We start from the raw sequence: 57,671 nt of genomic DNA, 5'->3' as shown, positions 1-57,671 counted from the left end.
GAATTTCGGCGACGGATTCGCTGATCAGCGTCTTGATTTCCTTCGCCGATTGCGCGCTGCGCTGGGCGAGCCCGCGCACCTCGCCCGCCACTACGGCGAAGCCACGGCCCTGTTCGCCCGCGCGCGCCGCTTCGACGGCCGCGTTCAGCGCGAGGATATTGGTCTGGAACGCGATGCCGTCGATTACCGAAATGATCTCGGCGATCTTGTCCGAGCTTTGCGCGATGCCGCGCATCTTGTCGACCACCTCGTTGACCACTTCGCTGCCGCGCGAGGTCGCCTCGAGCGCGGTTTCGGCGAGGGCATTGGCTTCACGGGCGTGATCGGCGTTCTGGCGCACCGTGGCGGTCAATTCCTCCATGCTCGACGCGGTTTCTTCGAGCGATGCCGCCTGGTTTTCCGTACGTGCCGACAGATCGGCGTTGCCGGTGGCGATTTCGTCGGCGCCGAGATGAATCGAGTCAGCGGATTCGCGCACGGTTTGCACGGTGCGCGCCACGCTCGCCTGCATTTTCGCGAGGCCCGAGAACAAACGGCCGATCTCATTGGTACCGCGCGAAGCGATCGGCTGGTCGAGACGCCCTTGCGCGATGCGGTCGAAGTGACGGCCGGCTTCTTCCAGCGGCGCCACCACGCCCTTACGGAGCGCTGCGTACACGCCGAATGTGCCCGCCACCAATGCCAGCAGGATCGCGATGCTGACGGCGCGGAACGTGGCCATGCGGGTGTCGATCGAATCGAGCGACGCACGGCTCGCGGCGGCGCCGAATTGCACGAAGTTGTGCGACTCGGCGAGGTACGCGTCCTGGAAGCCTTGGGTCGGCTGGTCGAGAAAGGCCTGGATATTATTCGCGTCGAGAAACTGCACCAGTTCCGCGAGCGCGTCGTGGAGCTTTTTGTAGCGCTCGGCGAGCGCCGCAGCGCGAGTGCTGTTTTCGTCGCTGGTCTTCTGCGCGCTCATAAACGCGCCGAACGACTGGTCGGCTGCTGTCAGTTGTTCGCGGGCGTGCTGCACGATGTCGGCCGGCTCGGCGCCGCCGCGCACCATGCGCGTACCGGCGCGCGACAGGTTGATGCGCGCGTCCATCAGATGCTGGGTCGTTTCATTGACCGCGTCCACCTGCTTCAAGGCGATATTCGACAGATCACCCACGTCGTCATGCGTGCGCGTGAGCGACCAGAATCCCAAACCCACCGTGACAAGCTGGAAAACGCAGAACGCGGCCAGAACACACAACAGGCCGGATGCGACCTTGATCTTGCTGAACATCGTGAACACCTAAAGCAAAGAATGACGGGACCTACGTCAGGGTTAACGGCAAGGCCAAACTTTGCTTGAGATCAATGTCGTCAAAAATCGTCTTACGTCCCCTTTTCATCGGCCAACTTCGCAATTCCCGTCATTTTTCGCAACAATGCTGCGCAGATATTTTGGATTCACCTTGACGCGATGCGTCGGCGCTTCCTAGAGTGGGTAGGGACTGCACAATGGACGCCGGTGCAGATGCCACTGCGGGCTACGCCCGAAGGAATCACAATGACCGACATCCTCGACCGGGCGCGCGGCGCACTGCATGCCCAGCCGTTCAGCATGCTGCTGGGCACCGAACTGATGCACACCGGCACCAACGAACTGACGCTGTGTCTGCCGATCCGCGACGAGTTGCGGCAACAACATGGCTTTGTGCATGGCGGTGTCATCAGTTATCTCGCCGACAATGCGCTGACGTTCGCCGGCGCGCTGTCGCTGGGGCCGAAGGTCGTGACCGGCGAGTACAAGATCAACTATCTGCGGCCGGTGATGAACGGCACGCTGATCGCGCGGGCGAAGGTCGTCTACGCGGGGCGCTATCAGGCGACCTGCCAGTGCAATGTGTATGTGATGGACGGGCAGCGCGAGAAACTCGTCGCCGTTGCGCAAGGCACGATCAATCGCATCAGCGAGAACGGCGAGCACGAACCGGCGGGTTGATCGGAACCGTGCACTAGAGATGGGACGGGCGAGTCATAAGGCTCACACCGGGGTACATAAAAAAACCGCGCCTGCTGGGAAGCAGGCGCGGTTTTTCATTCTGAACGGTGCCAATTGTGCGGCTTACTGCACCGTCTATCGCACCGCTTATTCCGCCGCGTAAGTCTTCTGCGTCTGTTCGCCGAGACCTTCAATACCGAGACGTATCGTCTGGCCTGGCTTCAGATACACCGGATTCGGCTTCACGCCCATGCCGACGCCCGGCGGCGTGCCGGTCGAAATCACGTCGCCCGGTTGCAGGCTCATGCACTGCGACACATACGACACCAGCTTCGCGACGCCGAACACCATCGTCTTCGTGCTGCCGTTCTGATAGCGGTGGCCGTCCACTTCAAGCCACAGGCTCAGGTTCTGCGGATCGGCGACTTCATCGCGCGTCACGACCCAGGGGCCGATCGGACCGAACGTATCGAAGCCCTTGCCCTTGTCCCACGTGCCGCCGCGTTCGATCTGCCATTCGCGTTCCGACACGTCGTTGATCACGCAGTAGCCGGCGACATAGTCGAGTGCGTTCGCTTCGTCGATATATTTCGCGGGCTTGCCGATCACCACGCCGAGTTCAACTTCCCAGTCGGTCTTCTTCGAGCCGCGCGGAATTTCGACGTCGTCGTTCGGGCCACTGATCGCGCTCGTCCACTTGTTGAAAATCACCGGTTCCGCCGGCACCGGCAGATTCGATTCTGCAGCGTGGTCCGCGTAGTTCAGCCCGATGCAGATGAACTTGCCGATCTTGCCGACGCACGGTCCCATGCGCGGATTGCCTTCGACCAACGGCAGCGAAGCCGGATCGAGTGCGCGCAGCTTGGCGAGGCCTTCGTCAGTCAGCGCGGCGCCGTCGATATCGCCAACCACCTTCGACAAATCGCGAATCTTGCCTTGCGCGTCGAGCAGGCCCGGCTTTTCCTGGCCTTTCGGCCCATAACGAAGCAGTTTCATCGTTGCACTTCCCTTTCCGTTCAGTGGTATTCGGTTCGTGTTTCAGCGTTGATCAGACCGCGTCAGTTCGACCAGCCGCCGTCGATCACATGCGCGTGGCCGGTGGTAAACGACGATTCGTCCGACGCGAGATACAGCGCCAATGCGGCGATCTCTTCCGGCTTGCCGATGCGGCCCATCGGCTGACGCGCGACAAAGGCCGCCTGCACGGCGTCGAGCGTCGCGCCCTGCGCCTTGGCCTGCTCAACGATCCGCTGTTCGAGCGACGGTGAATGCACCGTGCCCGGGCAGATCGCGTTACAGCGTACACCACGTGTGATGAAGTCTGCAGCGACGGACTTGGTCAACCCGATCACCGCGGCTTTCGACGCGCTGTAGGCAAAGCGGTTCGGCACGCCCTTCACGCTCGAGGCCGCTGACGACATATTGATGATCGAGCCGCCGCCCTTCTCCACCATCGCCGGCAAAAACGCGCGGATCATGCGGTACATCGCCTTCGCGTTCAGGTCGAAGGCGAAGTCCCAATCTTCTTCGCTGCATTCGAGAATCGAGCCGGCATGCACGAAGCCCGCGCAGTTGAACAGCACGTCGATCGCGCCGAGTTCGGTGGCCAGCGCCTTGATCGCCGCGTTGTCGCGCACGTCGAGCTTGCGCGCTTCGACCGGCTTGCCGGCGAGTCCGTCGATGCGGATATCGGTGGCGATCACGCGCGCGCCTTCGCGCGCGAACATTTCCGCGGTGGCGAGACCGATACCTTGTCCTGCAGCGGTGATCAGGGCCGTCTTGCCGGCCAGTCTTTGTGTCATCTACGACTCCAGTTGAATGGGCTTGCTCTTGTCTTCGTAATTCGTCTTCGTCACATCAAAGTCGATAAAACGCAGCGGCGTTGCCGCCGAAAACCGCGTCACGCTCGGCGTCGCTCAAGGACGCGAGCAAGGTGTTCGCCACCGAGTGCCAGACCTGATAGTCGCCGTTCAGATCGAGCACGGGCCAGTCGCTGCCCCACATCAAACGCGAGGGGCCGAATGACTTCAGCAGATGCTCGACATACGGATGAAGCGTTTCTTCGCTCCAGCCAGGCGACGCTTCGGTGACGAGTCCCGACAGCTTGCAATGCACTTGCGGCAACTTTGCGAGCCGCGTGATTGCGTCGGCCCATGATTGCCAACCCGCGCGACCGTAACGGATCGGTGGCTTCGCGCCGTGATCGACGACGATGCGCAGCGCGGGGAAACGCGCCGCGAACGTTTCGAAAGGCTCGACATGCCGCGCGTAAATCAACGCGTCGAACGCGAGGTCGTGCTCGATCAGTGCTTCGATTGCGGGCGCGAGATCGGGATTCGCAATCCACGTATCGTCGGGCAGATCCTGCAGCATCGGCCGCACGCCTTTGAACTTCGACTCATGCGCCAGCGCTCCAATCACGGCCGGCGCCGTGGGTAACAGCAACGGCACCCAGCCGACCACACCGGCAATCGATGGCTCATGCCGCGCGATGTCCAGCAAGTAGCGCGTTTCATCGATGGTCGGCGCTGCCTGGACCACCACCGTCCGTTCGACGCCCGCTGCTTCTCGCAGTGGCTTGAGATCGTCGGGACCGAACAGCCGGTACAGGATTTTCAGTTCCGGCGTGAGCCACTCGTAGTCGCCACGAGCGGGGTCCCAGTAGTGCTGGTGGGCGTCGATACGTATCGTCAAATCAATCCTCCGGCGCGGGCGCGCGGCTGTCGAGCAAGCCCTTGTCACGCAACGCGGACCACAGATCCGCGGGGATCGGCTGCTCGAACGACGCGGCGTTCTCGCGCAATTCATTGGCACTGCGCGCGCCGGTCAACACGGTTGCGACCGCCGGATGCGCATACGGAAACTGCAAAGCTGCGGCGGCAAGCGGCACGCCATGCACCCGGCACACCGCTTCCAGCCGCGCGACGCGTTCGATGATTTCGCTCGGCGCGTCGCCGTAATTGAATTTCAGATCGCCCGCGACGCCGCGCGCCAGAATGCCTGAGTTGAACGCGCCGCCTAACAGAATGCTGACGCCGCGTTGTTCACATGCTGGGAGCAGATCGTTGAGCGTGGTCTGTTCGAGGAGCGTATAACGGCCCGCGAGCAACGCGCAATCGATATCGAATTCGGCCATCACATCGAGTATTGCCGCGCCTTCGTTGACGCCGAGCCCGACCGCTTTGACCGCGCCCGAGGAGCGCAGATCATCGAGCGCACGAAAGCCGCCGCCTTCGGTGAGTTGCCGCCAGTAATGGGGGTTCTTGTCGCCATGCGTGACAACGCCGATATCGTGCACCAGCAGAATGTCGATATCGACCATGCCGAGACGCTGCTGGCTGTCTTCGAACGAACGCAGAATGCCGTCGTGCGTGTAGTCGAAGATCGCCTGGAACGGCAGCGGGTCTTGCCAGCCTTCGCTGCCGTCGTAGGGCGTGGTGCGCGGTACGAAGCGGCGCCCGACTTTGGTGGACAGCACGTATTCACTACGCGGGTAGCCGCGCAACGCGTCGCCTAGACGGTGCTCGGCTTTCGTGTGACCGTAGTGCGGCGCGGTGTCGAAAAAGCGCACGCCGACGTCCCACGCAGCGGCGATAGTCGCATGCGCTTCTTCTTCGGACAGATCGCGGTACAGACCACCCAACGGCGCCGTACCGAGCCCCAATCCGGATACCTGCAATGCACGACGGCCAATGTTGCGCCGCTGTTCGATCTTCGAACCGATCTTTGCCGTCATGGACCACGTCTCCTATGTCGACCAGAGTTGGCGCTTTAGCGCTTACTCTGGTCCCATGCAAAGCTGTCGATCGGAGTTAGCGCATCAGCGCTTACTCTGATCCCGTTTATGTTTTAGCACGTGCCGGCGATGTTTGCCCGCTGCCGCGCTAGTAGCGACTGACTTGGCGCGCTGATGGCCGCTGAATCGAATACGGCTCGCGCTCGCGGCCGTACTGATCGCTGAGGTCGCTAGGCCCGCTCAGTGCGGCTCGATCGCAACAACCCGATGCGGCGGTGCAGCGTTCGACGGCAAACAGGCCGGGCCCATTGGTTCGAAAGTCTTGTACGTCAGGATGAATTCCTGATGACCGAGCATTTCCGATTTCGACGCCGCCCCGAGCGACACCGCCACCGTTTGCTCGAACACCTCGCGGCCGACTTCGTCGAGCGTGCCGCGGCCTTCGAGAATGCGCCCTGCATCGACGTCCATATCGCCGGCGAGATTGCGGTAGGTCGCGGGATTCGCGCACACCTTGATGACCGGTGAAATCGCCGAGCCGACCACCGATCCACGTCCGGTCGTGAACAGAATCACATGCGCGCCGCATGCGATCAGCTCGCCGATTTCCGCGTTGTCGCTGATGTTCGGAAAGCCGAAGCGCGGTTCGCCGTCAGGTACGACGTCGAGAAGATAAAGGCCGCCGGTCGGCGGAACGTCGCCGGGTTTGATAATGCCGACAATCGGCGACGCGCCGCTTTTCGCATACGCGCCCAACGATTTCTCTTCCTGCGTGGTGAGGCCGCCGTCCGCATTGCCGACGGCAAAACTGCCATGCCCGAGGATCGAGTAGTAGCGCGCCGCCTTCGCCACGCACGCGACAATTTCATCGCCGAGTTCTGGCCTCGCGGCACGCGTTTTCATATGAAACTCGCAACCCACCAACTCGCCGGTTTCTTCGAAGATGCAGGTCGCGCCCGCGTCGATCAGATGATCGAACGCACGGCCCACAGCCGGGTTTGCGGTGATGCCGCTGGTTCCGTCCGAGCCGCCGCAAATCGTGCCGATCACCAGTTCGCTCAGCGCCATCGGCACTTTCTGCTGCGCGGCAAGTTGCTTGCGGGCGTCGCGAATCCAGTCGACGCCGTATTGAATCGTGCTGCGTGTGCCGCCTTTTTCCTGGATCGTCAGGACTTCGACAGGACGGCCGCTCGCGCGCACCACGTCCACAAGGTAATGCTTGTTCATGCTCTCGCACCCGAGCGACACGAACAGCACCGCGCCTACGTTGGGATGCGTGGTGAGGCGCTCGAGCATCTTTTCGGCGTAGCCATTCGGATAGCAACCGGGAAAGCCGATCAGATGCACCGGCGGCTCGCGTTCGGCTGAAGGATCGTCGAACGCGTCGAGCGGTTCGCGAAACTGCGTGACGATCTCGCGCGCGACGTGATGCGCGCACTCGACCAGATACGCCACCGCAACCACATTGCGGATGCCCTTGCGGCCATCCTTGCGCGGATAGCCCTGCAACAAGGGCTGATGCTGCGCGGCGGCGGATGCTACGGAAGTGTCAGTCATGATCATTCCAGCGCGGCGCAAGGCCACGTCAATGTGCTCAATTCAGTGATGGACGAACTCGTGGCCCGCGTCGTGCGTATACGTGGGCAGGTAATCGCTTTCGAGGTTGTGCGTATGCAGATGCGCGCCGCGCGCCACCGCCTCGGTCACGTGACCGATCACCGCGCCGTAACGCAGCACCTTGTCGTCTCTCGCAAGTTCATGGCGCGCGACCTTGTGACCGAGATCGATGGTTTTGGTGAGCGTCACGCGCTCGCCTTCGATCTCGACTTGCGTGCCCGCATCGAGACGCGCCGCCGCGATCAGGCAGTTATCCGCGGGGCTGAGCAGGATCAGGCGTGGATCGATTTGCAACGTTTGGGGCGTTTGCGGGGTTTGCGTTGAGCTGCTGGTCAAGTGCGTTCTCCGTGATGCGTGTGCATTAGTTCTGGCCTTCGCCGCTGGCGAGCCGTGCCACCATCAGCGAGCCGAGGATGATCGCGCCGTAGATCGCCTGAATCCAGAACGACGGCACCTGGGCCAGCGTCAGCAGGTTCTGCACGACGCCGAGCAGCAACACGCCGGTGAGCGCACCGAGCATGGAGCCCTTGCCGCCGTCGAGCGAAATGCCGCCGATCACCGCCGCCGCGAACACCGTGAAAATCATGCCGTTACCCTGGTTCGCGTTGATCGCGCCGACGTACCCGGTCACGATCAGACCGCCCACCGAGGCCAGCATACTGCCGAGCACGAATACGCCCCACGTAATACGCTCCACGCGAATCCCCGCCGCGCGCGCCGCTTCCGGATTGCCGCCGATCGCGTACAACGCGCGACCCAGGCGGTGATAGCGCAGCACGAACGCAGCGATGGCAAACGCTGCCGCCGCGAGCCACACCGACAAGGGCAAACCGAGCACGATCGTGGTGGCGAGCGAGAAGAACGACGGCGGCATATCGAACAGCGTGCCGCCTTTGGTCGCACCGACCAGCATGCCGCGCAGCACGATCAGCATCGCCAGCGTAACGATGAAGGCGTTCAATCGCAAACGCACCACCAGGAAACCGTTGACGAAGCCAATCACCGCGCCAACCACGAGGATAGCCAGCAAACCCGCCGCCGCCGGCCATTGCAACCCGAAGCCCGCGGACGCCGCCGGCATCACCAGCATCGCGCCGATAGCCGGCGCAATGCCCACCGTCGATTCGAGCGACAGATCGAACTTGCCGGTCAACACGATCAGCGATTCGGCGAGCACAACCAATGCCAATGCCGCGGACGCCCCCAGCACGCTGATCAGATTTGCCTTCGTCAGAAAGCTCGGGCTGACGAACGCGCCGATCACGAGCAGCAACGCAAGCGCGGGCAGCAAGGCCAGTTCGCGCAGCCGGGCGAGTTCGCTGCGGGCACGTTTGCCGCTTGAGGCCGCCGCGATCGGCTGCGGTTGCGCTTGAGCTTGCGCGGTGCCGAATGCAGGGCTGGGCACACTATTCTTCATGGAGACTAACTCCTTCAACGGATGCGATCAGGTCGTGGTCTTGCCAACCCGCGGGAAATTCGGCCGCGACACGGCCACGGAACATGACCAGCACACGGTCACAGGTACGCAGATCGTCGAGTTCGCCGGACACGACCAGCACGGCCTTGCCCTCCTCTCGCACGCGATCCACGACTGACAGCAACGCCTCTTTCGATTTCACATCGACGCCTGCCGTAGGGTCGATCAATACAAGCACGTTCGGATCGGTGGCGAGTGCGCGTGCCATCACGACCTTCTGCTGATTGCCGCCCGACAGCCCTGACACGACATGCTCGGGGCCTTGCGCGACGATGCCGAGCGCGTCGATCATCTTCTGACCGAAGGCGTTCTTTTTCGCAGGCGGCGCGATGCCGAATTTGCCAAGCAGGCGCGCGATCGTCATCGAGGCGTTTTCGGCAACCGATTGCGTCAGCACCAGGCCTTCGTGATGGCGATCCTTCGGCACGCAACCGATGCCGTGAGCCAGCGCAGCAGGGACATCGCCAGGCGGCAGCGTTGTGCCATCCACGCTGATCGAGCCACGCCTCGCCGCGCGCAAACCGGCAATCGCTTCGGCCACGCTCGTGCGGCCGCTGCTAGTTGCGCCGGTCAGCCCGACCACTTCGCCACGCTTCACCGTGAACGACACACCTTCGTAATCGGAACCCACCAGATCTTTGACTTCCAGCGCAATGGCGGTGTCCGCCGGCAACGCATCGCGCGCCGCCGCGTCAGCGACGGCCAGGCCGCCGCGCTCGCCGGTCATCGCTTCGATCAATTGCTCGCGCGGCAACGCGGAAACCGGCGCGCTGACGATATGCCGCGCGTCACGCAGCACCGTCACCGCCTGGCAGATTTCATAGACCTCTTGCAGATGATGAGAAATAAAGAGGAACGTCACGCCTTCGCGCTGCAACTCGCTGATGCGGCGGAACAGGCGCTTGATTTCGTCGCCGTCGAGTTGCGCGGTCGGTTCGTCGAGAATGATGAAGCGCGCGCCGTACGACAGCGCCCGCGCAATCTCCACGAGTTGCCGTGCTTCCACGCTCAGATCGCCGGCGCGCGCATCTTCGCGTACGTCGATCTTCCAGTGATCGAGCAACTCACGTGCATCGCGGCGCATGGCGCGCCAATCAATCACGCCCCCTCGTGACGGCTGCCGGTTGATGAACAGATTCTCCGCGACGCTCAGATCGCGAATGATCGTCGAATGCTGATAAACGCAGGCCACACGCTCGCGCCACGCATCACGGTCCGCGATCGACGGCGCGGCCGTGCCGCCAAAACGCACCTCGCCGGTATCGGGCTTGCGCAAGCCGGTGAGGATCGACACCAGCGTCGATTTGCCCGCACCGTTACGCCCGACGAGCGCATGCGACTCACCAGGCATCACCCGGATGCTCACGTCTTTCAGCGCGGCCGTGGAGCCGAAGCGTTTGGTGACCTCAAACGCTTCGACGACCGGCACGGAGGGCGTCGGCTCGCTCATTTAACGGTATTGCCCCACAAGGCTTTGTCGTCGACATTCGCCTTCGTGACGAGCGGTGCGGGCAATTGATCTTCGAGAATGCCCGGCGCCAGCTGGACGATGTTGCTGCCGTGATCCGTCGGGCCCGGCTTGAAGGTCTGTCCGGCCAACGCGGCCTTGATGTAGAAGAGACCGTATTTCGCGTAGGAATCGGCAGGCTGCGAAATGGTGGCGTCGATATCACCACGACGGATGGCCTCGAACTCCTGCGGAATGCCGTCGTTACTGACAATCACGACGTGCTTCGCATCGCCGGCCGGAAACAGCATCTGCTTGCGGCGCAACGTTTGCAGCGTGGGCGACAGATAGACGCCGCCTGCCTGCATGTAGATTGCCTTCACGTCAGGATTCGCGGTGAGCAGGCTGTCGAGCGCGGTAGCCGCGACGTCACCCTTCCAACTTGCCGGAATCTCCAGCAGCGACAAACCCGGGAAGCCCTTCAGACACGAGCGGAACGCTTCGGAGCGGTCGCGTCCGTTCACCGACGCCAGGTCGCCCATGATCTGCACAACCTTGCCCGACTTCACGTGCTCGCCGATGTACTTGCACGCTTTCTCGCCGTAGGCGTGGTTGTCGGCGCGCACCACCATCGCCACCTTGCCTTGCGTCGGCGCGACGTCGACGGCGACCACCGGCACGTTCTTCGCCGATGCCGCATCGAGCGCGCGACTGATCGCCGCCGAATCCAGCGGGCCGACCACGATGCCTTTCGCACCGAGGTTCAGCAGGTTGTTCATGTCGGTGATCTGCTGGACCGGATCGCCGTTCGAATTGACCGGCGCGAGGATATCGATGCCCATGTCCTTCGCGTACTTGGGCAGATAGTTGTTGTACGACTGCCAGAACGGCGACGTGAGAAGCGGCAGACCGAGGCCGACCTTGCCGGCGTCAGCGGCGTGTGCCGCACCACTGACGGCGAAGCTGGCGACGCAAGCTGCCGCCGCAATGGCGAACAACGAACTCTGGAACAAACGGCGAGCCGGGTGCGGCCCTTTCGCGAACGACATGGTTGTCTCCTATGTCGGTCCGGAGTTAGCGCTTTAGCGCTTACTCCGGCCCCATGCAAAGCAATGCGTTGTGGGAACTGCGTGAACCCGCCATGCGAGTGGTGGGCACTTGGTCCTGCGCTTTCTTATGAAGTATTGGTGTGCGTTCATTCACCAATGAACGTATTATTCATATACGGACTTTTCGAAGTCAAGCGATGTGCACTGCATCATGCCTCGGTGTTTCCCCTGGCGCGTGCCACCTCGCACGAGATTCCCCACGCACTTACACTCACGCGCCAGATAATGAGAACAACACACGGAACCTCGCTCACCATGGACGCAGACGACAAAGACGACGCCGACCGTTACCGCGCCCCCGCGTTGGACAAGGGCCTCGACATCCTAGAACTGCTCGCGGAGCAGAAAGAAGGGCTGACGCGCGCCGAAATCACCAAGCGGCTGGGACGCAACGCGAGCGAGATGTACCGGATGCTGGAGCGACTGGTCGCACGGCAGTACGTGGTGCGCTCGGCGGCGGGCGACCGCTATTCGCTGAGCCTGAAGCTGTATGCGCTCGCACATCGTCATCCGCCGATGAACCGCCTGATCTCCGAAGCCCTGCCGCTGATGCAGCGTTTTGCCGATGCCGCGGAGCAATCGTGTCACCTCGTGGTGTACGACCGCGGCAATCTGCTGGTGATCGCGCAAGTGGACGGACCGGGCACGTGGGGCATGTCGGTGCGGCTCGGCTCGCGGGTCGGCCTGATCGATACGGGTTCGGGCCGCGTGATGCTCGCGTTTCAAAGCGTCGAGCAACGCGACCAGATGCTGGCCGAACACACCAAGGTGAAAGGCGAAGTCACGATCGATCGCGAAGCCCTGGAACAGGCATGCGAGCGGATTCGCGCGGCGGGTTTTTCGCAGAAGGACAGTCAGCAGACCTTCGGTGTCACGGACGTCACGTTTCCGATCCAGGGGCCGTCGGGTCAGGCGATCGCGGTGCTCACGTGTCCGTACTTGCGGCGCATCGACGAATACGTCGCGCCGACGCTGGAGGCGGCAACGGCGCTGCTGCGTGAGACGGTGCAGGCGCTCTCGATGTTTCGGGAAGAGGCTGTTTAATGCACATGGTTTAGAATGGCGACCCTTTCAAAAATCACGCCGCAGGGGTCTCCTCATGCGCGCTCAACGATCAAGCAATGGCGAAACTTCTGACCGATTCCGAATTCCAGCGTTTTTCCGAACTTCAGCAGAAGCAGTCGAGCTTCACGATCACGCCCGAAGAAGCCGACGAACTGCGCGACATCGTCGCTCATGCGCAAAAGCGCCGTGACGACCGCGCTGCGGCGATGCACAGCATCGAGACCTTCATTCAGCAATTCGACATCAGCCCGGACGAGCTGTTTTCGGCTGAGCAGATCGGCGACGCCGCGCGCACCTTCGGCCTGATTCCGGCCGCGAAGAAAGAGCGCGTGCTGCCGCCGCAGTTCACGTTCAACGGCAAGCCGTATCAATGGACGGCGCGTCCGCTGCCGGACGACATCCGCGTGCCGCTGTTCGACGCCTTCAAGGCGGGTGAATCGGTGAAGTCGTTCATCGCGACGCTGAAGGACGCGAACCGTTGCGCCGCGACCATCGCGCGTCTGGAACGCGAAACCGGCGCTGTGTACGCTGAAGCGTTGCTGGAAGAGTTGTCCGTGACCCGCACGCAGGTCGACGAAGCCGCGGCGAAGTTGCCGGCTTAAAAGCTGAAGTCACAACGCCTGGGGCCGCGAATCGCCGCGGCCTGGCGTCATAGTCATAGCGGGCGGTCTTGTGTCTGTGAGCTTCGGCAAGCGCCCTCCCCGCCAACTTAGCCTTGCGCCGGTTCATCCAGCGCCATCCTGAAGCCGACCACGCCAGGATCTTCCGTCGGCGTGATGGTGAAGCCGCAGGACTTGGCTAGCGCGATCATCGGCGCGTTCTCCCGCAACGCCTCGCCGACCAGCCAGTGGGTGCCGCGCGCCCGCGCGTACTTGATGATCCGATCCATCAGCAGTTGTCCAAGGCGCCGGCCTTTCTGGTCGGAGCGCACCGCGGCGGCGAACTCGGCCGTCTCGTTGTCGGGATCGGCTACGGCGCGCACGACGCCGAGCGTGCGCGTGAAACCGTCTTCGCTGGTGACCGTCGCGATCAGCGCCATTTCGCGGTCGTAGTCGATCTGCGTCATACGCGCGAGCTGCGAGTGATCGAAGCTGCCTACTGCGCCGAAAAACCGCAAACGCAAATCTTCCGGCGTCATCGCTTCGACGAAATCGTGATGCGCGGCTTCGTCTTCCGGTCGGATCGGCCGGACTGTCACGCGCAGGCCCTGCCAGTCGATCGTCTCTTCGAAACGGCGCGGGTACGGTACGATCGCGAGCCGGCTGCGTGTCGACGCGAGGCTGAGGGTAGGCTCGACTACCACCACGTGGTCCTTGAATACGCACAGCGTCAGCGCCAGGCCGACGATCTCCTTGACGTCGCAGACCGCCTGCGAAAGCGCCGTCAATGCGGTTAATGCCGGCTCGGGATCGATCAGGCGCGCGTAGCGCGTGTGCATGACCATGTCGCGCGCGAGCATCGGATTAAGTGGCGGCAAGCCGTAGACGCGCAGCGGCTCGGACACGCCATCCGCAGAAGGCGCGGTGAAGCGGAAGACGGGGCCGAAGTTGTCGTCGTCGTGAAGTTCGACGGCGATGGCGACAACCGGCTTGCGCGACTGTGCGGCGACCAGTTCCTCGCAGTCTGCTTGTGCCGGCGCTGCGGCTAGTTGCTGCACGGCTTGTTGGGTTAGCACTTGCGTCGATCTTTCCGTAGCGCCTTGCGCCGAGGATCCTTTCGTCAGGTCGCCCCCTTGCGTTTCAACGCTCAGACCAAAACGCTCAAGAAACTGTGCCGCCGCGGCCCCAGTTAGTTGGTGCTCACCTGCCGCGAGCGCGGCGCGGGCCTGCGCCTGAGCGGCGTCGATTGCTTCGGGTATCTGCGCCGGCAAACCTTCCGGCGTTTGCATCAGCAGTTCGCGTCCCATCCGGTAGTCGACCAGACGCGCAAAAGCGCGCGCAAGCCGCTGTGGCGTCGTATGAACCGGAATGCCTTGCGCATGCAGCGCATCGCGCGTGGCCGCATCCACGCCGCCGAAAAAGCATGCGAGCAGCCCGCGATAGGCGAAGCGCTGATTCGCGATCAATGCCTGCGCGACCTCACCGACCGGCGCGCCATGCGTCGACGCGTGGACCACGAAGGCCGTGCCCGTGCTGCGATGCTCGGCGAGCAGCTTGAGCGCGGTGCCGAAATGCTCGGGACGCGCATCGTCGCCGAGTCTTAGCGGGTTGCCGGCCACCGCGTGCGGCAGCGCTTCGCTTAGCGCCGCATCCGCTTCGGCGGGCCACGGCGCGAGCGTGTCGCCGGCAGCGGCAAAGGCGTCGCAGGCGAGCGTGGCGAGGCCACTGTCGCTGGTAATCAGCGTCGCCGTCGCGCCTGCCGCCACCCGGCCCACGCCGAGCGTTTCGATTTCATCGAGCAGATCGTCGAGCGAATCGACGCGCACCATGCCCGCGCGGCGGAATGCCGCCGTGTACAGCGCGTCGGCCGGATCGGCGCGGCCTGAGCGCAACGCCAGCACTGGCTTGTTGCGCGCCGCCGCGCGAGCCGCGGACATGAATTTACGCGCGGCGCGCACCGTATCCAACTCCAGGAGGATCGCGCGCGTGCCGGGATCGCTCGCCAGATAGTCGAGCACGTCGCCGGCATCTACGTCGGCTTCGCCACCCAGCGCCACGGCGTGCGAAAAGCCAAGGCCGCGCGCATGCGCCCAACCGAGCACAGCATTCGTCAGTGCATTCGACTGCGACACCCATGCCACACCACCCGCCTTCACCGTGCACGACGGCGCACCGAAATGCGCGTGCAGCGCCGGCGACACCACTCCGAGACTGCCCGGCCCGACGATCCGCAGCAAATGCGGCCGCGCCGCCGAGAGCGCATGCCGGAGATGCGCGCGGTCCTCATCGCTCCGCACCTCGCCGACGATGATCGCCGCGCGCGTGCCTAGGCCGCCGAGCTTGTGGATGATGCCGGGCCACGTGTCGGGCGGCGTGCAGATCAGCGCGACGGTAGGCGCTTGCGGCAAATCGCCGACATCGCCGATGACCTTGCGTCCGCCGAGCGTCTCGTATTTCGGATTGACCGGCCAGATGGGGCCCTCGAAGCCGCCTTCCAGCACGCGCGCCCACACCATTGCGCCGGTGCTGCCCGGCCGCTCGGAAGCGCCGATCACGGCGACGGATTTAGGGCGGAACAGGGCGTCTAGGTTGCGAACGGTCACGGGCGCTCCAGCGGAGTGTGAAGTAGGCACGGCGGCCAGGTGGCGCGCGTCTTCGTCAGGATAGGCGAAGTCGAGGGCTTGCGCGGCTGCGGTGCTGAAAACGCGGTGTGACGTAGACGAAATCCCGCTTGATCCGCGCCAACGCACGCCAGAATTTTTTTAGCGCGATCAGGCAAAATATCGAGCCTGAATGCGACAATCCTATGGCTGCCCGAACGGCCCGTTTGCCTTTGACAGGTGCGGGCTGATTGATGGCGGCACGGCGCGTCGGAGACAACGCGCGGCACGAACATGGATTCCGCGAGCAGGCACGCGACAACAGTCACGCCTGCTCCGAACGAACAAAGAGACAGAAGGTGATTTATGCGGCGCTTGCCATCGCTGATCGCGTTGCGCTTCTTTGAAGAAACAGCCCGGCACATGAGCTTTAACCGCGCGGCCACTGCGCTATGCGTCACCCAAGGCGCGGTGAGCCGGCAGATCAAGCTGCTCGAGGAATCGCTCGGCGCGAAGCTGTTTGAGCGCGATCACAAGGGGATCCGGTTGACGCCGGCCGGGGTGCAATTCCTGCCTTGCCTCTCCGAAGCTTTCGACACCATCGAGCGCGGCTTCCGTCAGATCACCGCAGCCAAAGGGCGGCGGCGTCTCGTCGTCGCCGTGCCGCCCACCTTTGCGACACAGTGGTTCTCGCCGCGGCTCGGCTCGCTCGGGGACGAATTGCCCGATGTCGAACTGTCCGTTCGCACGTCGCCCACCGAAGACTGCCACTGCGTCATCCGCTTCGGCCGAAATGCACTCGCGGGTGCGCATTCCGAATTGCTGATGACGGAGCGCCACGTACTAGTCGGCGCACCGGGTCTGCTCAGCGAATCACTCGACATGCTGCTCGAACATTTGCCCGCGCTGCACGTGCTGCATAACGACGCCCGCCTGGACCTGTGGCCGAACTGGCTGGCGAAGGCGGGCCTGCCCGCACGCTACGCGGAAAACGGCATCGAGTTTTCTACGCTGGAGCAGGCGATCCGCGCCGCGCGTAAAGGCGCGGGGCTGGCGGTGGTCGATCGGAACATGATCGTCGAGGAATTGGCTGATGGGAGTTTGACGCGGTTCTCGGAGATCGAGGTGACTGGGCCGTTCGGGTATTGGCTCGACATCCCGCAGCAATATGTGGGGCTTGAGTATGTGCAAGCGTTCGCGGGGTGGATGCGGGAAGAGGTTTTGCTCCTACAGGTCTCGCACTCGGTTAGCGCCAGGTCATCGCAGTCGAAGGGCGTAACTTCGTCATCCGGGCTGGAATAATCCCTTGATCCCTTGCCGTGCGTGTTAGCCGAGGGTATTCGACAAGGCCGCGGTAGCGCTTACTCACGCAAGTTCAATGCGCGCAAGAGCGCCTCGACCTGTCCAAAGGCGTCCTGTTGCCATTGCTCTGGCGTGCGATCACCCAGGATTTGAGAGTCTTCGACGAATCGCCGGACCGAGGTAGGTCCAAAACCGTCGAGGACATCAAACTTTGCTGCGATATACCCGAACCCCACAGCACCGCTGGCGTGGTCGAGAAGCGGGTAACAGGCGTCTGCCAAGGCCTCCACGCCTCCCGGATAGTTTCGCACGCAGAAGTAGACGTCATAAGCGTCTTTTTGTTTGAGCCGTCCGTTCAGGGCATACCCCTTCATGGCCAGCAGGGCCGGGATGGAACACACGGCGATTTCGACTTTGTTGGTACCACCGTTTGGCATCGGCCCTGAAATCGCCACCATTTGATAGAAACGCGTAGCGAGGTCGGCGCCGTCTGCGCGGTGGACCGCGAAGTTGTCAATCAGCGGCGGAATGTTCTTTTCAATGTCGGCCTGACGCGGCATAAGGAAGTCGACGATGACATCGATCGCCGGCCCTTCATCCGTTGGCGGGACCTGACGAACGAGCTGGAAGCGCCTGAGTCCGTCGCGTTGTTGATAACCGTGACCCATCAGCGCCGCGACGAGGGTGGCGTATTCCTTATCGGCAAGAGCCTCGGCGTCCAGGCTCAAATCGACGTCAATCGTGCCGACGTGTCGCATCTCTTCGCTGTCGAGCAGCAACCAGGGCACCGCGCCACCAATCACCGCGAATTTGCCTCTAAAGCTGCCAAGCACCTGGCCAATCTCCACCAGAACGGATTTCACGGCATGGGTGGTGCGATCGTCGTAATCAGCCGCCGACTGCGGCTCCTGTGGAACTAATTCGGCCATGTCATCCTTTCCTGACGTAGATATTGAGCGGCCTCTTCGCCGCGCTCACCGGCAATGCTCAGATCAAGATAGGTCTGAACCGGGCTGGTACAGATGGCGCCGGGTGCCGGTTCGACGGTGTCCGACAGCACGCCTTCGTCTTTAGGGAGCATGATCATAACGTTCTCTCCCTTCGCTGAAGGCTCCAGTTTCAGAGCCGTCTTGAGCTTCTCCAGCCCTGCGTGGCTTGCATAGAAGTAGTGGGTACTGGTTCGCGCATAGGGCGCCAACCACTTGGCAGCGGAAAATGAAGCGAAGGCCGCCCAAAGATCCTTCTCGCCATTCCCACTCAGCACGTTGCGCGCGGCATCCTCAAGGGCACTTCCGTGCAGTGTCGTGTAGAAACGCTTGTGCTCGCCGGCTGGCGCTTCATAGCTATCACGCCATGCGTCCAGCAAGAGGTCGGGTTGGGACAAGTAAAGTCCATCGCTGCTCGCCGTGGCCCATTCACGATCCAGCAATCCTGTGCGCACATTGCTGACGTGGCCCAGACTGACGCCCGAGGCTTGCGCAAGCTCAGCAACGCGCCAGATACGCGCGGGCTCGCGCAACATCACTCGAAGCACTTGCGCCGACCGAGGCCTGAACAGGGACTTGAGCTCGCGGCGTTCAACGACAGGCTTGACGGAAACTTGACGGTCAATGAAGACACTCCCGAAGGAAATCCGCGCATTGCCCTCCAAGTCGAGATAGCCCACATGGTTTTGTTGACAGACATCCCTCGTCGCCGGCGAGAAATAGGGGGCAATAAGAATCGGCACAACCTCTGGTCCGCCCCGGGTTACTTCCTCACGCATCTTCAGTAAGGCGTGGTTGACATATCGCGGCTGCCCGCTGGGCAGGATGTCGCAGAACAATTGATAGGGCTGCTCTGCCGTTTGCAGGTGCACGATGAGGTCGACTTCCTGACTGGCGAGCGGGCGCTCCCATTGCACGTCACGGATGCCGATGACGGGTATTTGCGAGAGCAAGCTCTCCAAGGCCTCACGACCCTGAAGTTCGGTCCTGTTCATCAATTTGTCCACTTTCAGCATTTGTTGAAATTAGCCTAAATACTGAAATTTGGCAAATTTTTCAGTAAAATCACCATTTTCAGCAAATGTTGAAATTAATTGTTTTACTGAAAATTTGTGCAAGCATTTGCCTGGCGGCTTTCAGCCCCGCCAACACAACCGCTGGGTCACAGGCTTTCTCGCTCATGAGTTCGCTGCGCCGGATTCACGCCCCATCCTTGGCCGATTCTTGCTGCCTTTCAATTTAACAGCCCATAGATAGGCTGTTAAGCCGCTTAGTGGCCCATATGAGGGATGTTAGACGCATCTTCTAACGCGCCACGATCGAACGCCAAGGAGCGCAAGAGCAACCTACGTCTGCGACCCTTGAACGACTGCCATCCAGTCGCTGATTCGGCCAAAAAGCACTTATAAGAAGCACATAAGCAATCCATCGCCTTATCGCGCTACATTTAGGAGGCACAAGGAGTTGCCTCATGGATTGCACCCTGCAGATATTTCTGGACGATCGCTGGGTTGACTGCGCGCAGATCGAGCTTAACGGCGGCCTTTGCCTGACCATCGACGACGTCGCCGTGCGAAGCGCAGAATTCAAGGAAATGATGTCCGCGCACGGGATGCTGGGCACCGGCACCACGGGGGTTCAGGGCGCGGCGCCGAAATACCTGCTAACCCGGGACCGCGCGGGCCTGCTGCGTGGTGATGCCATCCTGCCTGATGCCGATGCCACGCAGCACTTGATCGCGAAACTGCCGCGCGGGAATAGCGCGGCCGACGACAAGGTCCTGCGCAATGAAGCAGCGTACATGCGGGTGGCTGCCGCGCTGGGTATCCGCACGCACGCGGATTTGCCGACCCTTCACGGAGACGTTCTGCTGGTTCCGCGCTTCGACCGGATCGCGCGCGACGGGAAAGTCGTGCGCCTCCATCAGGAAAGCGTGGCATCCATTCTGGGGTTACCCGGTTTTGACCAGCGACCGAGCCTCTTCGAGGTCGTGGCCGGAATCCGCAAAGTTGTGAGCGATCCAGCAGCCGAAACGCTCGAATTCATCAAGCGGGACGTACTCAATCTGGCGATGCGCAACACGGACAATCACGCGCGCAATACGGCTGTGCAACTGGTCGAAGGCAGAGTTCAGCTCACGCCCCTGTTTGACTTCGCGCCGATGTACCTCGATCCCGAGTTGATCCCACGTGCATTGAGGTGGTATCGCCCGAACACCCGGGCTGAGCTGATGGACTGGACCGACGTGCTCGCGGCGTTGCCTGTACCTGACCACGAACGCCGAATGCTCGCCGCGGAGTTGAGCCGGTTTGCCGTACAGATCGAACGCCTGCCCGACACGATGGCAGCGCGGGGGGTCGATCACGACATCATCGAGTTCCTGACGCAGTACATCGATACACAGGCCCGACAACTGAAAGCTCTTCAACCCTTAGAGGCCTAGCATGCCCCGTCGGATTCGCCCCACCCGTGAAGAGCAGAACGCCCTGCGCCGCGCTTTCTACGAAAGGATCGCCCGGGGCGACATGACCATTCCTGAGGCCATGAAAGCGATGCGCAAGATGACGGGCCTGACCCAGGCGGAATTCGCCGCGCACCGAGGCGTCAGCCGCCGAGTCATCCAGGACATCGAGCGCGGGACCGGGAATCCGACCGTCGACTCGCTCAATAGCGTTGCGAAGCTTTTCGGCCTGCAGGTCGGATTTGTCCCAATCAGGCGAAACGAACCCGCTTCACCGACCTCAATTAGCGGCCTATGACGGCTTACATCGCCTTCTTGAACGGCGCGCCCGAATGCTCGCGCAGTTCATTAAAGACAATCTTCGGCCAGGCCTTCTGCGCGACTTCGATTTCCGACACATGCGATGCCAGATACGTCGGCGCATCCGATGCATCGAGCGCGATCCGCGCCGCGTACGAATCCGTGAAACGACGCAATTCAGCCGCATCGTCACACGTCACCCAACGCGACATGCGATACCGCGCCGGCGCCATCCGCACGTCGACCTTGTATTCCGTCGACAAGCGGTGCGACACCACTTCGAACTGCAGTTGACCCACCGCGCCAAGAATGATCAAACCGCCGACTTCCGGACGGAACACCTGAATCGCGCCTTCCTCGCCGAGCTGCTTCAGCGCTTCGCCGAGTTGCTTCGCGCGCATCGGGTCCACCACTTCCACCGTCTGGAAAATTTCCGGCGCGAAGAACGGCAGGCCAACGAACTGCAACAGTTCGCCTTCGGTCAACGTATCGCCGAGGCTCAGGGTGCCGTGATTCGGGATACCGATGATGTCGCCCGGATACGCCTCGCTGACCGTCTCACGACGCTGCGACAGGAACGTCACCACGTTATTCGCGCGGAACGTCTTGTTCGTGCGCGTCACCTTCACGGCCATGCCGCGTTCGAAATGCCCCGAACACACGCGAATGAACGCCACGCGGTCGCGGTGCGCCAGGTCCATGTTCGCCTGCACCTTGAACACCACGCCGGTGAACTTCGGCTCGTCCGGCATCACCGGACGTTGCACGGTCATGCGCATCGACGGCGGCGGTGCAAGGTCGACCAGCGCGTCGAGAATTTCCTTCACGCCGAAGTTATTGATCGCCGAGCCGAACAGCACCGGCGATTGCTGACCCGCGAGGAACTGCTCGCGATCGAAATCAGGCGACGCGCCTGTGATCAGGTCGATTTCTTCTTTCGCCTTGACCCAGCTATGGCCAAAGCGGCGTTCGCCTTCTTCGTCGCTGAGCGCTTGCAGCGTTTCGACCGCACCGCCCGCCTTATCCTGCCCAGCGCGGAACAGGCGCACCTGGTCGTGCTGAATGTCGTAGACGCCCTGGAATTCCTTGCCCATGCCGATCGGCCAGGTGAACGGCACGGCCGCCACACCCAGATGCTGCTCGATTTCGTCGAGCAGTTCGAGTGGCTCGCGCACTTCGCGGTCGAGCTTGTTGATGAAGGTAACGATCGGCGTCTTGCGGCTGCGGCAGACCTCGAGCAGCTTCAGCGTTTGCGCTTCGACGCCGTTGGCGCCGTCGATCACCATCACGGCGGCGTCGACCGCCGTCAGCACACGGTAGGTATCTTCAGAGAAGTCCTCGTGGCCCGGGGTGTCGAGCAGGTTGATGACGGCGTCGCCGTACTCGAACTGCATGACTGAACTGGCGACAGAAATGCCGCGCTGCTTTTCGATCTCCATCCAGTCCGAAGTCGCATAGCGATTGCTCTTGCGGCCCTTCACGGTACCGGCGATCTGAATCGCGCCCGAGAACAGCAGCAGCTTCTCAGTAAGCGTGGTTTTGCCCGCGTCCGGGTGGGAAATGACCGCGAACGTGCGGCGGCGTTTGAGTTCGGAGACTGACATCGGGTCTGGCGGTCACGGATAGAGGTTCGAGCGGTCTTCAGAAGCTTGTAGCCCCTGGTCTGCCATGTCTGGCGCGGCGGCGCCGAACTGCGGGAGCCGGTCTGAGACCCGCTTCACGCGGCAACTCCGCTGCGTCGCAACCAGGTTACGAACGAGCGTTTGGAAATACGGGAATTGCCGGCACAGAACAGCGCAGGGAACGAATGATACACGTCATGGGGGCGGACGTATCGGAAATGGGGATTGGGGGGCAGATGCGGCACTTGAACGGGGCTCCCTGCCAAGTGCTTCTGGCGAACAGCGGGCCGCTTGCGCAGCACTATTGATAGGCCATGGTGAAAGTGGCCACACCCTTTATTGTGCCCGGAGTCAAAGGCACGGTCGTTCGTATGTATAGGGCAGTCAGTCGAATATTCATCGTACCGCCTGCCGCCATGCCTGCCGACCATTGATTCATTTTTCCCGCAACAGGGGAGTCGGGGCCATAGGCAATCGGCGTCGTTCCATTGAGAATCTGCAAACCAACGCCCTTCGCGGTTGAGTCTGGCGTCAGGCTCAACGTGCTCGACGTGTTGGAAACGTTCGACGCATCGTTAGCGTCACATAAACCTTGGCCCCGGAAGGGCAGTTGACGCCAAGGTTGAACAAAGTTGCCCCAGCCGGTCCAAAGGCTAGACTGCTTGGAGACACGGTAGGCAGCGGCTGCGTAACAGAAGGTGTAGTCACACTGCAACTGCGCGGGACTATCGTCGCCATCACCGCAAGCGGGGGCCGCACTACCATCCGTAAGCCGAGTGACTCACTCTTCAGCATTACCACCGAACTAAGCGGAGGCGCGGCTTGCCTTGATATCTCGTCACCCATTACTGATACGACATCGTGAACGTAGCAAGCGCATTGACCGTCCCCGGTAAGAGCGCACCTGTTCTGATGTAGCGCGCGGTCAGCGGCACATCTAATGCTCCATCTGGCGAACTACCAATCGTCCATTGGTTCGTATTGCCAACCGTGTCAGAGTCTGGGCCGAACGAAACCGGTGAGTTGCCATTTAAAATCTGCACCCCAACGCCTTTCGCCGTCGAACCCGCCTTTAGCTGAAGGGTATTGCTTCGGTTCGCCGTATCCACGCTGTCCGTAAGCGTGATCAACACCTTCGCCCCGGAGCTGCAACTAAACGACAGCGAGAACTGCTCCGCCCCTGCGGTTGAACCGACGCCGGATGACAGCCGGCTGATGCCGATCGAGGGAAGTGTAACTGGAACAGCCGGCCGGCTAACGGAGCAGGCAGGATGGACGAATGTACCCGTTGCGCTCCCCGAAAAAAGGTCACCCTTAGACCAAGAGGTATCTTGATCAGACGACGTATAGACGATTGAGATCAATGGAGAAGTCGACAGCGTCGACGTTCCAAAACCTATCGCTCCTGTGACCACAAGCGTGGGTGTTACAGTAATGTTGGCGGTCTGGACTGGTCCGCCTATCGGTCCCTCGAAGAAGCAGCCAATCTTCACCTTACCGTCTTGCATCACCACGTCTTTCACGTTGCAATCAGATGAATTAAACGTGTATCGAACTCCGATACCAGCAATGTTGGTTTTGTAAAGGTCGTTGTATCCGGTAGCAAGCGATGCCTTTGTACTGAGATTTGCGTAATTCGTCGCGGCAGTAACGTTGTTAACTCGATTCGTAAAATGGCATTTCATCTGGAAGGTGCTGGAAGAAATGGTACCCAATGTCGTACCAGGCACCGTACTCACGGGTAAAGCAATATTTCCGGCCGCAATTGCCAAGTCGATATTCGCAACTTCGCAGGCAATGTTTGCGTGTGCTGATACCGAGATCAGGCCACCGAACAGTATCAGCGCAAATCGCACGAAGAGTCGCGTCAGCGAATGCCCCAAATGGAGTTCGCCAGCGTCGGCTTCAAAACGCCCAACATCGATATTGGTTGAGCCGATTCCGCTCATACTCAAGTCTGCTTTAAACATTGTATTCACCTTTCCGATTCGACACTGAGACGGTTGGCGGTCGCTGGATCCCGCTCGTCATCGGGACGGCAGTGTCCTTCCACCGATATGTACGCCGCCTCCGTCTTACCCGTCGACTTTGGCAACACATAATCAATCCGGCACTGCTCGGCCCCTGCCTCGCCCCACTTCACAAATAGCGAGCCCTTGTCTTCCAGGCCGCGCGCAAAGATCCGACTGTCCTGCGCCACCACACCCACAGTCTTGCCGTTTCCATCCACCACATCCACGCCAAACGGCAGCGCCTTGTCACCCGGTTGCGGCGCACGAATCAAGGCCGCCCGTCCGGTCACCGTCTTGTACTTGAGCATCACCACCGACCCGAGCCGCGGCACCGCCTGCTCCGAAGTCGATTCAAACTCAACATCGGTCGACGTGCCTTTCGGATCGATATCCACCGTGTTCATGCCATACGGCGTCAGGTACGGCACCACCGCATAACCACGACTGTTGACCTTCACACCCGGCGCGCTCGACACACTGGCCCCTTCGGCTCCCGGCGCATCGACAATGCCGAACGTATCGCCGACCGTCTGCGAGAACGTCACGCCACCGGGATGCGCGACCACCGTCCCGCTGATACCAGCCGACAGCTGGCTCGTACCCGATCCCGAACTGGCCGACGCAGTCATCTGCGCATACGGGGCGCGCCAGGTACCGCTGACACCCGCGTTGGACGCGGCCCCGCTGCTGGCGCTGTTGTACGTGCCATAGGCGTTGTACGAGTACTGGTTGCTGTCGCCGAGCGAGCCGCTGACATTAGCCTGCAAGTTCATAGCGCCGCCCGTGCTCGACAGGTTGGTCGACATCAACGGCGCATGCTGGCTGTGGCCGAGCGGTATCGTCGTGCTAACCATGTACAGGTTCTCCATCGAGCCGTCGGAGTTGCGCGTGCGTCCCGCCGTGATGCTGTAGGTCCCGTACTTGAAGCTGTTGGTGTAGCCGGCCTGATAGAACGTGTCGCTGCCGCTGCGATTCCAGTACTTCTGCGACGACGCGCTCAGAAATACGGTGCCTTGATCCTTGAAGTTCTGGTTGACTGTCACTTGCAACCGGTTGCGCTGCCGGTCGACCGAGTTGATGTCGCCGCCGTGCAAGGCCGCATCGCGCACAGATGCTGCATCCGACAGATTCAGGAAGCCTGCGGTCGAATAGCGATACGCCGCCGCCGAAATGTTCGTGTCCGTCGAATCGATGAACTTGCTGTAGCCGATGCGCAAGCTGGTGCCGCGCATCGTGCTCTGGCCCGGCACTTGGGTCTGAGCGCCGGTAATGTCCGCCGAGAGCGCGCCGTACTTCGTGTTGAGCGCGGCGCCGATGTCAGCGGCCACATAGCCGTTGGCAACCACGGCGCCGCCGTAGGCCGTCACCGTGTTAGTGAGACCACGCTGCAGGGTGAACTGCGCAAAAGCTGGCTTCGTTTCGAGCGTATCGTTCCGCAACTGCCCCGCCGTCGCTGAGAATCGCGTGGTGCCCGGCCGCAGTGACTGTGCAACCGAGGCGTACGGCACAGTAAAGCTTTGTGTGTGTCCGTCCGCTTCGGTCACGGTCACATCGAGGTTGCCGCCGTAGCCGGTCGCGTACAGGTCCTTGATCTCGAACGGCCCTGGCGACACCGTGGTTTCGTAAATGATCTGGCCGTTCTGGCGAATCGTCACGCGCGCGTTCGATTGCGCCGTGCCGCGCACCACCGGCGCGTAGCCGCGCATCGATTCGGGCAGCATGCGGTCGTCCGTGGCGATTTGCACGCCGCGGAAAGCCACGCTGTCGAATACGTCGCCGGCGGTGCTCGCATCGCCCAACGTCACTTGCGACTTGAGCTTCGTCACGTCGTGCTGGACGTAGGTGGCGATGTCGTCAAACTGCGTACCTTCACCGGACGCCGAGGTTACCGACGACTGATGGCGGAAATGCCATCCGCCAATGTTCACACCCGCATTAAGCCCCAAATAGCTCTGGGTCGAATTGATGCCGGCACCATTGGTGTGATACGTATTCGCGTTGTAGCTCACGAAGCCCGCGTTCACACCCTGCTGCCACATCTCCGCCGGCACGTAACCGCGCGCGGCGTTGCGCATGTACTTCTGCGGCACAGTCAGCATGAGCTTCTGTTCCGAGAAGTCGAAGTCGACGGTCGCGTTCGGCACGGCGGTTGCCAGGTCAATACACTCGTTGCTATCAGCAGCACCGGCAGGCTTGCCAGCCTGCGCCGCGGCAATCGCATCGCTGGCCTTTCCTGCCTCCGGCTTCGCAGCGGTGTCCACACCGACCTTGGCGAAATCGACCCCGAAGCCCTCGAGCACCTGACGACTAAAGCAAGGGCGTGCAGTGTCACTCCCCTCTACCGCCACAAAGCGGACGTCCTGCCGGGCGATGCGAGTATCGTTCAGCCACACGTCAACCGAGTACACGCCTGGCGACACCGCGTTGCCACGCGCGAAACGCGCGACGTCCACGGTCTGGTTCGGGTCGGTGCGCAGGAACGTCGAATCGAACTGCACGGCTGCGGGAGCGGTGTCGCTCTCGGAAGCACTCACACACGCCGGCTGGACGCCGCCCACCACCGCGAAAACCGACAGCACAACTGCGGTGACGGGGTTCAGGCCGAACGGACCAGATTGAGCACTGGTGCGAGCATGCGACTGAAGACGAGGTGAACGTTTCATGATCTGGCTGACTTCTAATGTCCGGTAACAGGCGTGCGTCGTCCCTGTGCGTTGCCTGTGCAACGCACGCTGTGGGCAGGAAAGGGTTGTCAATGGGCGGAAGGCGGCCGCCCGGCCGACGAACTACGGAGGTCTATTGGCCGAGCGTTGCGTCGCCGGGCATGGGGCCGCCGTAATCGCTGATTGCGGTGTAGTGGACCTTCGCGCCTGCGGCGACTGCATTCATCTGGGCGACGGGCATCACCTCGGTCGCGTGGGGTGCCACCATACCGCCCTGTTCGTTCTTGTATGTGTGACCGCCGCTCTCCACGTCGACTTCGCTAAACGACACGTAGTACGGCGTCGGATTCGATACGCTCAGGGCTTCGCCTTTGCCGCCCGGCGCAGCCGTGACCTTCCAGCTCAATTGGGCCGGCGCATCTTCCGGCTTGCCGGCCAGCTTCGGCGGCCGCACGAACACCTTGATGCGTGTCCGATAGGCAAGCTGCAGCAAGTTGGCGTTATCCTTGTTGTCTGCCTTCGGCGGGATGTCGAGCACGTTGAGCCAGTACACCGATTCGCGATCGGTCGGCACGGCCTCACCGCTGTAGATAACCCGCAGCGTTTGCGACTTCTTCGGGTCCATGCGGAAGATCGGCGGCGTAATCACGAACGGCACTTTGATTTCGCCTGGCTTCGCATCCGGGTGGCCGTCGTCGATCCACACCTGTACCAGGGATGGCGTGCCGCTGTCGTTTTCGAGCTTGACCGTGACTTCGCGCTGGTCAAGCGGATACACCACACGCGTACCGCCAATCGTCACGCTTGCATTTGCGTTGCCTGCCAGCAGCGCACAGGCAAATCCAACTCCTATTGCAATTCGACCGAGCTTCATCACATTCACCTCTTTGAAAAATGGTCTTAAAAATGGGCTATAAAAAAGCGCTCGCGCGAGCGAACGCCTCGGCTTTCGCTTACTGGTACTGCATCGTGTAGTTAACGCTCGTGCTTACTGCACCGGCCGTCGCCTTACCCGTGGCGTAGTACTCGCCGTAGTAGTTAAGGGTTGCAGCGCCTGCAGTGATCGTCGCGCCATTAGCGGCGATATCGTTGTTCAAACCGCTGGTGATGTTGATCGGTTGGAACGATGCGTTCAGCAAACGCACTTCGACGTTGGTAGCCGGACTTGTGGCTGCCTGGTTCTTCAGGTAGCCGTTGCTTTGGTCAACGGTCGGGCCGCTTTCGAAAAAGGCCACGGCCTTGGTCGCTGTGCCCGAGCAGCCGGTCAGTGCCAGCACGATCGGCTGCGTCCGGCCCGCCGTTGCGCCTGCAGTCCCGAGCGCGGAGGCCGAAACCTCCGGCAACTGGACACCCGGTATGTCAGCAGGTGTGCCGGCCGCCTTGCCGTTAATCGAGCACGTGGTGTCCGACAGGCTGCCCGTGAACGTAATCGTGCCGTCCGACGCTTGCGCGCCGAGCGATGCAAGGCCCAGCAGACCGCCGGTTGCGAACGCAACTGCGGGGATGAGTGACTTCATAGTTACTGCTCCAGTGAGTTAAAAAAACAACTTTCTTGATTCGATTCAACGGCGAATTCGTATTCGGTACGACCCGCCATCTGCCCCTGGGCGTTCCAATGTTCATCGCCGGAAATGGCGGTCTTGTTTCGAACCATCGGCCTATCGTTCAGGCGCAAAACAATATTAAGATTCCGCATTGTCGAAGTACCTAAGAAGATTCTTAAATTCGTAGGACTATCCCTACGATTGATTCGAATGCATCCGACAGCCATGTCTTTTACTCGGATCAACGATTAAGACTTTTCCGAAAAATGCATGAGACACCTCCGCCCGAACTCTCGCGCCGCAAATGAAAAAACCCCGCCGCATCGTTGCCGATGCGGCGGGGTTTCCGAACAGCACTAACCGCGGACTATGCGCCGCTGGCTTCGTTCAACGTCAGATGCTTCGTCTCAGGCGCCCATGCAATCGACACCACCATGCCAATCAGCAGGACAACGGCAAGCACCATCATCGTCGAGTGAAAACCCAGGTGGAGGATGCCGAGCGGCAACAGAAACGTACCGACCGCCGAACCAAGACGGCTGCACGCAATCGCCAACCCGACGCCGCACGCGCGCACTTCGGTCGGAAAACACTCTGGAGGAAACACGCCAACAAGGTTCGAGAAAGCGGACATCGTCAGCGTGAAGATCGCGAACGCGACGATCATCGCGAGCGTCGCTGACTCCGGCAGCAGGCTCAACGCAATCAACGACATACATGTCACTGCGAACGAGCCGATCAGAAACATACGGCGCGATAACTTAATGGTGAGCCAGATACCGATCAACGCGCCGAGCACGAGGAAACCGTTCAACAGAAAATCCGTGCTGGAGTTGTTGTCCAAATGAATCGCTTTAAGAATGGTGGGCAGAAACGTGTAGATCGCGAAATAGGGAATCACGAGGCACACAAAGAACGCGCAGTTGAAGATCGTTCTGCGGATCAGGTCCTTCTTGAACAGGCGCATGAAGCCACCGTGCGTTTGCGCGTGTTCGTCATCGCCGCCGTCGAGCGTCACGTTGGGGCCGAAGTGCTTGAGCACGATCGCTTTGGCTTCAGCAACACGTCCCTTGCCATGCAGCCAACGCGGCGATTCAGGTGTACCTATACGCAAAATCAACACGATCAGCGCCGGGATGCCGGCCGACGCAAGCAGCCACCGCCATGCATCGGGCGACGCGTCCGCATACTGCATGCCAAGCACGTTGGCCGCCACATAGCCAATTGTCCATACCACGCTGAACGACCCGAGCAAAGTGCCACGATGTTTGCGTGGCGAAAACTCCGCAAGGATCGCGTGCCCAACCGCGAAATCGCCGCCCATGCCGAAGCCGATCAACACCCGCAGCAGACACAACTCGAGCGGCGAACTCACGTGGAACTGCGCGAACGCTGCTGCGGTGATGATCAGAAAACTCAACAAAAAGATCTTCTGCCGTCCCAGGCGATCCGACAGCCAGCCGAACACCAGGCTGCCGACAAAGATGCCCATCAGCGCGGAACTGCCGATCATGCCCATCCAGAACGCGTCGAGCGGCATCTGGCGATTCAGCGACGCCAGTGCATAGCCGATCGTGCCGAGTGCAAACCCTTCGGTGAAGTGGGCGCCGAACGTCAGCCCGGCAATCTTGACGTGGAACGCGTTCAACGGAACGTCGTCGAGAGGAATGGGGCCGTGCACGGCCGTCGCTGCGGCTGACGACAAAGTGGGGGCGAGGCCGAAAGTGGCCGCCTGGCTATCCTGATTGCTCACGCTGTCTCCTTGTATGTGTGTGCGCGGCGGACGCGGAGCCGGCGTGATGCCGGTGCCGCGCCAAGCCACGCAGTTGGGCTCGTTATTCGCTTCGCGGTTTATCTCGTCGTTCGCCTCGCTTTTCGCCGCGTGCGTCGGCGTGCGATGCGTCAGGCGAATGCGTGGGAAGAGCGCTTGAACGAAGATCAGCGGCCGAGCCCGCCCATCATCATGTACTTCAGTTCCGTGTATTCATCGAGCCCGTACTTCGAGCCTTCGCGGCCAAGGCCCGATTGCTTGACGCCGCCGAACGGCGCGACTTCGGTCGACAGAATCCCTTCGTTAATGCCGACCATGCCGCTCTCCAGCGCTTCCGCAACGCGCCATGCACGCGCCAGGTCACGCGTATAGAAATAGGCGGAGAGGCCGAACGGCGTGTCGTTGGCCGCCGCGATGGCTTCGTCTTCCGTCTTGAAGCGAAAGCACGCGGCCACTGGGCCGAAGGTTTCTTCCGCGGCGATCAGCATCGAGTTCGATGCATCGATCAGCACGGTCGGCTCATAGAACGTGCCGCCGAGTGCATGCGGTTTGCCGCCCGTTAACACCTTCGCGCCTTTCTGCAACGCGTCGGCGACATGCGCTTCCACCTTCTTCAGCGCCGCCTGGTTGATCAGCGGACCTTGTTCAACTTCGCCTTGCAGCGCGTTGCCGACGCGCATCTTCCGCACGGCCTGTGTCAGCGCCTGCGTGAATGCGTCGTAGATACCGTCCTGCACGTAGAAGCGATTCACGCACACGCAGGTCTGCCCGGTGTTGCGGAATTTCGAAGCCATCGCGCCTTGCACTGCCGCGTCGATATCCGCATCGTCGAAAACGATGAACGGCGCGTTGCCACCAAGCTCCAAAGACAGCTTCTTCAGCGTATCCGCCGACTGCTTCGCGAGTAGTTTGCCGACGCGCGTCGAGCCGGTGAACGACAGCTTGCGCACCACCTCCGATTCAGTCAGCACACCGCCGATCGCCACTGCATCGCCGGAGACAATGTTGAACACGCCCGGGGGAATGCCGGCCTTCTCCGCCAGTACTGCCAGCGCCAAAGCGGACAACGGCGTTTCTTCGGAAGGCTTGAGCACCATCGTGCAACCTGCCGCAAGCGCCGGGCCGGCCTTGCGCGTAATCATCGCAAGCGGGAAGTTCCAAGGTGTGATGGCCGCGACCACGCCGACCGGTTCGCGCGTCACGATGATCTTCGCGTTCGGATTCGGGCTCGGGATCACGTCGCCATAGCTGCGCTTGGCTTCCTCAGCGAACCATTCGAGGAAGCTCGCCGCATATCCGACTTCGCCACGCGCTTCGGCGAGCGGTTTGCCTTGCTCGCGTGTCAGCAATTCGGCGAGCGCGTCGCGGTTCTCGAGCATCAACTCGCCCCAGCGTCTGACACGCGCGCCGCGCTCCTTGGCTGTTATCGAGCGCCACGCCGGAAAGGCTCGCTCTGCCGCAGCAACGGCGTGCGTCGTTTCCACCGCGCCGCCCTTCGCGACCTGAGCGATCACCTCGCCCGTTGCAGGATTCAGAACCGGGTACGTGCTCGCGCTTTCGTACCACTGGCCACCAACGTAATGTCCGGTTCGAAGCAATTCGCTCATGCGGCCTTCTCCAGGTTCTCGACGAACACGCCTTGCGCAAGCCGCGCTTCACGAGCGATGCGTTTTCCCGCGGTGTAGTCGTTGATCAGATCGCACGGCGTGTAGTTGCGTTCGAGTTCGAACAGCTCGTCGGCTGAGAGCTTCGTGCCGAGCGCAGCCAGCGCGCTATCGAATTGAGCGGCCGTATCCGCGCCGACCAACATGCTGGCAACGCCGCCATGGTTCAGCACCCACGCCTGTGCGATCTGCGCAGCCGACACACCGCGCCGCGCCGCCACGCGCGCCACCGAAGCAGCAATCTCACGAGATGCCGTATCGCCATACATTTGCGCGGTGAAGAAATCGGTCTGGTTGCGCGTGGAGTTTGGATCGCAGGTCAGCAAACCGCGCGCCAAAGGACTGAACACGGACACACCGACGCCCTGATCCTGGCAATACGGAATCATTTCGCGTTCTTCCTCGCGATACGCAAGGTTCAACTGCAGTTGCATGTTGATGGGTTTGTGCCAGCCGTTGCGCTCGCAGACCTGCATGATCTTCGCGAACTGCCACGTGTACATCGTCGATACGCCGATGTAACGCGCCTTGCCCGCGCACACGATATCGTTCAACGCGCCCATGGTTTCTTCGACCGGCGTGTTCACGTCGAAGAAGTGCAGCATGTAGATATCGACGTAATCCATACCGAGGCGCGTGAGCGACGCGTCGACACCGTCCATGATGTGCTTGCGCGAATGGCCGCCGGCATTCTGATACGCGCCCATGTCGTAGCCGACCTTGGTCGTCACGACAATCTCCTCACGCCGCGCGAGACGCTTCAAAATGCGGCCCACCACTTCTTCGCCCACACCGGTCGAATAGAAATCGGCGAGGTCGATAAAATTGACGCCGGCTTCCAGCGCGTGACGCACAATTGGCTCGCTCTGCGCTTCGTCAAAGATCCACGGCTTCCAACGCGGAGTGCCCATGTTCATCGTGCCGAGGCACAGACGCGACACCTTCAGGCCCGAATGGCCGAGGCGAATGTATTCCATAGTGCTTGTCTCCTTCCTGATCACATTCAGTAGCGCACGCAGCAGCACGCCCCTCACGGCGCGCGGACCGCGTTGCGTGTGATTAGCGTTGTTTGGGGGTGTAGAACGGATTCGATACATCGCGAGCGGCGGCAAACACCTCATCGCGATGCGGCAGGCCCTTCATCGCCGCGAGAATTGCGTTCTTGCACGCGCGGTAGTTGTTCTCGAAGACGGCGTCGAGATCGTCGGTGGCCGGATTGACCCAGTTCGCCGACACCACCACCCAATCGTTCTCCGCTTCGGGCGGCAACGTGCCGTTCTCCAGCGATTCGGCCACGGCCTTGGCGATGCCGGCTTGCGAAGCACCCCACGTCGCGTTGCCATGGAAGTCGCTGCCGATCTGCGCCTTGTTCACATAGAGCGTCAGCGGCTTGGTCGGCACACCCGGCCGCGCGATCACGACAAACGGCGCATGCCCCGTTGAAGGCGTCGCCAATGCCGTAGCGAAGGCCTGCCCCGCGGGGCCGTTGCGCGGGCCGACCAATACATTGATATGCGCGAGATTGACGCCAGGGCCTTCGAATCCTTCGCCGATAAAGAGTTGTTTGTCCGTCGATACGCTCATGGTCTTTCCGTCGGGGGTGAGTGGATGACCGATTGTGCTGCGCGGTCTTCGCGACCATGTATCGATGAGTTTTGATGCGGGGTATGAGGCGAACTCATCTCCGGGTTTGCCCCGGGCGCACCAGTCGGCACGTTGGATGTGCGCGTTGAGTCGCGCGCACGGGCAAGCGCAAAGGTGAGACTTTTCGGGACTCGCGGTGACGAGCCTCGAATCGAGACGAAAGGTGAACGCACCGAAGGCCGCGCACGCACCAGCGGCGCGAAGTTCAGCAACGAGGCAACGTCCGCGGAAAAGACCGTGTGAGAATCGAACGATGGACTACGCGATTCTTCGCATAGCCAGGGAACGCCCGCCAGCAAAGGCTGGCGCGGGTTTCGAGGAAGGTTGCGACACCACGATGGACTGCCGGGATGATCGCGCCGCAAGGTGCGTCATCCGACAAAACCAGGCTCACCGAAACAACGAACCCTGGTGCGAGGCGCCTCGCTAAACCCACGGCGCGCCTTGCAAGCTCACACGAAAGGTGAGCGTTTTCGGGACCCTCTCAGCGGTGCGAGAAAAACCCGCCGCAACTTCACTTCAGAGAAATTCGGCGCGTTGCGAGCGCAAGCGCCATGGTCGAAACGTACTTTAGCCTTCGATCAGAAAACGCTCGCGATTCTTGCCCGCGAGCCAGCCAGGCGAGCGGCCACGGCCGCTCCACGTCTCGCCGGTTTTCGGGTTGCGGTACTTGGCTACCGAAGGCGCTTTGCGTACCGCGGCACGCTTGCTCGTAAAACCCAGTTCTTCCGCGGTCAGATCGTACTCGGCGACCTTCTGCTTGATCTCGGCAATCGCCTGCGCGATTTCCTTTTCGCGCGCCACCGCGACTTCCTTATGGAGCTTCTCGAGCTGAGCAGTTAACTGTTTATATGAGGCCATGGCGGGTACTCCGATCGATTTGACGAACTGCAGTGCGGACACTTGCGGACACTATCAGACGAATAAAGCGCCGGATAGAGCGGCCCGCGCAGGACGGTCCGCTCAGAGTGCGCCCGTGAACTGTCCGCCGCTCAAGACCGCCCGCTCAACTGCTGCAGCCCACGCACTCAATCGTCAATTGCATCGTACACGCGGCGCTCGAAATCAACCGACATTGGGAAGGGTTCGACAGCACGGCGCTGAATCAGCATGAGACCGATCAGGTCCTCCACCGGATCGGCGAACCAGCTCGTGCCATACGCACCCGGCCAGCCGAACGAACCCATCGAGCGATAGCCGAGCGGCAACTGCTGCGCCGGATCGTCGACGATGGACAAGCCGAGACCGAAGCCTTGGCCTGCCCACAGCACATGACCGAACGCCGGCACGCGCCGCTGGTCGCGGGTCAGAAAATTCGAGCGCATCAAATCGACCGAGCGATGCGACAGCAGACGCGTCGAGCAGGCGCGTCCGCGCCCTAGCAACAGTTGCGCGAACTGCAGATAGTCCTGCGCTGTCGAGACAAGGCCGCCGCCGCCGCTCTGGAAGCGGTCGGGATTCGCCCAGCGGCTCGCCGACGGATGATCTTCGACCACGCGCCGCCGCGTGCCCGCCTCGACGCCATACGCCGTCGCCAAACGCGTGAGCTGCGCGTCGGGCACCCAGAACGCCGTATCGCGCATGCCGAGCGGTTCAAAAATCCGCGTCCGGAAGAAGTCGCCGAGCCGCATGCCGCTCACGCGCTCGATCAGCACGCCGAGGACGTCGGTCGCGATGCCGTAATGCCAGCGCGAGCCGGGCTGAAACATCAACGGCAAGCTGGCTATGCACCCCAGCCACGCGCTGGCCTCCCCGCGCGCTTCAATGCCGTTGAAGGCTGCCGCGTAAGCTTCGGCCAGCGGTCCGGTGGCGGTGAAGTGATAGGCAAAGCCGGCGCGATGCGTGAGCAGATCGAGCACGGTAAGTGGCGCTCTGAGCGGGTCGGTTTCGTCGAGCGGGCCGGTGGGGTCGCGCAGCACGGATGGCGCAGCCAGCTCCGGCAGCCACGATGAGATTGGCGTGTCGAGCGCGAGCCGATCCTCTTCGATCAGCATCAGGATTGCCGCGCTCGTCACCGGTTTGGTCATCGACGCGATGCGAAACAGCGTGTCGCGCTCCATGGGCAATTGCGCCGCTTCGTCGCGCAAGCCGAGCGGCTCGAAGTAACCGATTTCACCGCGCCGCCAAACCAGCGAAACGACCCCCACCACTTCGCCGCGTTCCACATAGCCTTGCATGGCGTTCGTGAGCGCCGTCAGCCGGGTGGCTGAAAGTCCTGCTGGTTGCATGCTCCTCCTGAGTCCTTAGGCATTACGTTCCCTTATTTCTGCCGGAAACGTTACCCGATCAGACGGTACACGTCACCCTCCGCCCATGGACAGTTACGCTTTCTGCCGCTCCTCCAATGCGGAGAGGGCCGCATTGAGCCGTTTGACGCGACTAGCCTGCGCCGGCACCAGTGCCGCCCCGGACACCGAGTTAATGCGGTTGCGCCAATATGACAGCGGGATGCGGTCTTCAGCGGAAATATGCGTGATTACATTTTCAAGGTGTTTGATATCTTTTTCGAGTTGGAGGTGATTCATTGCTTTCCCCGGAATTACTCATTGAGCCAGTTTAAGAGCATAAAGCGTGCCCCGATTACTCCAGGAGCTCCGTTGAAACGGAAAATTTTTCTGAAGTTGATAATTCGGGCCGCCGCAAAACCGGCAAAACCTGCACATTGTTTTTGATTGTGAGCCGGCCAGATGAGGATACTGCGGCGAAACTTCGCGTTCCGTTAGATGCCGCACCGACTCGGCTTGACAGCGAAAACCGAGCGCTTTTTTATCAGCGCAAGCGGTAAGAATAATAATCTCGAAGCAATTCGATCAATATTCATTGCGCATCGCAACCGTTTCGGTAAATGCACATTAGAGCCAGATATTTATGACGGCCATATGCTTCTTGCATGACACCGCTCGCCGTATCGTCGGTTTAGCCCAGTTAAGCGAAAACTGCGAAGAGAGGGAGACAGCCCGCCGTCATGGCCGAGCGGCGGGATCAAGGAAGGAAAGTGTTAGTCGCACGCATCACGCCAGCCATCGCCCGGCGTGGCGTCATTTCGCCCGGCAGGCGTAAATCAGACTGAGCGTGCCGTTGTCGCTGGACTGGCGCACGACGTCAAAAGCGCCGCCACACGCTGCGTTAGCCTGCTGCGAGCAGGAGTCCGAGCCGGCCGGACATTGGACCAGCGTAGTTTGGCGGCCATCCGACAGAAACAGCGGCGCGCTGCTGCTGCAACCGCTCAGCATGGCGATTGCGGGAAGCGCCAGCGCGGCACCGGCGCGGCGCGCGAAAGAGGAGAGACTGCGTTTCATTTGAAACCCCGATCACGTCTTGTTTTTCGATCACGCGATTGTGCCACGCGGCAATTGCACTGCGCCACGCGATGTCGCGGGACTTCGTCACACCTCGATGCCGTATGCCGCGATCTTCTTGTAGAGCGTCGCGCGGCCCATGCCGATCTGCATGGCCGTCTCGATCACGCGACCGCCGTTGGCGCGCAAGGCGTCGCCGAGGAAGCGCTTCTCGAACGTGGCCATAGCATTGCTCCACGACGTCACTTCAGGCGCCTCCGAGGTGGCATCTGAAGCGTGCGCTTCAGAGCCCGTGGATACAAGAAGACGATGTCCGCCTTGCGCCGGGCCGATGAACGGCGCCAGCGCACGCGCATCGATTCGCTCGCTGTCCGAAAGCATCACCGCCCGCTCCAGCGTGTTGCGCAGCTCGCGCACATTGCCGGGCCACCCATACGAACACAGCAGCCGCAAAGCATCGTCCTGCAATTCGAAGTGACTGGCGCCGCGCGCTTGCGTCGACAGGTCCTCGAGCATGGCGTAGGCAAGCGCTTCGATATCGGACGAACGCTCGCGCAGCGCCGGCGCCTGGATCGTCAACACGTTCAGTCGATAGAACAGGTCCGCGCGGAAACGTCCCGCCGCGACCAGCGCCGGCAAATCGGCCGAGGTCGCGGCGATGATCCGCACGTCCGCGCGCACGATCCGGTTCGAGCCAAGCGGCTCGAACTCCCTGTCCTGCAGCACGCGCAACAGCTTGCCCTGCAAGGGCAGCGGCATATCGCCGATTTCGTCGAGAAACAGCGTGCCGCCGTTCGCAAGTTCGAACTTGCCGACCCGTCCTTTCCGGTCGGCGCCGGTATAGGCGCCGGGCGCGGCGCCGAAGAATTCGACTTCGAGCAAGGTGTCAGGAATCGCCGCCACGTTGACGGTCACGAGCGGCCAATTCGCCCGCGCCGATCCGCCGTGAATGGCATGCGCCAGCAGTTCCTTGCCCGTGCCGGTTTCGCCGAGTAACAGCACGGGCGACTCGAGTTGCGCGGCGCGGCGCGCCTGGCGCTTCACTTCGAGACTGGCCGCGCTCGTGCCGACAAAACTACCGAACGTGTACTTCGCCCGTCTTGCCTGCGCGAGCGACTGACGCGTCGCGATCAACTCTTCCTGCACGCGCGAGTAATGGGAAAAAAGCGGCGTGAGCGCCTTCAGTTCGTCGAACAACGCGAAACCTACCGCGCCGACCGTTTCACCCGCATCGTCTTTCAACGGAAGTCGCGTCACGACAAGCGGCTCGCGGCCCGTTTCGAGGATGTCGAGCAGAATCGGTTTGCCGGTTTTCACGACCTCGCGCATCAGGCTGTTGGGAATCACCTCCTCGCAATCCCGGCCAATCGCCTGCTCCGGGTCCGAAAACCCGAAGCGCGCCGCGTAGCGCTTGTTGATCCAGACAACGCGCGCCTCGGCGTCGACGATGAAGGTGCCTTCGCTGAAGTTTTCGAACGTGCGGAAGAGCGAATCCATCGCCCGGCGGAGGACGTCGCCGTAGGTGGCAGGAAGGCCCGCCCAGTCGTTCATCATGGTGTCGCTGTCTCCGGCTATCGTTCTATTTATGCATATCTCATTTCGTAGACAAGCTTATCTCATTGATGAGATCGCCAGCAAGCGTACTACATAAAGGTATTGCCTCAATTCAGCCTATGTTCAGCTGATCTGCGTCCCGATTTTGAGACATTTGGGTACAATCGGCCGCATCACGTTTCGAACTTCGGCCTGTGAAATCAACGGACAGGCCGCTGCGGCGTGCGTGGCATGGAATCTGCATTTGCGGGCGCCGGGCCGTCGCAGTCATCGGGACGGCGTACACGTAGAACAACCAAGCTTTGGAGACTCAATGTCCTTTGTTATCGTCCTCGCCGCGCTGGCGTTTCTGATGTTTGCCGCGTATCGCGGCTACAGCGTCATTCTGTTTGCGCCGATCGCCGCCCTCGGCGCGGTGCTGCTGACCGATCCGGGCGCCGTCGCGCCAGTCTTCTCCGGCATCTTCATGGAGAAGATGGTCGGCTTCGTGAAGCTTTACTTCCCCGTGTTTCTGCTGGGTGCGGTGTTCGGTAAAGTCATCGAACTGTCCGGCTTTTCTGAGTCGATCGTGGCCGCGGCCATCCGCTATATCGGCCGCTCACGCGCCAATGCGGTGATCGTCGCGGTGTGCGCGCTGCTCACCTATGGCGGTGTATCGCTGTTCGTGGTGGTGTTCGCGGTGTATCCGTTCGCCGCCGAGCTGTACCGCCAGAGCAATATTCCGAAACGCCTGATGCCTGGCGCGATCGCGCTCGGCGCGTTCTCGTTCACCATGGATTCGCTGCCGGGCACGCCGCAGATCCAGAACATCATCCCGACCACCTTCTTCAAGACGACGTCCTGGGCCGCGCCCGCGCTCGGTGTAACCGGCTCGCTGTTCATCATCGTGGTTGGCCTCACGTATCTGGAATGGCGCCGCCGCGCGGCGATGGCGACCGGCGAAGGCTACGGCACGGAACTCGTCAACGAACCGGAGCGCGTCGAATCGAAGCAACTGCCGCATCCGCTGCTGGCGGTCGCGCCGCTGGTGCTGGTCGGCGTGGCGAACTTCCTGCTGACCCGCTCGATTCCGAACTGGTACGGCGCGTCGTACACCATCGCGCCGGACATCCTGCCGGGCATCCATGCGCCGGTCACGACGGCGATCAAAAGCGTCGTCGCGATCTGGTCCGTTGAAGGCGCGCTGCTGCTCGGCATCATGATGGTCGTGTTGACGGCGTTCGGCCGCGTGCGCGAACGCTTCGCGGTCGGCACCAAGGCGGCGGTGGCGGGCGCACTGCTGGCCTCGTTGAATACCGCGTCGGAGTATGGCTTCGGCGGTGTGATCGCGGCTTTGCCGGGCTTCCTGGTGGTCGGCGATGCGCTGAAGAGCATTCCGAACCCGCTCGTCAATGCCGCGGTTTCGGTGAGTTCGCTGGCGGGTATCACGGGTTCGGCATCGGGTGGGATGAGCATCGCGCTCGCGGCCATGTCCGACACGTTCATCAAGGGTGCGGAAGCCGCGCATATCCCGATGGAAGTGCTGCACCGGGTCGTCGCGATGGCGAGCGGCGGCATGGACACGCTGCCGCATAACGGCGCGGTGATCACGCTGCTGGCGGTGACGGGTTTGACGCACCGCCAGTCGTACCGCGATATCTTTGCGGTGACGGTGATCAAGACGTTGGCGGTTTTCTTTGTGATCGCGGTGTATTACATGACTGGGTTGGTTTAACGGCGCGGCAGATGGCGCGGGGATCACGCCGCACGGTGCGGCGTGATTCCGAACGGCGCACGGCATTCCGCACGCTCGGACAATTGAGTACTTGAGTACTGGCTAGCGGGTAACACAAGCGGCAATACGGACAAACTGCCGACGTCAAAAATTTTGTTCGGTTAACTTAGCCCGACAACTTAGCCCGGCTGACACTCGACGCCGACTGCCCTCATGAGCCCAACCCCTGCCTTCTGGATGATCCCGTCCGCTCCGACGCCCGTCGGACCCTTCTCCCATGCCACTGAAGCCGACGGCTGGGTGTTCCTGACCGGTCAGATGCCGACCTCGCCCATCGACGACAGCGCGTCGCTTCCGGACGGCGTCGTCGCGCAGACTCAACGCGTGATGGACAACCTGATACTCGTGCTGCAAGGCGTCGGTCTGACGCTGCAACACGTGATCGCAGTGCGCATTTTTCTGACTGAATTCAAGCGCGACTATGCGCCGATGAACGAGACCTACCGCGCCTACTTTCCCGCGGACAAACTGCCGGCGAGAACCTGCATTGGCGTCACTGCGCTCGCACGCGACGCGCTGGTCGAGATCGACTTCATCGCGAAACGCCCGGATTGATCGGCCAGGACTGAATCGCCGATGGCGACGGCAATGACGATCCCGCCGGCAGAAACGCCAATCAATGCGTCGACTCTTCATCCAGCCCGAAGTGATCGCATATCGCCTCGTGCAGTGAGATCGCGCGTTCGTCCAGCTCGGTCGTCCACGGTTCGCCGTTCTCGCAGAGCCGTTGCAGTTCGCGACATTGCTGCGCGAATCGCTGCTCCTGCACAACCAGGAACCCGCCGGCCGCGCTATGCGCCCAACCGCCCAATGCTTCCCGGTCTTCCTGTTCGACAATCGCCAGCAGCCTCGGCAGATCGTTTTGAAGATGCTCCTTGAGCATGGCCGTGTAACGCGACTTGTCGTCCGCGCTGAGCGTGTTCACCGGGTCGGCGGTTGCGCCGGCTGCCGCCGGGGTCGCTGCAGCCGTCTGCGCGGCCGTTGTTGATGTCGGTTCCAGTGTCGCTGCTGTCGCCGATACCGGCGCACGCTGCAGCTCCGCGGACGTCACCGCGAGCAGTGCCGCTTCCAACTCACCCAGCGACGCCGGTTTCGCGACATACCCGGTGAAGCCCTGCTCGCGCCAGCCTTCCTGCTGCTGGTTGTCTGTGACTGCGCTAAAAGCCAGCACCGGTAAGTCCGCATGCGCTTTACGCAATGCCGCCAGCAACGCATAGCCATCCATGACGGGCATGTGGATATCAGTCAGCACCACTTCGAAATGCCCCTGTTCGAATGCCGCCAGCGCTTGCCGCCCGTCGCCGGCAATCGTCGGCAGGCAGCCCAGCGCGTCGAGTTGCTCGACGATCAAGGTTTGGATCAGCGGATTGTCTTCGGCGACCAGCACCGTCAAGCCTTGCAAGGCCGGATTGGCTTCGGGAGGCGGCAATGCGGCGGAGGTCGGCGGCAGCGCCTCTGCGGCATCGGCGGTACCGGTGGCCGCGAGATCGACCGCGGCCAGAATCGCCTTGCGGCTGAACTCCGTCACTTCGAGCACGCCGTCGCCACACGGAGCGGGACGATGTGGTCCGGTGCGCGTGATCCACACTACGCCGGCCGGGTGCACCGCACGCAACGCTGCAATCGCGTCGAGATCGTACTCGCCGGTGACCACCATCGCCTCCGGCCGGTTCACGCGCAACCACGCTTCTGCGCTGCGCATCGATACGACGGTATGAACAGACCACCCCACCAGATGCAAGCCGCTGTCGATGATCTGCCCCGACTCGCGTTCCTGCGACACCACCAGCACACTGCCGCGGCGAGCCGGTTCGACAACCGGCTCGCGCAACTCGTCCGAGGGTGGAGCGAGCGGGATCGAAACGCTGAACGCGCTGCCGACACCCAGCACGCTCTCAACCGAAATATCGCCGCCCATCAACTCGCACAGCCGCGCGCAGATCGACAAACCGAGGCCGGTGCCGCCATAGCGGCTCGACGTGCTCGCTTCGCCCTGCACGAACGGACTGAAGATGCGCGCAACCAGCGCCTGATCCATGCCGATCCCCGAATCGCAGACCCGGCAGATCAGAATCGGACGTCCTTGCAGATCGTCCTTCACTTCGGCACTCAGCGTGATCTTGCCGCATGAGGTGAATTTGAACGCGTTGCTCAGCAGGTTGTTGACGATCTGCGCGATGCGCGTGCGGTCACCACGCAGCACCTGATCGAGCGTCGGCGACAGATGCGCATAGAAGCGAATAGCGCGATCCGCCGTCATGGGCGCGTAGGAGAGCGCAATGTTCTCGAAATCGTCGAGCGGGCGGAACGACTCGCTCACGAGCTTCATCTCGCCGGCATCGATCTTCGAAAAATCGAGAATGTCATTAACGATGTGGCGCAGCGCATCGGCCGCGACGTTCAATGCGGTAAGCCGTTGCGCGTGCGCTTCGAGCCCCGGTGTACGGGCGAACAATTCGAGGTTGCCAAGCAGCGCGTTCAGCGGCGTACGAATTTCATGGCTCATCGACGCGAAGAAATTCGAGCGAGCCCGCATCGTGATTTCGGCGGTCTGCTGCGCGAGCCGCAACTGCTGTTCGAGCGCGTGTTGCGCGGTGACATCGAGGATCGCGCAGAACAGCACGTCCTCGTCGGCGTATCGTGCCGGCGCGTAGGTAAATTGCAGAAACTGCGCTTGCGGCGAGGCGCTTTCTTCGGGCGCCGGTTGTGACGGCGGCTGTGACTGCGGATGCGCTTCCGGCTGCGCAGGCGCGACAAAGGCGGCGATCCTCGCGAATGCAGTGATCGAAGGACCATCCGGCGCTTGTGCACGAATTTCGTCGACGATATGCAGCGGCAAGCGACTGCGGCCGGCTTCCATATGCAGCAACTCGTCGGCCAATGCGTTGGCGATGATGATCGAATAGTCGCTCTGCCGGACGATGCACAAACCGACCGGCGTCGCGCTGACCAGAACGTGATTGATGGTTTCGCTTTCCAGCGCACGCGACGTTTCCGCGAAGGTGCTGCGCATCAGGCGCAGCCCCCAGAACCGCGCCGCCAGCGCGATCCCCGCCAGCACCAGCAGCGCGAGGCCGGCAAGCGCGGCCAGTTGCCAACCAAGCGCGGCAATCAGCTCGCGCCACGACAGGTAGCTAACCAGCGAGCCAAAACCTGGCATCAAAGGCTCGCTCAGAATCACGCCATCGCGGGTGTAACGGTATGCATCGGATGGCATATGAGCGACGGCGTCTTGCAGCATGGCTGCAGTCTGCGCGTCGACGGGCGGTGACGACACGATCACATGGCGATCCGCCGTCATCAGCAACTGCGTCCCCTCGCGGTCGGGCCGCGCGACATGCGCCAATAGCCCGTCAAGCGGAATGCTCATCGCGATCAGTGTGGTCGGTGTATCGCCGGCATAGTAGGCGCTCACCGTGGAGATTACCGGCACGCCTTGCAGCGGATCGCGATAGGGACCGAGCCAGATCCGCTCGCCCTTGCCGGGCATACGCGTGCCGGTTTGCGCCTGCAGGTCCTGTTCGAGAGTCTCACGCAACGTGCTCACGATCGCCGGCTGCAAAGACGGCGCAGCCGTCACGCCGCGATCGGCGCCCGAGTTGGCAACCGGTTGAGCGAGCGAAGGCAGAATCGCGGCATAGTCTTCGGTCAGCCCAAGCAGGATCGCGCGTTGAGGTAGCTCGAACGCCTGCTGGGTCACTAGCGTCGACTGTGCCGCTTCGTAGATGCGCCATAGGTTCGCGCCGAATTGCGGCCCCCATGCCGCGCGCGCGGCGTCGCCGACCAGCAGGTCGAATCGCGCATCGACCCTTGGCACCGTACCGCGTGCGACGCCGCTCACGCGCACCGCATCCTCGACGCTTGCCGGCACGCGCAGTACGTTGTCGGTGTCGCGATAGTAGTCGAGCGTAAACTCAGCACGCCGCATGAACGATTCCTGCCGATGCAGGAGCCGCGAGAGGTCGGCGGCGCTCTGGGACGCGAACGTTCGCCGGTATTCGAGTTGCTTGTCCGCGGCAAGGACGGCCAGCAGCAGCGCAAAGCCCACCACGATCAGCATCAGCGAAGCGATCGTCGCGAGGTACAACCGTTGTTGGCGCTTCGCGCTATGGGCCAGCGACGCGAATGCGTGCGCCAGTGATTCCTGCGTGCGGTCGAGGATCTTTTGCATCGGCTGGCAAAGTTAGCGTGGTTCGCGCGCGCAGACCGCTGCGGCTCGGAGGAGCACGAAACACGTCTGCAGCCCTTTACGGGCGCAGTGTAGCGCTTTTGATAACAGCACGCGAAGCATCCGGCACTGATTTCCATGGCTACTCGGAACGCACGCGCATGATTTCGCGCACGAAGTCGAGCCGGAAGAATTGACATTAATCTGATAGATCGGCGTTACTCCCACCTCGACAGCCCGGAATTGACGCATCAGGATGCAACCGTCAGCGCCCAATTAGTTGCAAGGGCAGGCTGACCCGAGTAACAACGGCGTTTAGCAGCCCGCCCTCCCAAAGGACGGGCTATTTTTTCGCCGCCTGTTTCTCTCGTCGCGCCCCGCCCTAACCGACGCGCGCGTCAGCACCGTGACAGCCGGGGAGAGAAGGGCTGCACCGTCACGGGGCACGAAAAATGCAGCCGTCGGGGCGGAGAGTCGCGTTAAACTGGTTGTCACAGTCGGGCGTCACGGCTCGCATTGCCCGGCGGGCCTCGCCAGCCATTGGTCAATGCGGCGCAGCGCGAGGTCCCGGCAAGCAGATAGGTGGCGGGCGGATTCCCTACGTGTGAGCGCCGTGCGACAGACGGCGCGCCAACCTGCCCGTACAATGGTTCGATCAACAACGGAACAAGGACAACCTCGATGCGCACTACCGGGTCCTCCGGGTCAATGGCCCTGCTCACCGAATACGACGACGCAACGGCGCGCGAACTCCGCTCGCTGCGCCTCGAATCGACAGAAGACGGCAAAGGCATTCTTCTGATCGAGGTCGATGAGCGCAAGCCAGGCATTCACCGCGAAGTGCGCTACGAAATCACGCCGGCCGAACTGATTGCGGCCATTCGCGCGCATGGCGCTGAATTGCCGGGCGAACAGCACAATCATCGTCAATAAAGCTGCCACGCACGGTATTGCGCTTACGCGCGAATGCCGTGCGCCGTTTCTGCACCGCCGCCTTTGGTTTGCGTACCGAATAACGGCCTACGGGCATCCGTAGGCCGTTATTCATCATTCGCTTGCCGCGAAAGCTTCAATCCGTTCGCTTTGCTCCATTCGCGCTTCTATTCCGCGCCTTTAACCCGCGGGCAAGCCACAGTCGCGCTTTTAACACGCTAATAACTGGCCGCATTTCCGACATTTGCACGTCTTGAAAATGCGTCCATAATCCTTACATACCCCGTTGCTTTCCCTACCTGCGCCGCGCCCGAAAGGGCTGCGGATGTAAGCCGATGCTACATGATCTCGTCGAGCAATATGGACCAGCGCTCGTCTTCGTCAACGTGCTGGCCGCCTCACTCGGGCTGCCGGTGCCGGCGATGCCGTCGCTCGTGCTGTTCGGGGCGATGGCGGCCATGCATCCCGGGTCGGTGGGCACGCAACTGATGCCGGTCCTCGTGTTGTCGATCTTCGCCACGCTGATTGGCGACAGCGCCTGGTATCTCGCTGGCCGTATGTACGGCGGCAATACGCTGAAAACGATCTGCCGTCTTTCGCTGTCGCGCGACACCTGCGTAAAAAAGACCGAACGTTTCTTCGGCCGCTGGGGCGTGCGTGTGCTGGCGATCGCGAAGTTCGTGCCGGGCCTGTCGATCGTGTCGATTCCGATGGCCGGCGCAATGGGGACGCGCTACCGCACGTTTCTCACTTACGACAGCATCGGCGCCGCCTTGTGGTCTGGTACCGGTTTGATCATCGGTGCGCTGTTCGCCCGGCAGATCGATATGCTGTTCGCCATGGCCGGGCGCCTCGGGCGCACGGCCGCGCTGGTGGCCGTCGCGTTGCTGCTGCTGTATGCGGCCTATCGCTGGATTCGCCGGCGCCAGCTGATTTCCACACTCGCGACGCAGCGGATCGAAGTCGACGAGCTGGCGGCGCTGGTCGCGGCCGGCAAAACACCGGTCGTGTTCGATATCCGCTCGCAGGAAAAGCGCGCGCTCGATCCGTTCGTGATTCCGGGCTCGCAATTCGCCGACGAGCGCCAGCTCGAGGAGATCGTCGCAACGTACCCGCACGATCAGAAGGTGGTGATCTACTGTTCGTGCCCGAATGAAATATCCGCAGCATGGATGGCCAAACAGATGAACGAAGCCGGCTTCGCCGACGTGTTGCCGTTACGCGGCGGCATGGAAGCCTGGCGCGACTCGGGCAAGGCGGTGGACGCGCTGCCCGGCATGCCACCGCCCGACGTGGCGGTCGACGATATCGCGCCGAAGGCCGTGTAGCGCAGCAGCGCATTCATATCGGCGCCCTCGCGCGCCCGCGCCGCTTCGCCCCCCGTGTCGATCAATCAGGAAGAACACAGAAGGAGCGGTTCAATGCTGTCGACTCAAGAAGTTGAAGGGCAACAAGCCGTCGTCGCCGACGCGCCGTTTTCGTCGCTTGCGACGCGCATGCATCAGATGTTCCCCGAACTCACGTGCGCAGAAATCGATCGTCTGCGCCGGTTCGGCGAAGTGGGCCACTGGGAAGCCGGTGAGCTGCTGTTCGAGACCGGCTACACCGGCCCAGGCATGTTCGTGCTGCTGGACGGGCGCGTGAAGGTTTATCAGCGCGATGGCATCGGACGCGAGGTTGTGATCGCGGAACATGGCGCCAAGCATTTTCTCGCGGAAGTCGGTCAACTGTCCGGGCGGCCCGCGCTGGTCAACGGCATGGCCGTCACCCCGGTCGACGCTTTGCTGATTCCGCCGGACAAGCTGCGCGCGTTGATCGTCGCCGAGGCCGAACTGGGCGAGCGCATCATGCGGGCGCTGATCCTGCGGCGCGTGTCGCTGATCGAAAAGGGCGCGGGTGGCCCAATTCTGATCGGCAACAGCAGCGACGCACGGCTCGTCATGCTGCAAGGCTTCCTGTCGCGTAACGGCCATCCTCACTCGGTGATCGACGAGCGCGACGAAGACGCGTTGCGTCTGATCGAGCAATTCGCCGCGCAGAAAGAAGACATGCCGCTGGTGATTTGCCCGGACGGCTCGGTGCTGCGTCATCCGAGCATGCCGGAACTCGCCACCTGCCTCGGCTTGCTGCCCGATCTCGACGATTCGCATGTGTACGACGTCGCGATCGTCGGCGCCGGCCCGGCCGGCCTCGCTACCGCAGTGTACGCGGCGTCCGAAGGCCTCTCGGTCATCGTGCTCGACAGTCGTGCGCCAGGCGGCCAGGCAGGCGCCAGTGCGCGGATCGAAAACTATCTCGGCTTTCCGACCGGTATCTCCGGCCAGGCGCTGGCGGGCCGCGCGTTCGTGCAGGCGCAGAAATTCGGCGCGCACGTGGCGATTCCGGTCCACGTCAAGGCGCTGCATTGCGCGGAGTCGCCGTACCGGCTGGAACTCAAGTGCGGCGGCAAGATCACGGCCCGCACCATCGTGATCGCGAGCGGCGCGGTCTATCGGCGCCCCGCGCTCGAAGGGCTCGATCGTTTCGATGGGCGCGGCGTATATTACTGGGCGTCGCCGGTCGAGGCCAAACTGTGCAAACGCCAGGAGATCGTACTGGTGGGCGGCGGCAATTCGGCGGGCCAGGCGATCGTCTATCTGGCGACACACGCGGCCAAGGTCCACGTGCTGATCCGCCGGGGCGGCTTTGAAGCCACCATGTCGCGCTATCTGATCGACCGCATCCGCTCGCTGCCGAATGTGTTCGTGCATCCGCATTCGGAGGTCGGCCGCCTCGAGGCGGACGACATCGGGTTGGCGTCGGTCGTGTTGAAGAAGCCGCTACCGGACGGCACCGCAAGCCTCGATACGCGCCATCTGTTCCTTTTCACCGGTGCCGATCCGAATACCGACTGGCTGCGCACCTGCGGCGTGCAACTGGACGACAAGGGCTTCGTGCTGACCGGCGCCGGCGTGGACGGCGCCTCCGTCTGCGACCTCGCTACAACTGTCGAAGGCGTGTATGCGATCGGCGACGCGCGCGCCGGGTCGACGAAACGCGTCGCGGCGGCGGTCGGAGAAGGTGCGGCGGTAGTCGCGCAGATCCATCAACTGCTGGCCGTTTCGGCGGGAGAAGCGGTCGCTTTGGGGGCTTGAGCGCCCCCCCGGGTAACCTGCTGTTACACACGTCTTCAACTGGTTGCACCTGCTTTTCTTTCTGTATCGTAAGATTGTTGTCAGCCATTCGACAGCGAATGGCTGACTCTTTCGACTGCAATCTTGCATGGGACACAGGAGACAAGCATGATCCAACGCGCGATCGTTTTCGCCGCCTTCGGCTTTGCCGCCGCCTGCGCAGCGACCTCTGCCTCGGCCCGGGTGGACGTCGGCGTGTTCGTCAACACACCCGGCCTCATGTACGCCCCGCCGCCTGTGGTTTATGCACCCCCACCGGTCGTTTATGTGCCTGTGCAACCCGCGTATGGCTATGGGTATCGCGGCGATTACTACCGCGAGTACCGCGAGCGCCATGACCATGGCCGCCACCGTGGCTGGGACAAGCACAACAGGCGCGACTGGTAAGGTCCGTTCGGGAGCGTTGCGCAATTGCGGAGTTGCAGCGCCGTTGCCATTGTGCCCACCGGGCCTCCCGCGCTGCCATGCTCCGGTTGCATTCCACGCCGATTCGTCTGCGGTATTCGCGCTAAAGTAGCGGCTGCTGATCCTGGCCGGACCTCGTGCCCGCTCCTAATCCCGTGACCGACACCCGCGTGAAGACTCTTCCGCTATCCGCCGCGCGCACCCTGCATCTGGCCGCGCAAGGTTTGTTGACGCCGCCGCGCCGCAAGGCCGTCAAAGCCGACGTGCTCGACGCGATTCGCCGCATGGCGCAACTGCAGATCGACACGATTCACGTCGTCGCGCGCAGTCCCTATCTCGTGCTGTTCAGCCGGCTCGGCGCGTATCCGCAGCAATGGCTCGACGAGCATCTCGCCGAAGGCAAGCTGTTCGAATACTGGTCGCATGAAGCTTGTTTCGTCCCGACCGAAGACTACGGCCTGCTGCGCCATCGCATGCTCGACCCGAGCGGCATGGGCTGGAAATACGCGGCGGAGTGGCACAAGAAGCACCGCAAGGACATCGACAAGCTGCTCGCGCATATCCGTGCAACAGGTCCCGTGCGTTCAGCGGACTTCGCCCGCGAGGCGGGCACGGGCAACGGCTGGTGGGACTGGAAGCCGGAGAAGCGTCATCTCGAAGTGCTGTTCGCGATCGGGCAATTGATGGTGGCCGAGCGGCGCAATTTTCATCGCGTCTACGACCTGACCGAACGCGTGTTACCGGATTGGGACGACGCGCGCGACCTGCCGCCGCGGGAAACCGTCACCGAGGAAGCGTTGCGGCGAACCTGCCGCGCGCTCGGCGTCGTGCGCGCCGATTGGGTCGCCGACTACTACCGGCTGCCGCGCCGCCCCTATCGCGACGAACTGCAAGCGCTCGCCGATCGCGGTGAGCTGATCCCGGTTCAAGTGGAAGGCTGGAAGCAGGACACCTTCGTCCATCATGAATTCGCGCCGATGATCGACGACGCAGCGAACGGCAAGCTCGCTTCAACCGTCACCACGGTGTTGTCGCCGTTCGATCCGGTGGTGTGGGACCGCAAGCGCGCCGCCGCGCTCTTCGACTTCGACTATGCGATCGAATGCTATACGCCGGCCGCGAAGCGCAAATACGGCTATTTTGTGTTGCCGCTGTTGAGCCGGGGACGTCTGGTCGGTCGCGTGGATGCGAAGGCGCATCGGACCAACGGCGTGTTCGAACTGAAATCGCTGCACATAGAACCCGGCGTGCGCCTGAGTGCGAGGCTTGCGGGCGATTTGCGCCGCGCTCTGCAACGCTGTGCGGACTGGCATGGCACGCCGCAACTGGAAATCGCATCGGCGCCGCCGGAATGGCTTGAGGCGTTAAGCGCGGACAGCAGGATGGAAGCTTAAGCGCGCGGCACAAGAGGCGGAATTAATGCAGCGCCGCCCATGCAAGCGACAAGGAAAACACGCCCAGCACGATCGACGCGCCGCGCTGCATCTTCACCGGATTCAGCCAGGTGAGTTTGCCGCTGCCGAGCGCCGCGCCGAACGCGATCCACGCAAGCGCGATCGGCACCAGCAGGCAGGCGAACATCAGCATCGCCGCGGCATACGCGGCCACATGCACGAACGCGACGGCGGGAAAGATCGTACCGGCGAACAACAAGCCTTTCGGGTTGAGCAGCGTCGCCACGAATAGCGTGCGCATGCCGCTCGCCCGCTGCGTCGAATCGGGCAAAGCCACCGCCGCGCGCCACATATCGACGGCGAGATATGCGATGTACACGCCGGCCGCCACGCGTAGCAGCGACGGCAACCACGGCAGCGCGTGCGCTGCCTGCGCGAGAAAATGCCCCCACACTGAAATCGACAGAAGATAGCCGGCGAGTTCGGCGGCGATCAGCGGCAAAGAACGGCGCACGCCCTGACGCAAACCGGCAGCCGCAAGCAGCGTATTGGTCGGACCCGGCGTAATCAACACGACGATAATGCCGATGGCCAGCAACGCGATAGCGGACGGAGAAAGCATAAAAAAGGCGCAATGTTGGAAACAATGCGCCTTTTTATCACAGAGAACCGGGCCGCCGAAATACAACGGCGACTCACAAGGGCAAAGCAAAGACAAATCGCAACGGGCGGCATGCTGTCGTCAATCGCGACAACAAACCAACAAATGCCCGCGCCACATGGGACCCTCGAGCCGAGTTGAACCACGCCGCCCGCAGACGGCGCGTCTTTGCCTTCAGCGGTCCAGTTTCGCCCGCAATTCGCGAGCGGCTTCCAGCAGTCCGTTGTAACCCGAACGCGCATGCTCCGGCAGATCCGGATCGCCGACGAACGCGCCAAGCGTTTCGATCAGGCTATACAGAATGCCCTTTGCGGCACCGGAAGCAATGCTGCCGGACGACACCTGCTGGTCCACGTGACTCAGCGCTGCATCGAGGTGTTCCAGGTCGGGCCGCTCGCCCGTGGGCGGCTGAGGCGTTACGTCTTGCGTCATGATGAAACTTCTCTCGGGTTGATGCGTCAGTGAACAAAGCCATCCTTTCACGTTGTTATATACCGATCGTGCGCTGGCGTCTATTCGTGCTCGGACTCAGCGCGATCCACGCGATTCACGTCAAGGCGTCCACCGATACATCAGGATTTTCGCGCGCGCGTCGTCTTCCAGCAGAACGACGTATTCGCCATTGCCGCGCTGCACCGCGCTCATGCCGAGATAGACATCCACCCAGCCGCTGGTGTTGCCGACGCTCGCGCCCGGCGTCATATAACCGACCGCTTGCCCTGTGCGTGCGTCGTACACGTCCACCTTCGCGGTGTACAACTCGGCGACGAAAACGTAATTGCCCGCCACCGCGACGCCGACCGTTGTAGTCTGCGGATTGGTTTGCGTGTTCCATGGCAAGGAGACCGTGTATTGCTGCGCCGGTGTGCCGGAACTCCAGTTGTCATAGCGCGCGAGCACCGGGCCAGCCTCTTTCCAGTGGGTCGAATCCCATGGGATCGCACTGGTAAAGCCCGATATGTACATCGTGTCGGTCTCGGCGATGTAGACGATCCGCGCGATCCGCGTGAACGGTTGCGGCATCGCGAACATCTTCGAGCTCGCGTACGTGTAGATCGGATTGCCGGCTGAGTCGAGACCTTGCAACGGCATCTCGCGAATGCCGCTCGTCGGCGTGGCAAGCCACACGTTGCCTGGCGTATCGACCCACCAGAAGCCGTTGCCGACCGTGCTGCCCGTCGACGGATTGCTGCTGATCTCGCTGGCGTCGACGGTGCCGTTGCCATTACTGTCGCGCCATAACCATTCGCCGTAGGTGGGCTGCGCTGCGGGCCATGTGCCAGGCAGCGGATTTTGCGCCAGCAAGCCGGACGGAATCGCCATTTCTGCGTGCGCCGCATCGAAGCGATAGACGTTCAGATAGTGCGCGCCCGGATCGAGCGTATAGAGAAACGGCAGGCCGTTGATTCGCCGCACCATCGGCTCACCGCGCACACCGCGCGGCTCGTGAAAGGCGGGGTCGTCGGGATAATCGAAGCGGTCGAGCGTGAAGCCCGCATACGACCATTCGTGGCCGACCGGTTGACTGTAATCGAGCGTGAAACGCTTCGAGCCCGTGTAGACGGAATTCGGCGTTGCCGGATCGAACGCGGCGCTATCGACGAAAGTCAGCCCGTACAGGCGCCAGTTGAGTGCATGCGTGCTGTACACGTAGCTCTCGAGCACCGCACCTTGACCGACCGATGCCGAGCCGGGCGGCCGCGGCCCTTCGCCGTTCTGCGCGACATACAAATTGCCCGCCGGATCAAGACCGATGCCCGTGATGCCGTTGAAGCGCCAGTTGCCCGGCACGCCCTTGACCGGATGGAAGATGCCGTTACGCGTGCCGATCGGCGCGGCAGCTTGCGGCTGGCCGCTGGCGTCCTTGTTGTAGACGCGGATCTGCTGCGACGGTCCGTTGTCGGCGACAAGGATTTGTCCGGAAGGTGTAATCGCGATGTCGGTTGGCACTGCGCCGGCGGGCAACGTCAAGGTGCCGGAGAGCGCGGTGCCGTTGGCGGCGTAGTGAAGAATGCTTAGGTTTCCGGATGAAACACCGCTCATCACCCACAGCGTTGAATCCGTGTCGATTGCAATGCGCCCCGGCGAAGGCACGCTCCACGATCGTAAACGCTGCATCGAGGCCGCGTCGAACACGAGGATCCGGCTGTTGATGGTATCCGCGACATACAGTTCGGTATCGGTGGCAGCCATGCCGCGAATGCCAGCATCGGTACCGGTCGTCACCGTGTCAAGCAGCAGGAAACTGTTCTTCGTCGCGTTGGCACTATTGCCGATGCCACCCGTGAAAGGCGCGCCGGCCGCCAGATTGGCAAGCGTGCGGCGCGTCACGCCGAACCATGTCTGATTGGCCGGCGGATAGTCCGCGCCGACCAGTCCATTGTTCTCGTTGCCGATCGACATTGCCCCGTACAGGTAGGTATGGTTCGTCGCGACCGCATCGCCGCCGGCAGCGCCCCAGCCATGCGTCGAACCGGCCACGGCGATCTTGTCGCCCGCACGGTACGCAGCAATTTCGCTACCGCTTTCATCCCAAGGGGCATTGGTATAAACGGTGCCGTCAGCGCCGACGCTGATCGCCTGAATGTCCTGCTGCATCCACTTGCCATCGCCGAAACCAAAGCTATTGCCGATCCACGACGTGGTGTAGGTGAGTTGCGATTGCGCGGATGCGTTGAGAGGAAGCAGACTGTGGACGACAAGAACTGCCACGCCAAGGCGAGAGAAGAGTTTCACGACGGGTTTTCCTTGCGAGGTGCGAAGCGCGCACGGCCGACGTGTCCGGCGCGCTATCGCGAGTATGCGGATCGGCTAGCTATCGCGCATACGTGAACATTGTTGGCGTTTTATCCTCGCATGGAAAAAGCGGAAATTTATTCGCAAAAAATTCGCGGTAAGCAATTGATCGTCTAAACAATTCGAAGCGCATAAACATGCGCTGTAATGCAGCGCTATTTGCTCTTGAGCTTCACGCGATAGGCACACCGTCGCGCGCCGGCGAGCACATGCTCCTCGCGCTCAATCGATCCTTCCTCACCGACGATCTCCGCAAACAACTGCAGCTCCGCACGGCAAAAACCCTGGCAAGTGCGCGCCGCCGCGCAGATCGGGCAGTGGTTCTCCAGCAGCAGCCAGTCGCGCCCGTCTTTCTGCAACTCGGCCATATAGCCTTCGGTGCTGCGAATCTCCGCGAGCTTGGTCAGCCGCGCCTTGAGGCCCTTGATCGGCTTGAGCGCCGCGAGATAGTTCGCGCGCGTTTCGACTGCACGCTGGTCGATCAATTTGTCGAGTCCCTCTTCGCCGAATAGCTGACGGATCGAGCCGAGCAACTGCACGGTCAATTGCGGATGCGTATCCGGAAAGCGTGCGTTGCCCGCTTCCGTCAAACCCCAGCTTTGACTCGGCCGCCCAGGCCCCGCCTGCGACGCCTGGCGCCCTTCGATCAAGCCACTTGTCAGCAGTTTCTGGATCTGTTGCCGCGCGGCCTCGACCGTGATGCCGAGTTCGCCCGCGATCGATGCCGTCGACAAAGACCCCTGCGTCTTCAACAGATTCAGGATGCGATCCACCGGCGCAGCCGCTGACGCGGCTTGCGTAACGGCCGGTGAATTTTCCAAGCTTTCATTTGCATATCTCATCGGAGCGCATTATTATCCAAGCCAATACTTGCATAATAAGCCAGCCTCGCACGGCTGTCCATGACATGAAAAATCTGCAATCGGATGTGCCGGCATGGAGTGATTTGCTCAGCGGCAGTAACGGCTGGCGGGCGTTGGGTCTCGCGGGCGGTGTCGCGCTGCACGCCACCAATGTGTATGTGGCGACGACGATTCTGCCGTCGGTCGTGCACGACATCGGTGGGCTCGAACTGTATGCGTGGAATACGACGCTGTTTGTGGTCGCGTCGATTCTCGGCTCGGTGTTGTCGGTGCGCCTGCTCGCAGTGCTCGGCGCGCGCTCCGCGTACTTCAGCGCGCTGGCGGTGTTCGCGCTCGGCACCGTCGTGTGCGCGACTGCGCCGTCGATGCTATGGATGCTCGGCGGCCGCACGCTGCAAGGTTTCGGCGGCGGCATTCTGCTCGCGCTCAGTTACGCGCTGATTCGCGTGGTGTTCGAAGAGCGCCTGTGGCCACGCGCGATGGGGCTGGTGTCGGGCATGTGGGGCGTTGCGACGTTATGCGGCCCGGCGGTCGGTGGCATCTTCGCGCAGCTCGGCGATTGGCGGCTGGCGTTCTGGGTATTGCTGCCGGTCGTGCTGCTGCTCGCCATGATCGTGCATCGCGAGGTCGATGACAAACGCGCCCACGGTGAAGCGGCTCAACCGATCCCGTTGCTCAAGGTCAGCTTGCTTGGCGCCTCCGTCCTCGTGATTTCGCTCGCCGCATTAACCGACGATATGCGCTGGAACGCGCTCGGCGTTATCGCCGGCCTTGGCTTCGTATGGCTGCTTGCGAGACTCGAACGCAGCGACGCCCACACGCGCTTGTTGCCGAGCGGTTCGTTTTCGATTCGCACGCGGCTCGGCCGCATCTACGCCTGCATGAGTCTGCTCGGTATCGGCGTGACCAGTGAGATCTTCGTGCCGTATTTCTTGCAGACGATCCACGGACGTTCGCCGCTCGCCGCCGGTTATCTGACCGCGTTGATGGCAGCCGGCTGGTCGGTCGGCTCGATGTTTAGCGCCGGCCGCTCCGCCACTGCCGCGCAACGCTTGAGCCGCGCGGGTCCGGTGGTCGCGGCACTCGGACTCGCCGCGCTCGCATGGCTGATGCCGATAGCAGGTTTGTTCGACGGTTTGCCCGGCACGGCCGCATTGTGCGCGGCGCTCGCGAGCGTGGGGCTGGGTGTCGGGATCGGCTGGCCGCATCTGCTTACTCGTGTGTTCACCGCCGCGCAACCGGGCGAAGAGAATCTCGCGTCCCTTTCGATCACCACCATTCAACTGTTCGCGATGGCGTTCGGCTCGGCGCTCGCGGGTCTCGTCGCGAACGGCGCCGGTCTCACGACCCTCGCCCCGCTACCCGGGGCGCAACAGACCGCGCTCTGGCTGTTCGCGACGTTCGCGTTCGCGCCCCTGCTCGCAGCCGGGCTGACCCGCCACAACCCGCGCCTTACCGGAGAAGCATCGTGGTAGATCGAGTCCAAGCCATGCGGATCTTCGTGCGAATCGTCGATGCCAGCAGCTTCACGCGCGCCGCCGAGTCGCTCGAGATTCCGCGCGCCACCGCGACGACCACCGTGCAGGCGCTTGAATCCCTGCTCGGCGTGCAGTTGCTGGTGCGCACGACGCGCAAGGTCACGCTGACCGCGGAAGGCGCCGCGTATTACGAACGCTGCGCGCAGATTCTCGCCGCCATCGAAGAAGTCGAATCGGGCCTGTTCAACCGCCCGGAGAATCTGCGCGGCCGCTTACGCGTCGCAATGCCGGGCATGATCGCCGCATCGATCGTGGTGCCTGCTCTGGCCTCGTTTCGTGCGCTGCATCCGCATGTCGAGTTGGCGCTCGGCGTGGGTCAGCGCACGCTCGATCTGGTTGGCGAGAGCGTCGATTGCAGTATCGAGCTAGGCGAGTTGCCCGATTCCCGGCTGCTCGCGCGCCGCCTCGGGCTGCTCGAACGCGTCACCTGCGCAAGCCCGGCATATCTCGCGCGGCACGGCGAGCCGCGTCATCTAGACGATCTCTCGGACCACGTCTCAGTGAACTGGCTGTCGACGCAGACCGGCCGGCGCGTGGACTTCGACTTCAGCGTGGCGGCGCGGACAAGCAAGGTCAAAGTGGACGGCTTCATTCAGGTGAACGACGAACACACGTATCTCGCGTGCGGGCTCGAAGGCCTGGGACTGATTCAGCCTGGACGCGCCACCGCTGCGCCGTACCTTGCATCCGGACAGTTGATCGAGGTCCTGCCGAAATGCAAGCCGACGCCGGTCGCGGTCTCAGTGACGTATGTGAAAAGCCGGCAGATTTCGCCGCGCGTGCGAGCCTTTGTCGACTGGCTCGCCGAGGTGTTCGACAACGCGCCGGGAATGGTCAAGGCAGCGCCGCCGCTGGCCGATCCGCCGTTGTGGCCGGTGCTGGATACGCAGCGTCTAAACGAACTCAATACGGCGTCGCACTAAACGCATCGACGTGCGGATACAACTTGAAGTGCATTAGCGCGCCTCAACGCGCTTGCGCGAATTCTTCTGCCACCGCCGCAATCAGCACCTGCATTCGTGCGGTCTTGTAGAGATCAGCGTGCGCAACCAGCCAGACATCGAATGGCTCCGCGCGATGCGGCATTACGCGCACCAGTTCCGGTTCATAGTCGGCGCGAAAACACGGCAGCTCGGCAATACCGAAGCCGGCAAGGGCTGCCTCGAACAGCATCGCAGTGGATTGCGTCTGGAACACGAGACGCCCCCGCGCAGTCGGCTCACCGCACAACGCCGCCCACATCGACGGCGAGGCCGGTTGTTGATACATCACCAGATCGTGCCCATCGAACGCCTCGCCTTCGCGCGGCTCGCCACGCGCGGCAATGTATTCACGTGACGCGTAAGGCAGTATGACTTTGCGTGAGGCAAGGGCTGGCCCGCCGTGGGGAAACTGAACGCGGGTTAGCATTGCTGTCAGAGCCGCATGGGCGTGGACTGGGCCATGCCCCGGCGATTTCCTCCACGGAGGCCAGCATGCGAAACGATAGCACGGTGTACGTTGGACTGGATCTTCACAAGGA

Annotated in this window: 50 protein-coding genes (1 of these 50 running past the window's edge); 15 read left to right on the top strand and 35 right to left on the bottom strand. The window is 62.1% G+C overall.

Annotated elements, in window-relative coordinates; genetic code table 11:
• Positions 1-1,270, bottom strand: the 5' portion of a protein-coding gene (locus tag P3T25_RS12250; protein ID WP_154557985.1) for a methyl-accepting chemotaxis protein. 353 nt of this gene lie to the left of the window's left edge; the window shows 1,270 of its 1,623 coding nt (coding positions 1-1,270); the start codon lies at positions 1,268-1,270; the stop codon falls past the left edge of the window.
• Positions 1,271-1,537: 267 nt separating this feature from the next.
• On the opposite strand from P3T25_RS12250, the gene P3T25_RS12245 reads away from it, so the two are divergent.
• Positions 1,538-1,972, top strand: a complete 435-nt coding sequence (locus P3T25_RS12245; RefSeq protein WP_154557986.1) for a PaaI family thioesterase — start codon at positions 1,538-1,540, stop codon at positions 1,970-1,972.
• 147 nt (positions 1,973-2,119) lie between these two features.
• On the opposite strand, the gene P3T25_RS12240 is transcribed toward P3T25_RS12245, so the two are convergent.
• The 9 genes from P3T25_RS12240 to P3T25_RS12200 all read right to left on the bottom strand — a co-directional run bounded on the left by P3T25_RS12240 (position 2,120) and on the right by P3T25_RS12200 (position 11,298).
• Positions 2,120-2,968, bottom strand: a complete 849-nt coding sequence (locus tag P3T25_RS12240; protein WP_154557987.1) for an ureidoglycolate lyase — start codon at positions 2,966-2,968, stop codon at positions 2,120-2,122.
• Positions 2,969-3,030: 62 nt separating this feature from the next.
• Entirely contained in the window at positions 3,031-3,774 is a 744-nt protein-coding gene (locus P3T25_RS12235) for an SDR family oxidoreductase (RefSeq protein ID WP_154557988.1), read from the bottom strand.
• A 55-nt stretch (positions 3,775-3,829) separates the two neighbouring features.
• A complete protein-coding gene (locus tag P3T25_RS12230; RefSeq protein WP_168435531.1) occupies positions 3,830-4,660 on the bottom strand; it encodes an amidohydrolase family protein in 831 nt (276 codons plus the stop codon).
• A 7-nt stretch (positions 4,661-4,667) separates the two neighbouring features.
• Positions 4,668-5,708: an aldo/keto reductase gene (locus tag P3T25_RS12225; protein ID WP_093634398.1), complete on the bottom strand. Its 1,041-nt coding sequence runs from the start codon at positions 5,706-5,708 to the stop codon at positions 4,668-4,670.
• Between the two features lie 240 nt (positions 5,709-5,948).
• The gene (locus P3T25_RS12220) at positions 5,949-7,265 is read right to left on the bottom strand and encodes a UxaA family hydrolase (RefSeq protein ID WP_154557990.1); all 1,317 of its coding nucleotides are present in this window, start codon (positions 7,263-7,265) and stop codon (positions 5,949-5,951) included.
• A 42-nt stretch (positions 7,266-7,307) separates the two neighbouring features.
• Positions 7,308-7,661: a UxaA family hydrolase gene (locus P3T25_RS12215; protein WP_174825265.1), complete on the bottom strand. Its 354-nt coding sequence runs from the start codon at positions 7,659-7,661 to the stop codon at positions 7,308-7,310.
• Positions 7,662-7,686: 25 nt separating this feature from the next.
• Entirely contained in the window at positions 7,687-8,742 is a 1,056-nt protein-coding gene (locus tag P3T25_RS12210; protein ID WP_154557991.1) for an ABC transporter permease, read from the bottom strand.
• Positions 8,732-10,252 carry a sugar ABC transporter ATP-binding protein gene (locus P3T25_RS12205; RefSeq protein ID WP_154557992.1) on the bottom strand — a complete coding sequence of 507 codons (1,521 nt, stop codon included), beginning with the start codon at positions 10,250-10,252 and terminating at the stop codon, positions 8,732-8,734. The genes P3T25_RS12210 and P3T25_RS12205 overlap by 11 nt, the downstream gene beginning before the upstream one ends.
• A complete protein-coding gene (locus tag P3T25_RS12200; RefSeq protein ID WP_166618132.1) occupies positions 10,249-11,298 on the bottom strand; it encodes a sugar ABC transporter substrate-binding protein in 1,050 nt (349 codons plus the stop codon). The genes P3T25_RS12205 and P3T25_RS12200 overlap by 4 nt, the downstream gene beginning before the upstream one ends.
• Before the next feature lie 315 nt (positions 11,299-11,613).
• Here P3T25_RS12200 and P3T25_RS12195 point away from each other — a divergent pair, with 315 nt between their 5' ends.
• A complete protein-coding gene (locus tag P3T25_RS12195; protein WP_093634394.1) occupies positions 11,614-12,402 on the top strand; it encodes an IclR family transcriptional regulator in 789 nt (262 codons plus the stop codon).
• Between the two features lie 77 nt (positions 12,403-12,479).
• Positions 12,480-13,025, top strand: coding sequence for a hypothetical protein (locus P3T25_RS12190; RefSeq protein ID WP_054034758.1), 546 nt, complete (start codon positions 12,480-12,482; stop codon positions 13,023-13,025).
• 107 nt (positions 13,026-13,132) lie between these two features.
• Here P3T25_RS12190 and P3T25_RS12185 read toward each other — a convergent pair whose 3' ends face one another.
• Positions 13,133-15,625 (bottom strand): GNAT family N-acetyltransferase, encoded by a 2,493-nt coding sequence (locus tag P3T25_RS12185; protein WP_429358181.1) that lies wholly within the window; start codon positions 15,623-15,625, stop codon positions 13,133-13,135.
• Positions 15,626-15,988: 363 nt separating this feature from the next.
• Here P3T25_RS12185 and P3T25_RS12180 point away from each other — a divergent pair, with 363 nt between their 5' ends.
• Positions 15,989-16,924 carry a LysR substrate-binding domain-containing protein gene (locus P3T25_RS12180; RefSeq protein WP_154557994.1) on the top strand — a complete coding sequence of 312 codons (936 nt, stop codon included), beginning with the start codon at positions 15,989-15,991 and terminating at the stop codon, positions 16,922-16,924.
• Positions 16,925-16,983: 59 nt separating this feature from the next.
• Here P3T25_RS12180 and P3T25_RS12175 read toward each other — a convergent pair whose 3' ends face one another.
• On the bottom strand, positions 16,984-17,853 hold the full coding sequence (locus P3T25_RS12175) for a nucleotidyl transferase AbiEii/AbiGii toxin family protein (protein ID WP_429358180.1): 870 nt from the start codon (positions 17,851-17,853) through the stop codon (positions 16,984-16,986).
• Complete coding sequence (locus P3T25_RS12170; RefSeq protein WP_154557996.1) at positions 17,841-18,926, bottom strand: type IV toxin-antitoxin system AbiEi family antitoxin; 1,086 nt, start codon at positions 18,924-18,926, stop codon at positions 17,841-17,843. Before P3T25_RS12170 ends, P3T25_RS12175 begins: the two co-directional genes overlap by 13 nt.
• A 455-nt stretch (positions 18,927-19,381) precedes the next feature.
• Between P3T25_RS12170 and P3T25_RS12165 the strand changes: the two genes are divergently transcribed.
• Together P3T25_RS12165 and P3T25_RS12160 are read left to right on the top strand one after the other, a co-directional pair.
• Positions 19,382-20,353, top strand: coding sequence for a type II toxin-antitoxin system HipA family toxin (locus P3T25_RS12165; protein WP_233464701.1), 972 nt, complete (start codon positions 19,382-19,384; stop codon positions 20,351-20,353).
• 1 nt (position 20,354) lies between these two features.
• A complete protein-coding gene (locus tag P3T25_RS12160) occupies positions 20,355-20,669 on the top strand; it encodes a helix-turn-helix domain-containing protein (RefSeq protein WP_154557997.1) in 315 nt (104 codons plus the stop codon).
• Between the two features lie 4 nt (positions 20,670-20,673).
• Here the strand turns inward: P3T25_RS12160 and P3T25_RS12155 are convergent, their stop codons facing one another.
• From P3T25_RS12155 to P3T25_RS12080, 16 genes are all read right to left on the bottom strand, one after another.
• A complete protein-coding gene (locus P3T25_RS12155; protein ID WP_074289095.1) occupies positions 20,674-22,275 on the bottom strand; it encodes a peptide chain release factor 3 in 1,602 nt (533 codons plus the stop codon).
• Positions 22,276-22,594: 319 nt separating this feature from the next.
• Positions 22,595-23,008, bottom strand: a complete 414-nt coding sequence (locus P3T25_RS12150; RefSeq protein ID WP_414693365.1) for a fimbrial protein — start codon at positions 23,006-23,008, stop codon at positions 22,595-22,597.
• A 130-nt stretch (positions 23,009-23,138) separates the two neighbouring features.
• Positions 23,139-24,263: a fimbrial protein gene (locus P3T25_RS12145; protein ID WP_154557998.1), complete on the bottom strand. Its 1,125-nt coding sequence runs from the start codon at positions 24,261-24,263 to the stop codon at positions 23,139-23,141.
• Positions 24,264-24,268: 5 nt separating this feature from the next.
• A complete protein-coding gene (locus P3T25_RS12140) occupies positions 24,269-26,968 on the bottom strand; it encodes a fimbria/pilus outer membrane usher protein (RefSeq protein WP_429358179.1) in 2,700 nt (899 codons plus the stop codon).
• A 133-nt stretch (positions 26,969-27,101) separates the two neighbouring features.
• A complete protein-coding gene (locus tag P3T25_RS12135) occupies positions 27,102-27,842 on the bottom strand; it encodes a fimbria/pilus periplasmic chaperone (RefSeq protein WP_154558000.1) in 741 nt (246 codons plus the stop codon).
• A 79-nt stretch (positions 27,843-27,921) separates the two neighbouring features.
• The gene (locus P3T25_RS12130) at positions 27,922-28,485 is read right to left on the bottom strand and encodes a fimbrial protein (RefSeq protein WP_154558001.1); all 564 of its coding nucleotides are present in this window, start codon (positions 28,483-28,485) and stop codon (positions 27,922-27,924) included.
• Positions 28,486-28,487: 2 nt separating this feature from the next.
• Complete coding sequence (locus P3T25_RS12125) at positions 28,488-28,622, bottom strand: hypothetical protein (protein WP_267905002.1); 135 nt, start codon at positions 28,620-28,622, stop codon at positions 28,488-28,490.
• Between the two features lie 257 nt (positions 28,623-28,879).
• The gene (locus P3T25_RS12120) at positions 28,880-30,265 is read right to left on the bottom strand and encodes an MFS transporter (protein WP_429358178.1); all 1,386 of its coding nucleotides are present in this window, start codon (positions 30,263-30,265) and stop codon (positions 28,880-28,882) included.
• Positions 30,266-30,450: 185 nt separating this feature from the next.
• A complete protein-coding gene (locus tag P3T25_RS12115) occupies positions 30,451-31,890 on the bottom strand; it encodes an NAD-dependent succinate-semialdehyde dehydrogenase (RefSeq protein ID WP_154558002.1) in 1,440 nt (479 codons plus the stop codon).
• Positions 31,887-32,924, bottom strand: a complete 1,038-nt coding sequence (locus tag P3T25_RS12110) for an aldo/keto reductase (RefSeq protein ID WP_154558003.1) — start codon at positions 32,922-32,924, stop codon at positions 31,887-31,889. Before P3T25_RS12110 ends, P3T25_RS12115 begins: the two co-directional genes overlap by 4 nt.
• A gap of 82 nt (positions 32,925-33,006) precedes the next feature.
• Positions 33,007-33,531 carry a formaldehyde-activating enzyme gene (gene fae / locus P3T25_RS12105; protein ID WP_154558004.1) on the bottom strand — a complete coding sequence of 175 codons (525 nt, stop codon included), beginning with the start codon at positions 33,529-33,531 and terminating at the stop codon, positions 33,007-33,009.
• A gap of 630 nt (positions 33,532-34,161) precedes the next feature.
• On the bottom strand, positions 34,162-34,452 hold the full coding sequence (locus P3T25_RS12100) for an H-NS family nucleoid-associated regulatory protein (RefSeq protein WP_054034751.1): 291 nt from the start codon (positions 34,450-34,452) through the stop codon (positions 34,162-34,164).
• Between the two features lie 167 nt (positions 34,453-34,619).
• On the bottom strand, positions 34,620-35,819 hold the full coding sequence (locus P3T25_RS12095) for a serine hydrolase domain-containing protein (RefSeq protein ID WP_429358177.1): 1,200 nt from the start codon (positions 35,817-35,819) through the stop codon (positions 34,620-34,622).
• A gap of 93 nt (positions 35,820-35,912) precedes the next feature.
• On the bottom strand, positions 35,913-36,116 hold the full coding sequence (locus P3T25_RS12090; protein WP_154558006.1) for a hypothetical protein: 204 nt from the start codon (positions 36,114-36,116) through the stop codon (positions 35,913-35,915).
• Between the two features lie 513 nt (positions 36,117-36,629).
• Positions 36,630-36,890, bottom strand: coding sequence for a hypothetical protein (locus P3T25_RS12085; protein WP_154565013.1), 261 nt, complete (start codon positions 36,888-36,890; stop codon positions 36,630-36,632).
• Between the two features lie 87 nt (positions 36,891-36,977).
• Positions 36,978-38,444, bottom strand: coding sequence for a sigma-54 interaction domain-containing protein (locus P3T25_RS12080; RefSeq protein ID WP_429358176.1), 1,467 nt, complete (start codon positions 38,442-38,444; stop codon positions 36,978-36,980).
• A gap of 313 nt (positions 38,445-38,757) precedes the next feature.
• Between P3T25_RS12080 and P3T25_RS12075 the strand changes: the two genes are divergently transcribed.
• Together P3T25_RS12075 and P3T25_RS12070 are read left to right on the top strand one after the other, a co-directional pair.
• Complete coding sequence (locus P3T25_RS12075; RefSeq protein WP_154565017.1) at positions 38,758-40,158, top strand: GntP family permease; 1,401 nt, start codon at positions 38,758-38,760, stop codon at positions 40,156-40,158.
• A 213-nt stretch (positions 40,159-40,371) separates the two neighbouring features.
• On the top strand, positions 40,372-40,773 hold the full coding sequence (locus P3T25_RS12070; RefSeq protein WP_154565019.1) for a RidA family protein: 402 nt from the start codon (positions 40,372-40,374) through the stop codon (positions 40,771-40,773).
• A gap of 61 nt (positions 40,774-40,834) precedes the next feature.
• On the opposite strand, the gene P3T25_RS12065 is transcribed toward P3T25_RS12070, so the two are convergent.
• Positions 40,835-44,389 carry an ATP-binding protein gene (locus P3T25_RS12065; RefSeq protein WP_429358175.1) on the bottom strand — a complete coding sequence of 1,185 codons (3,555 nt, stop codon included), beginning with the start codon at positions 44,387-44,389 and terminating at the stop codon, positions 40,835-40,837.
• A gap of 678 nt (positions 44,390-45,067) precedes the next feature.
• Here P3T25_RS12065 and P3T25_RS12060 point away from each other — a divergent pair.
• The 5 genes from P3T25_RS12060 (at position 45,068) to P3T25_RS12040 (ending at position 50,291) form a co-directional block, all read left to right on the top strand.
• Positions 45,068-45,319, top strand: coding sequence for a hypothetical protein (locus P3T25_RS12060; protein ID WP_007178686.1), 252 nt, complete (start codon positions 45,068-45,070; stop codon positions 45,317-45,319).
• A 335-nt stretch (positions 45,320-45,654) separates the two neighbouring features.
• Positions 45,655-46,647: a DedA family protein/thiosulfate sulfurtransferase GlpE gene (locus P3T25_RS12055; protein WP_154565021.1), complete on the top strand. Its 993-nt coding sequence runs from the start codon at positions 45,655-45,657 to the stop codon at positions 46,645-46,647.
• A gap of 93 nt (positions 46,648-46,740) precedes the next feature.
• Positions 46,741-48,453, top strand: coding sequence for an FAD-dependent oxidoreductase (locus P3T25_RS12050; protein ID WP_154565023.1), 1,713 nt, complete (start codon positions 46,741-46,743; stop codon positions 48,451-48,453).
• Between the two features lie 147 nt (positions 48,454-48,600).
• Complete coding sequence (locus P3T25_RS12045; protein ID WP_154565025.1) at positions 48,601-48,879, top strand: hypothetical protein; 279 nt, start codon at positions 48,601-48,603, stop codon at positions 48,877-48,879.
• A gap of 188 nt (positions 48,880-49,067) precedes the next feature.
• Complete coding sequence (locus P3T25_RS12040) at positions 49,068-50,291, top strand: winged helix-turn-helix domain-containing protein (protein ID WP_168435883.1); 1,224 nt, start codon at positions 49,068-49,070, stop codon at positions 50,289-50,291.
• Between the two features lie 22 nt (positions 50,292-50,313).
• On the opposite strand, the gene P3T25_RS12035 is transcribed toward P3T25_RS12040, so the two are convergent.
• The 4 genes from P3T25_RS12035 to P3T25_RS12020 form a co-directional block, all read right to left on the bottom strand.
• Positions 50,314-50,913: a LysE family translocator gene (locus tag P3T25_RS12035; protein WP_429358174.1), complete on the bottom strand. Its 600-nt coding sequence runs from the start codon at positions 50,911-50,913 to the stop codon at positions 50,314-50,316.
• A 213-nt stretch (positions 50,914-51,126) separates the two neighbouring features.
• Positions 51,127-51,384 carry a hypothetical protein gene (locus tag P3T25_RS12030; protein ID WP_154565029.1) on the bottom strand — a complete coding sequence of 86 codons (258 nt, stop codon included), beginning with the start codon at positions 51,382-51,384 and terminating at the stop codon, positions 51,127-51,129.
• Between the two features lie 120 nt (positions 51,385-51,504).
• Positions 51,505-53,688, bottom strand: coding sequence for a hypothetical protein (locus P3T25_RS12025; RefSeq protein ID WP_429358173.1), 2,184 nt, complete (start codon positions 53,686-53,688; stop codon positions 51,505-51,507).
• 215 nt (positions 53,689-53,903) lie between these two features.
• Positions 53,904-54,590: a helix-turn-helix transcriptional regulator gene (locus tag P3T25_RS12020; protein ID WP_429358172.1), complete on the bottom strand. Its 687-nt coding sequence runs from the start codon at positions 54,588-54,590 to the stop codon at positions 53,904-53,906.
• A 65-nt stretch (positions 54,591-54,655) separates the two neighbouring features.
• Between P3T25_RS12020 and P3T25_RS12015 the strand changes: the two genes are divergently transcribed.
• Positions 54,656-56,086: an MFS transporter gene (locus P3T25_RS12015; protein ID WP_429358171.1), complete on the top strand. Its 1,431-nt coding sequence runs from the start codon at positions 54,656-54,658 to the stop codon at positions 56,084-56,086.
• Entirely contained in the window at positions 56,080-57,072 is a 993-nt protein-coding gene (locus P3T25_RS12010) for a LysR family transcriptional regulator (protein ID WP_429358170.1), read from the top strand. Before P3T25_RS12015 ends, P3T25_RS12010 begins: the two co-directional genes overlap by 7 nt.
• Positions 57,073-57,115: 43 nt before the next feature.
• On the opposite strand, the gene P3T25_RS12005 is transcribed toward P3T25_RS12010, so the two are convergent.
• Positions 57,116-57,559: a LysR substrate-binding domain-containing protein gene (locus tag P3T25_RS12005; protein WP_429358169.1), complete on the bottom strand. Its 444-nt coding sequence runs from the start codon at positions 57,557-57,559 to the stop codon at positions 57,116-57,118.
• Positions 57,560-57,671: the final 112 nt, after the last annotated feature.

Origin of the sequence: Paraburkholderia sp. GAS32 (assembly GCF_050434225.1) — a bacterium.
Taxonomy (GTDB): domain Bacteria; phylum Pseudomonadota; class Gammaproteobacteria; order Burkholderiales; family Burkholderiaceae; genus Paraburkholderia; species Paraburkholderia madseniana.
The sequence above is the reverse complement of the archived record's forward strand: the minus strand, read 5'-3'. Positions and strand labels throughout refer to the sequence as shown.

Excerpts from the sequence above, each read along its gene's own strand:
- P3T25_RS12245 (WP_154557986.1), top strand. The coding sequence starts at position 1,538 with ATGACCGACATCCTCGACCGGGCGCGCGGCGCACTGCATGCCCAGCCG.
- P3T25_RS12240 (WP_154557987.1), bottom strand. The coding sequence starts at position 2,968 with ATGAAACTGCTTCGTTATGGGCCGAAAGGCCAGGAAAAGCCGGGCCTG.
- P3T25_RS12235 (WP_154557988.1), bottom strand. The coding sequence starts at position 3,774 with ATGACACAAAGACTGGCCGGCAAGACGGCCCTGATCACCGCTGCAGGA.
- P3T25_RS12225 (WP_093634398.1), bottom strand. The coding sequence starts at position 5,708 with ATGACGGCAAAGATCGGTTCGAAGATCGAACAGCGGCGCAACATTGGC.
- P3T25_RS12220 (WP_154557990.1), bottom strand. The coding sequence starts at position 7,265 with ATGACTGACACTTCCGTAGCATCCGCCGCCGCGCAGCATCAGCCCTTG.
- P3T25_RS12210 (WP_154557991.1), bottom strand. The coding sequence starts at position 8,742 with ATGAAGAATAGTGTGCCCAGCCCTGCATTCGGCACCGCGCAAGCTCAA.
- P3T25_RS12205 (WP_154557992.1), bottom strand. The coding sequence starts at position 10,252 with ATGAGCGAGCCGACGCCCTCCGTGCCGGTCGTCGAAGCGTTTGAGGTC.
- P3T25_RS12200 (WP_166618132.1), bottom strand. The coding sequence starts at position 11,298 with ATGTCGTTCGCGAAAGGGCCGCACCCGGCTCGCCGTTTGTTCCAGAGT.
- P3T25_RS12195 (WP_093634394.1), top strand. The coding sequence starts at position 11,614 with ATGGACGCAGACGACAAAGACGACGCCGACCGTTACCGCGCCCCCGCG.
- P3T25_RS12190 (WP_054034758.1), top strand. The coding sequence starts at position 12,480 with ATGGCGAAACTTCTGACCGATTCCGAATTCCAGCGTTTTTCCGAACTT.
- P3T25_RS12180 (WP_154557994.1), top strand. The coding sequence starts at position 15,989 with ATGCGGCGCTTGCCATCGCTGATCGCGTTGCGCTTCTTTGAAGAAACA.
- P3T25_RS12175 (WP_429358180.1), bottom strand. The coding sequence starts at position 17,853 with ATGGCCGAATTAGTTCCACAGGAGCCGCAGTCGGCGGCTGATTACGAC.
- P3T25_RS12170 (WP_154557996.1), bottom strand. The coding sequence starts at position 18,926 with ATGCTGAAAGTGGACAAATTGATGAACAGGACCGAACTTCAGGGTCGT.
- P3T25_RS12165 (WP_233464701.1), top strand. The coding sequence starts at position 19,382 with ATGGATTGCACCCTGCAGATATTTCTGGACGATCGCTGGGTTGACTGC.
- P3T25_RS12160 (WP_154557997.1), top strand. The coding sequence starts at position 20,355 with ATGCCCCGTCGGATTCGCCCCACCCGTGAAGAGCAGAACGCCCTGCGC.
- P3T25_RS12155 (WP_074289095.1), bottom strand. The coding sequence starts at position 22,275 with ATGTCAGTCTCCGAACTCAAACGCCGCCGCACGTTCGCGGTCATTTCC.
- P3T25_RS12145 (WP_154557998.1), bottom strand. The coding sequence starts at position 24,263 with ATGTTTAAAGCAGACTTGAGTATGAGCGGAATCGGCTCAACCAATATC.
- P3T25_RS12140 (WP_429358179.1), bottom strand. The coding sequence starts at position 26,968 with ATGAAACGTTCACCTCGTCTTCAGTCGCATGCTCGCACCAGTGCTCAA.
- P3T25_RS12135 (WP_154558000.1), bottom strand. The coding sequence starts at position 27,842 with ATGAAGCTCGGTCGAATTGCAATAGGAGTTGGATTTGCCTGTGCGCTG.
- P3T25_RS12130 (WP_154558001.1), bottom strand. The coding sequence starts at position 28,485 with ATGAAGTCACTCATCCCCGCAGTTGCGTTCGCAACCGGCGGTCTGCTG.
- P3T25_RS12125 (WP_267905002.1), bottom strand. The coding sequence starts at position 28,622 with ATGGTTCGAAACAAGACCGCCATTTCCGGCGATGAACATTGGAACGCC.
- P3T25_RS12115 (WP_154558002.1), bottom strand. The coding sequence starts at position 31,890 with ATGAGCGAATTGCTTCGAACCGGACATTACGTTGGTGGCCAGTGGTAC.
- P3T25_RS12110 (WP_154558003.1), bottom strand. The coding sequence starts at position 32,924 with ATGGAATACATTCGCCTCGGCCATTCGGGCCTGAAGGTGTCGCGTCTG.
- fae (WP_154558004.1), bottom strand. The coding sequence starts at position 33,531 with ATGAGCGTATCGACGGACAAACAACTCTTTATCGGCGAAGGATTCGAA.
- P3T25_RS12100 (WP_054034751.1), bottom strand. The coding sequence starts at position 34,452 with ATGGCCTCATATAAACAGTTAACTGCTCAGCTCGAGAAGCTCCATAAG.
- P3T25_RS12095 (WP_429358177.1), bottom strand. The coding sequence starts at position 35,819 with ATGCAACCAGCAGGACTTTCAGCCACCCGGCTGACGGCGCTCACGAAC.
- P3T25_RS12090 (WP_154558006.1), bottom strand. The coding sequence starts at position 36,116 with ATGAATCACCTCCAACTCGAAAAAGATATCAAACACCTTGAAAATGTA.
- P3T25_RS12085 (WP_154565013.1), bottom strand. The coding sequence starts at position 36,890 with ATGAAACGCAGTCTCTCCTCTTTCGCGCGCCGCGCCGGTGCCGCGCTG.
- P3T25_RS12080 (WP_429358176.1), bottom strand. The coding sequence starts at position 38,444 with ATGATGAACGACTGGGCGGGCCTTCCTGCCACCTACGGCGACGTCCTC.
- P3T25_RS12075 (WP_154565017.1), top strand. The coding sequence starts at position 38,758 with ATGTCCTTTGTTATCGTCCTCGCCGCGCTGGCGTTTCTGATGTTTGCC.
- P3T25_RS12070 (WP_154565019.1), top strand. The coding sequence starts at position 40,372 with ATGAGCCCAACCCCTGCCTTCTGGATGATCCCGTCCGCTCCGACGCCC.
- P3T25_RS12065 (WP_429358175.1), bottom strand. The coding sequence starts at position 44,389 with ATGCAAAAGATCCTCGACCGCACGCAGGAATCACTGGCGCACGCATTC.
- P3T25_RS12060 (WP_007178686.1), top strand. The coding sequence starts at position 45,068 with ATGCGCACTACCGGGTCCTCCGGGTCAATGGCCCTGCTCACCGAATAC.
- P3T25_RS12055 (WP_154565021.1), top strand. The coding sequence starts at position 45,655 with ATGCTACATGATCTCGTCGAGCAATATGGACCAGCGCTCGTCTTCGTC.
- P3T25_RS12050 (WP_154565023.1), top strand. The coding sequence starts at position 46,741 with ATGCTGTCGACTCAAGAAGTTGAAGGGCAACAAGCCGTCGTCGCCGAC.
- P3T25_RS12045 (WP_154565025.1), top strand. The coding sequence starts at position 48,601 with ATGATCCAACGCGCGATCGTTTTCGCCGCCTTCGGCTTTGCCGCCGCC.
- P3T25_RS12035 (WP_429358174.1), bottom strand. The coding sequence starts at position 50,913 with ATGCTTTCTCCGTCCGCTATCGCGTTGCTGGCCATCGGCATTATCGTC.
- P3T25_RS12030 (WP_154565029.1), bottom strand. The coding sequence starts at position 51,384 with ATGACGCAAGACGTAACGCCTCAGCCGCCCACGGGCGAGCGGCCCGAC.
- P3T25_RS12020 (WP_429358172.1), bottom strand. The coding sequence starts at position 54,590 with ATGAGATATGCAAATGAAAGCTTGGAAAATTCACCGGCCGTTACGCAA.
- P3T25_RS12015 (WP_429358171.1), top strand. The coding sequence starts at position 54,656 with ATGAAAAATCTGCAATCGGATGTGCCGGCATGGAGTGATTTGCTCAGC.
- P3T25_RS12005 (WP_429358169.1), bottom strand. The coding sequence starts at position 57,559 with ATGCTAACCCGCGTTCAGTTTCCCCACGGCGGGCCAGCCCTTGCCTCA.